Annotated in this window: 36 protein-coding genes and 1 tRNA gene; 21 read left to right on the forward strand and 16 right to left on the reverse strand. The window is 66.4% G+C overall.

The genetic code is table 11. The features are described 5' to 3' along the window. The first annotated feature begins 13 nt into the window (after positions 1–13). The 11 genes from NLI89_RS16160 to NLI89_RS16210 all read left to right on the forward strand — a co-directional run bounded on the left by NLI89_RS16160 (position 14) and on the right by NLI89_RS16210 (position 13,909). The gene (locus NLI89_RS16160) at positions 14–1,240 is read left to right on the forward strand and encodes a pyridoxal-dependent decarboxylase, exosortase A system-associated (protein WP_254687967.1); all 1,227 of its coding nucleotides are present in this window, start codon (positions 14–16) and stop codon (positions 1,238–1,240) included. Between the two features lie 140 nt (positions 1,241–1,380). Then, positions 1,381–2,025 (forward strand): XrtA/PEP-CTERM system exopolysaccharide export protein, encoded by a 645-nt coding sequence (locus NLI89_RS16165; RefSeq protein WP_254687968.1) that lies wholly within the window; start codon positions 1,381–1,383, stop codon positions 2,023–2,025. Between the two features lie 10 nt (positions 2,026–2,035). Next, on the forward strand, positions 2,036–3,559 hold the full coding sequence (locus NLI89_RS16170; RefSeq protein WP_254687969.1) for an XrtA system polysaccharide chain length determinant: 1,524 nt from the start codon (positions 2,036–2,038) through the stop codon (positions 3,557–3,559). Between the two features lie 5 nt (positions 3,560–3,564). Continuing rightward, positions 3,565–4,599: an AAA family ATPase gene (locus NLI89_RS16175; RefSeq protein ID WP_254687970.1), complete on the forward strand. Its 1,035-nt coding sequence runs from the start codon at positions 3,565–3,567 to the stop codon at positions 4,597–4,599. Further along, positions 4,599–6,278: a hypothetical protein gene (locus NLI89_RS16180; RefSeq protein WP_254687971.1), complete on the forward strand. Its 1,680-nt coding sequence runs from the start codon at positions 4,599–4,601 to the stop codon at positions 6,276–6,278. Before NLI89_RS16175 ends, NLI89_RS16180 begins: the two co-directional genes overlap by 1 nt. 13 nt (positions 6,279–6,291) lie before the next feature. Continuing rightward, positions 6,292–7,362 carry an ExeA family protein gene (locus NLI89_RS16185; protein WP_254687972.1) on the forward strand — a complete coding sequence of 357 codons (1,071 nt, stop codon included), beginning with the start codon at positions 6,292–6,294 and terminating at the stop codon, positions 7,360–7,362. A 49-nt stretch (positions 7,363–7,411) separates the two neighbouring features. Next, a complete protein-coding gene (locus NLI89_RS16190; protein WP_254687973.1) occupies positions 7,412–8,239 on the forward strand; it encodes an XrtA system polysaccharide deacetylase in 828 nt (275 codons plus the stop codon). Then, positions 8,236–9,276, forward strand: a complete 1,041-nt coding sequence (locus tag NLI89_RS16195) for a FemAB family XrtA/PEP-CTERM system-associated protein (RefSeq protein WP_254687974.1) — start codon at positions 8,236–8,238, stop codon at positions 9,274–9,276. The genes NLI89_RS16190 and NLI89_RS16195 overlap by 4 nt, the downstream gene beginning before the upstream one ends. Further along, positions 9,273–10,547: a glycosyltransferase gene (locus tag NLI89_RS16200; protein WP_254687975.1), complete on the forward strand. Its 1,275-nt coding sequence runs from the start codon at positions 9,273–9,275 to the stop codon at positions 10,545–10,547. The genes NLI89_RS16195 and NLI89_RS16200 overlap by 4 nt, the downstream gene beginning before the upstream one ends. Then, complete coding sequence (xrtA, locus tag NLI89_RS16205; RefSeq protein ID WP_254687976.1) at positions 10,544–12,022, forward strand: exosortase A; 1,479 nt, start codon at positions 10,544–10,546, stop codon at positions 12,020–12,022. Before NLI89_RS16200 ends, xrtA begins: the two co-directional genes overlap by 4 nt. Further along, the gene (locus NLI89_RS16210; RefSeq protein ID WP_254687977.1) at positions 12,023–13,909 is read left to right on the forward strand and encodes an XrtA/PEP-CTERM system amidotransferase; all 1,887 of its coding nucleotides are present in this window, start codon (positions 12,023–12,025) and stop codon (positions 13,907–13,909) included. Between the two features lie 141 nt (positions 13,910–14,050). Here NLI89_RS16210 and NLI89_RS16215 read toward each other — a convergent pair whose 3' ends face one another. From NLI89_RS16215 to NLI89_RS16230, 4 genes are all read right to left on the reverse strand, one after another. Beyond that, a complete protein-coding gene (locus NLI89_RS16215; protein ID WP_254687978.1) occupies positions 14,051–15,721 on the reverse strand; it encodes a formate--tetrahydrofolate ligase in 1,671 nt (556 codons plus the stop codon). Between the two features lie 387 nt (positions 15,722–16,108). After that, positions 16,109–17,704, reverse strand: a complete 1,596-nt coding sequence (locus NLI89_RS16220) for an isocitrate lyase (RefSeq protein ID WP_254687979.1) — start codon at positions 17,702–17,704, stop codon at positions 16,109–16,111. A 252-nt stretch (positions 17,705–17,956) separates the two neighbouring features. After that, positions 17,957–21,100, reverse strand: coding sequence for a PAS domain-containing protein (locus NLI89_RS16225; protein ID WP_254687980.1), 3,144 nt, complete (start codon positions 21,098–21,100; stop codon positions 17,957–17,959). 329 nt (positions 21,101–21,429) lie between these two features. Continuing rightward, entirely contained in the window at positions 21,430–22,983 is a 1,554-nt protein-coding gene (locus NLI89_RS16230) for an aldehyde dehydrogenase (NADP(+)) (RefSeq protein ID WP_254687981.1), read from the reverse strand. Between the two features lie 546 nt (positions 22,984–23,529). Between NLI89_RS16230 and NLI89_RS16235 the strand changes: the two genes are divergently transcribed. Both NLI89_RS16235 and NLI89_RS16240 read left to right on the forward strand, forming a co-directional pair. Continuing rightward, on the forward strand, positions 23,530–24,621 hold the full coding sequence (locus NLI89_RS16235; protein WP_254687982.1) for a LacI family DNA-binding transcriptional regulator: 1,092 nt from the start codon (positions 23,530–23,532) through the stop codon (positions 24,619–24,621). A gap of 89 nt (positions 24,622–24,710) precedes the next feature. Continuing rightward, on the forward strand, positions 24,711–26,489 hold the full coding sequence (locus tag NLI89_RS16240) for an IlvD/Edd family dehydratase (RefSeq protein ID WP_254687983.1): 1,779 nt from the start codon (positions 24,711–24,713) through the stop codon (positions 26,487–26,489). A 625-nt stretch (positions 26,490–27,114) separates the two neighbouring features. Here NLI89_RS16240 and NLI89_RS16245 read toward each other — a convergent pair. From NLI89_RS16245 to NLI89_RS16260, 4 genes are read right to left on the reverse strand one after another with little or no spacing between them, the layout of a single operon-like run. Beyond that, positions 27,115–28,530 carry a sugar porter family MFS transporter gene (locus tag NLI89_RS16245; protein WP_254687984.1) on the reverse strand — a complete coding sequence of 472 codons (1,416 nt, stop codon included), beginning with the start codon at positions 28,528–28,530 and terminating at the stop codon, positions 27,115–27,117. 43 nt (positions 28,531–28,573) lie between these two features. Beyond that, positions 28,574–29,452: an SMP-30/gluconolactonase/LRE family protein gene (locus NLI89_RS16250; RefSeq protein ID WP_254687985.1), complete on the reverse strand. Its 879-nt coding sequence runs from the start codon at positions 29,450–29,452 to the stop codon at positions 28,574–28,576. A 1-nt stretch (position 29,453) separates the two neighbouring features. Further along, positions 29,454–30,254, reverse strand: a complete 801-nt coding sequence (locus NLI89_RS16255) for an SDR family NAD(P)-dependent oxidoreductase (RefSeq protein ID WP_254687986.1) — start codon at positions 30,252–30,254, stop codon at positions 29,454–29,456. Beyond that, positions 30,244–31,413 carry a fumarylacetoacetate hydrolase family protein gene (locus NLI89_RS16260; protein ID WP_439144529.1) on the reverse strand — a complete coding sequence of 390 codons (1,170 nt, stop codon included), beginning with the start codon at positions 31,411–31,413 and terminating at the stop codon, positions 30,244–30,246. Before NLI89_RS16260 ends, NLI89_RS16255 begins: the two co-directional genes overlap by 11 nt. Before the next feature lie 190 nt (positions 31,414–31,603). Between NLI89_RS16260 and NLI89_RS16265 the strand changes: the two genes are divergently transcribed. Genes NLI89_RS16265 through NLI89_RS16275 form a run of 3 tightly spaced genes read left to right on the forward strand, consistent with a single transcriptional unit; the run spans position 31,604 to position 38,426 of the window. Beyond that, positions 31,604–33,874 (forward strand): hypothetical protein, encoded by a 2,271-nt coding sequence (locus NLI89_RS16265; RefSeq protein WP_254687988.1) that lies wholly within the window; start codon positions 31,604–31,606, stop codon positions 33,872–33,874. Between the two features lie 11 nt (positions 33,875–33,885). Then, positions 33,886–35,508, forward strand: a complete 1,623-nt coding sequence (locus NLI89_RS16270; protein ID WP_254688000.1) for a DUF5597 domain-containing protein — start codon at positions 33,886–33,888, stop codon at positions 35,506–35,508. A 35-nt stretch (positions 35,509–35,543) separates the two neighbouring features. Beyond that, entirely contained in the window at positions 35,544–38,426 is a 2,883-nt protein-coding gene (locus tag NLI89_RS16275; RefSeq protein WP_254687989.1) for a TIM-barrel domain-containing protein, read from the forward strand. A gap of 488 nt (positions 38,427–38,914) precedes the next feature. On the opposite strand, the gene NLI89_RS16280 is transcribed toward NLI89_RS16275, so the two are convergent. From NLI89_RS16280 to NLI89_RS16290, 3 genes are all read right to left on the reverse strand, one after another. Then, positions 38,915–40,543, reverse strand: a complete 1,629-nt coding sequence (locus tag NLI89_RS16280; protein ID WP_254687990.1) for an alpha-L-fucosidase — start codon at positions 40,541–40,543, stop codon at positions 38,915–38,917. Beyond that, on the reverse strand, positions 40,540–41,373 hold the full coding sequence (locus NLI89_RS16285; RefSeq protein WP_254687991.1) for an SGNH/GDSL hydrolase family protein: 834 nt from the start codon (positions 41,371–41,373) through the stop codon (positions 40,540–40,542). The genes NLI89_RS16280 and NLI89_RS16285 overlap by 4 nt, the downstream gene beginning before the upstream one ends. A 162-nt stretch (positions 41,374–41,535) precedes the next feature. Then, positions 41,536–41,612: transfer RNA gene (locus NLI89_RS16290), tRNA-Arg, on the reverse strand. Positions 41,613–41,673: 61 nt separating this feature from the next. Between NLI89_RS16290 and NLI89_RS16295 the strand changes: the two genes are divergently transcribed. Further along, the gene (locus NLI89_RS16295) at positions 41,674–42,429 is read left to right on the forward strand and encodes a queuosine precursor transporter (RefSeq protein ID WP_254687992.1); all 756 of its coding nucleotides are present in this window, start codon (positions 41,674–41,676) and stop codon (positions 42,427–42,429) included. Between the two features lie 123 nt (positions 42,430–42,552). On the opposite strand, the gene purQ is transcribed toward NLI89_RS16295, so the two are convergent. The 3 genes from purQ to purC are packed head-to-tail and all read right to left on the reverse strand — an operon-like array spanning position 42,553 to position 44,228. Next, on the reverse strand, positions 42,553–43,221 hold the full coding sequence (gene purQ / locus NLI89_RS16300) for a phosphoribosylformylglycinamidine synthase subunit PurQ (protein WP_254687993.1): 669 nt from the start codon (positions 43,219–43,221) through the stop codon (positions 42,553–42,555). Beyond that, complete coding sequence (gene purS / locus NLI89_RS16305; RefSeq protein WP_060527016.1) at positions 43,218–43,448, reverse strand: phosphoribosylformylglycinamidine synthase subunit PurS; 231 nt, start codon at positions 43,446–43,448, stop codon at positions 43,218–43,220. Before purS ends, purQ begins: the two co-directional genes overlap by 4 nt. Beyond that, positions 43,449–44,228, reverse strand: a complete 780-nt coding sequence (purC, locus tag NLI89_RS16310; protein WP_055876188.1) for a phosphoribosylaminoimidazolesuccinocarboxamide synthase — start codon at positions 44,226–44,228, stop codon at positions 43,449–43,451. 204 nt (positions 44,229–44,432) lie between these two features. Here purC and NLI89_RS16315 point away from each other — a divergent pair, with 204 nt between their 5' ends. Further along, positions 44,433–44,621: a type II toxin-antitoxin system HicA family toxin gene (locus tag NLI89_RS16315; RefSeq protein WP_254687994.1), complete on the forward strand. Its 189-nt coding sequence runs from the start codon at positions 44,433–44,435 to the stop codon at positions 44,619–44,621. Between the two features lie 40 nt (positions 44,622–44,661). Then, positions 44,662–45,048 carry a type II toxin-antitoxin system HicB family antitoxin gene (locus NLI89_RS16320; protein WP_254687995.1) on the forward strand — a complete coding sequence of 129 codons (387 nt, stop codon included), beginning with the start codon at positions 44,662–44,664 and terminating at the stop codon, positions 45,046–45,048. 9 nt (positions 45,049–45,057) lie between these two features. Here NLI89_RS16320 and kynU read toward each other — a convergent pair whose 3' ends face one another. Then, on the reverse strand, positions 45,058–46,272 hold the full coding sequence (kynU, locus tag NLI89_RS16325) for a kynureninase (protein WP_254687996.1): 1,215 nt from the start codon (positions 46,270–46,272) through the stop codon (positions 45,058–45,060). Then, entirely contained in the window at positions 46,269–47,183 is a 915-nt protein-coding gene (locus NLI89_RS16330) for an alpha/beta hydrolase (RefSeq protein WP_254687997.1), read from the reverse strand. Before NLI89_RS16330 ends, kynU begins: the two co-directional genes overlap by 4 nt. Before the next feature lie 123 nt (positions 47,184–47,306). Between NLI89_RS16330 and parC the strand changes: the two genes are divergently transcribed. After that, positions 47,307–49,559: a DNA topoisomerase IV subunit A gene (parC, locus tag NLI89_RS16335; protein WP_254687998.1), complete on the forward strand. Its 2,253-nt coding sequence runs from the start codon at positions 47,307–47,309 to the stop codon at positions 49,557–49,559. A 93-nt stretch (positions 49,560–49,652) separates the two neighbouring features. After that, positions 49,653–51,341, forward strand: coding sequence for a putative bifunctional diguanylate cyclase/phosphodiesterase (locus NLI89_RS16340; RefSeq protein ID WP_254687999.1), 1,689 nt, complete (start codon positions 49,653–49,655; stop codon positions 51,339–51,341). The last annotated feature ends 92 nt before the right edge of the window (positions 51,342–51,433 follow it).

Consider the following 51,433-nt stretch of genomic DNA (forward strand, 5'->3'; position numbering starts at 1 on the left):
AAGGGAGTGCGTCATGAAACCGATGGGTGCTCTTCCTCCGGAGTTCGCTCGGCAAGATGGTCCGCTGAAAATTGGCGGACGCGCGGCTGACGAATGGGCCGCGCAAGCGCGCGATACGCCGCTGTTCGTCTACGACATGGCGATCGTTGCTGCCCGCATCGCGCGCTTCAGGTCGGCGATGCCGGCGATCGATCTCCACTATGCGATCAAGGCGAACCCGCATGCCGACCTGCTGGCCGCGATCGCGCCGTTGGTCGATGGGCTCGACGTCGCCTCGTCGGGAGAACTCGCCAAGGCGCTCGCGGTCAAATCCGCCGCCTCGATCAGTTTCGCGGGGCCTGGCAAGCGTGACGACGAACTTATCGCAGCCATCACCGCCGGCGCCACGCTCAACGTCGAATCGGAAGGCGAGGCGGGGCGTGCGTTCGCGATCGGCGATCGGCTCGGGCTCACGCCGCGGATGGCGGTGCGGGTGAACCCCGATATCGAACTGCGCGGCTCGGGCATGCGGATGGGTGGACGGGCTTCGCCGTTCGGGGTCGATGCCGTGCGGGCGGCGGCGCTGGTGAAGGCGATTGTCGCGGCGGGTGCCGACTGGCGCGGCTTTCATATCTATGCCGGCAGCCAGGCGCTCGATCCCGGCGCGATCATCGAGACGCAGGCCGCGACGATTGAACTCGCCGCGCGGTTGGCGGAGGAGGCCGCCGTCGCGCCGCCACTCGTCAATCTCGGCGGCGGCTTTGGCGTGCCCTATTTCGCGGGGGACGTGGCGCTGGGCGTCGAGCGGGTGGGCGGCGCGCTGGCGGAAGCGCTCGCATCCCGTCCGTCGATCCTGGCCGAAACGCGGTTCGCGATCGAACTCGGTCGCTGGCTCGTCGCCGAGGCGGGCGTCTATCTCACCCGCGTGATCGACATCAAGGCGAGCCAAGGCGAGACCTTCGTCATCGTCGACGGCGGGCTCAACCACCAACTCGCCGCCAGCGGCAATTTCGGCACCGTCGTCCGCCGCAACTATCCGATCGCGGTCGCGGCGCGGATGGGTCACGAAGCGACCGAAACGGTTTCCGTCGTTGGGCCGCTCTGCACCCCGCTCGACCGCCTCGGCGAAAAGATCGCGTTGCCGCGGGTCGCGGTGGGCGACCTGATCGCGATCTTCATGGCCGGCGCCTATGGGGCCAGCGCCAGCCCGACGTCGTTTCTTGGGCATCCACCGGCCGCCGAGATCGTTACTGTGATATAAGGCGCAGTTGCAGTGCCTTGGCGGAGCGTGGTTACGGGTCGCTCCTAACGCTATCTTCACCTGTTACTTGCATAGCGAAGGCCGAGTTAGCCGTGCGTCGAGCAACCGACGGACGGTACGGTGCCAGGAGAAAGTTGCCCATGCGTTCCGGATCTGTATCGAAGTCCCTGCTGACCCTCGGCCTTGCCGCGACCACGCTGGGCGCCTGCACGACCACCGGCACGCGTCCCCAGCTTCCGCCCGCGGCGTTCGTCGCGAACCAGGAATTGCCGGGCGAGGAGTATGTCATCGGCCCGCTCGACCAGCTCAACATCTTCGTCTGGCGCAATCCAGAACTGTCGTCGAAGGTCCAGGTGCGCCCCGACGGCCGGATCACCACGCCGCTGATCAACGACATGCCCGCGGTCGGCAAGACCCCGGCGATGCTGAGCGACGACATCAAGAAGGCGCTGGGGGCCTATATCAAGGACCCGATCGTCTCGGTGATCGTCGAGAATTTCAGCGGCACGTACAGCCAGCAAGTCCGCATCGTCGGCGCGACCGAGAAGCCCGCGTCGATCCCGTACCGCGCCAACATGACGTTGCTCGACGCGATGATCGCGGTCGGTGGGCTCAGCCAATATGCGGCGGGCAACAAGGCCCGGCTAGTGCGCTATGATCGTGCGACCGGCAAGCAGACCGAGTTCGCCTTGCAGATCAACGACCTGCTCAAGAAGGGCGATTCGTCGGCCAATGTCCGCCTTGCGCCGGGCGACGTGATCATCATCCCCGAATCGATGTTCTGAGGCGCCTGGGATGAACGGGATCTACGACGAGGTGCGGATCGCGCTTCATGCGATCTGGACGCGACGCTGGCTGGCGCTGGCGGTGGCGTGGGGCGTGTGCGTGCTCGGCTGGCTGGTCGTGTCGCAGATCCCGAGCCGCTACGAATCGACCGCGCGCGTGTTCGTGCAGATGCAGACGGTGCTGCCCGCCGGGATGGACGGCGTGCCGCAGAGCGTGCCGATGACCGTCGATACGATCCGCACGACGCTGATCTCGGCGGTGAACCTCGAAAAGGTCGTGCGCGGCACCGATCTGGCCAACACCGTGTCCAGCGACCGCGACGTCGCGGACCGGGTCGCGAGCCTGGCGCCGAACATCAAGATCATGTCGCAGCAGGATAATCTGTTCCAGATCACCACCAGCGCGGCCAGCCCGAAACTCGCGCGCCAGATCACGCAGAAGCTGATCGACCTGTTCGTCGAGCAGAATCTCGCGGGCGATCGCTCCAAGACGACTCAGAGCCTCACCTTCCTCGACCAGCAGCTTGCATCGCGGCAGAAGCAGCTCGCCGACGCCGAGGCGAAGCGCGCCGACTTCCAGAACCGGTATCTGGGCGCGCTGCCCGGTACCGGTTCGGTCAGCGACCGGATCGGCGCGGCGCGTTCGCAGATGGCGCAGGTCGATGGCGATCTCGCCGCTGCGCAGTCGAGCCTCGCCGCGGTGCAGGGACAGATGGCGGGAACGCCGGCGACCGTCGCCGGGGCGGTTGGCGTCGCGGGCGCAGCGGGACCGGCGCGCGCGCGTCTCCAGGCGATCCAGGGCCAGCTCGCCGATGCGCGCGCGCGCGGCTATACCGAGAATCATCCCGATGTGGTCGCGCTGAAGAGCCAGCTTGCCGCGGCGACGGCGGCGGCACGCAGCGAGCCTCTCGCCGGGGGTAACGCCGGCGGCAGTGCGCAGAACCCGCTCTACGCCTCGCTCCAGTCGATGGTCGCGGATCGCACCGCCACGGTCGCCTCGCTGCGGATGCGGCGGAGCCAGTTGCAGAGCGATCTCGACCTGCTCAATTCGAAGCTGACCGGGGATCCCGAGGTTGCGGCCGAGCAGGGTTCGATCGATCGCGATTACCAGGTGCTCAAGGACCAGTATGATGCGCTGCTGAAACAGCGCGAGCAGACCGCGCTGGTCGGCCAGGCGCAGTCGCAGAGCGACAACGTCAAGTTCAGCGTGATCGATCCCCCGACGATGCCGACGACACCGAGCGCGCCGAACCGAATGCTGCTACTGACCGGCGTGTTGATAGCGGGACTCGCGGCCGGGATCGGTGCGGCGTTCGCGATGGGGCAGTTGCGGACCACGTTCGCGACGACCGCACGGCTGGAGAAGGCGGCAGGGATGCCGGTGATCGGGTCGATCGGCGAAGTCGTGACGCGCGTGCAATCCGAGCAGCGTCGTCGCAAACTGAAGATGTTCCTGGGCGGCACCGCCGCGCTGGGCGCTGCCTATGTCCTGTTGCTGGGGGTCGAGATCCTCCAGCGCGGACTGGCGGCTTGAGGGGGATGACCGTGACGAAACCAGATCGCGAACCCTCGCTGCTCGAGCGCGCGGCCAAGGTGTATGACTTCACCGAGCATGCCCGGCTTCGCGGCAATGTCGTGCAGCGTGGGCCGGTCGTGGAGCGTGGGCCGGCGGTCGAAGCACCGGTCGAGGACGTGTCGGTCGAACCGCCGGTGCGCGACGAGGTGGCCGCGCCCTCGCACGAGTTCGTCGATCCGACCTTCCTCGCGATTCCGGAGGAACTGCGCGCGCCGGTCGGGGACGAGCTGCCGGACGAGTTCTACTTGCCCGATGCACCACTGGATACCGCGCGGATCGACCGTGGGTTGCTCGCCGCCAATGGCATGATCGTGCCGGGTGCGCCCGTCGGGCCGCTCGCCGAAGAGTTTCGCCTGATCAAGCGGCAGCTGCTGATCGCCAGCGCGCGGATCGCCGAGGGCGAGAGCGCGGACAAGGCGCGGATGATCCTGGTGTGCTCGGCGCGTCCCGGCGACGGCAAGACGTTCTGCGCGATCAATCTCGCGCTGTCGATCGCCGCCGAGCGCGATACCGAGGTGCTGCTGGTGGATGCGGACGTCGCCAAGCCCGATGTCGTCGCGCAGCTGGGGCTCACCGACGGCCCGGGCCTGCTCGATGCGCTCGGCGACGCGCGGATCGACGTCGAGGACCTGGTGATCCAGACCGATGTGCCGCATCTGTCGATCCTGCCCGCCGGGACCAAGACGATCGCGGATACCGAATTGCTTGCGAGCGCGCGCACCAAGTCGGTGATCGCCCGCCTGCTCGAAGCCAATCCGCGCCGCGTCGTGATCTTCGATTCGCCGCCGGCGCTCGCTGCGTCGCCAGCATCGGTGCTGGCGATGCGGGTCGGGCAGGTGATGCTCGTCGTTCGCGCCGATCACACGCCCGAAAACGAACTGCGCGCGGCGGTGAACCTGCTCGACGGATGCGAGCATATCCAGCTCGTTCTGAACGCGGTGTCGTTCGTCCAGGGCGGTGCGCGGTTCGGCAGCTATTATGGGCATGCAGCGTCGTGATGATGAAACGACCGACGATCATCAGGGTCCGGACGCTGGCACTCGCCGGTAGCGCGTCCTTGTTCGCCACGCTCCCTACGACCCCCGTCATGGCGCAAGCGGCACCTGCGGCACAGCCGGCGCGCCGCGTCGTCGTCACGCCGTATGTCGAGGCGAGCCAGACGCTGTCCGCCGACCTGAACGGCGGCGACGTGCTGACCTACACCAGCCTTGCCGCGGGCGTGGACGCTGCGGTCCAAACCCAGCGGATCTCCGGTCAGGTCAGCTATCGGTACGAACACCGTTTCGGCTGGGGCGACCGTCTGGGCGACGACGACATCCATTCGGGCCTCGCGCGCGTCGATGCCCGCATCACGCCGAACCTCACGCTGGAGGGCGCCGGTATCGCCACGCGGTCGCGCTCCGACATTCGTGGCGCGGCGCCCGGCATCCTGGTCGGCAATGTCAGCAACGTCAGCCAGATCTACTCGGTCTATGCCGGCCCCAGCTTCACGAGCAACGCCGGCCCGGTGACGCTGAACGCGAACTACCGCCTGGGCTACACCAAGGTGGAGACGCCGACGTTCAGCGACGCGAGCCTCGGCGGGCAGCGGCTCGATTATTACGACGATTCGATCGGCAACACCGTCACCGCCAGCGCCTCGGTCCGGCCCGGTGCGATCGCGCCGTTCGGGATCACCGTCAGCGGCGCGTATGACCGCGAGACCGCCAGCCAGCTCAAGCAGCGCTATGAGGGCTATTACGGCCGCGGCGACATCCTCCAGCCGATCTCGCCCTATGTCGCGCTCACCGCCGGCGTCGGCTACGAGAAGATCGAGACGAGCCAGAAGGACGCGGTCGTCGATGCGACCGGTACGCCGGTGCTCGATCGCGACGGACGTTTCGTCACCAACGAGGCGTCGCCGCGCCGCGTCGCCTATCGTACCGATGGCATCTATTACGACGCGGGGGTCGTCTGGCGACCCAATCGCCGCACGTCGGTCGAGGGGCATGTCGGGCGCCGCTATGGCTCGCTGAGCTATACCGGCACCGCAACCTATCAGGCATCACAATCCGTCGGCCTCGCGGTCAACGTCTATGACGGCGTGCAGACGTTCGGCCGCCAGCTCCGGACCGGCATCGGCAACTTGCCCACCAGTTTCCTGACCGGCAACCAGCAGGGCTTCGGCCAGCAGTTCAACGGCTGCGTGTTCGGTTCGAGCGGTGCGCAGCCGGGCGGCTGCCTCAACGACGTGTTCCAGTCGATCTCGACCGCAAGCTACCGCGCGCGCGGGATCGACGGCGTGATCAGCGTCACGCGGGGCCGGTCGACCTGGGGCGGGGGCATCGGCTATGCGAACCGCAAGCTATATGCGCCACGGCTCGCGCCGGGCCTGGTCGTCACCGGCCTCGACGACGAAAGCTATTACGGCCAGCTGTTCTACACGCGAAGGCTGACCCCGGTGTCGGGCGTCAGCGCGGACCTGTTCGTCAATTACTACGACAGCGGCGTCGCCGACATCGGCGACGATCTGACCGGCGATGCCGGCGTCTGGTCCTATGGCGGGACGGGAACATATTTTCACAATTTCGGACGGCTCGGCACCACCGCGTCGCTCGGGCTTTACAGCTTCAAGGTCGGTGACCTCGACAGCGACTGGTCGGCGCAGGCGCTGGTCGGTGCGCGGTACCAGTTCTGAAGGCGAGCAGCTTATGTACGATGAACATTATGGACTGACGGGTCGGCCTTTCCAGCTCACCCCGGACCCCAAATTCTGGTTCGAGACCGCCACCCACCGCAAGGCGATGGCGTATCTCGGCTATGGCCTGGCGCAGGGTGAGGGCTTCATCGTCATCACCGGCGATATCGGCGCGGGCAAGACGACGCTCGTCGGCCATTTGATGGACACGATCGACCACCAGCGGCTGAACGCGATCCGGCTGGTATCGACCGCGATCGAGGCGGACGACCTGCTGCGGATCGTCGCGACCGAGTTGCACGTCGATCCGGCGGGACTGACCAAGGCCGAACTGCTGACCGCGATCGAGCGCGGGCTGCACGCGGTGGCGCGGACCGGCAAGCGCACGCTGCTGATCGTCGACGAGGCGCAGGCGCTGCCGGTGTCCGCGCTCGAAGAGCTGCGGATGCTGTCGAACTTCCAGGCGGGTGGCCATGCGCTGTTGCAGATCGTCCTCCTCGGCCAGCCCGAGTTCCGCGATCGCCTGCAAGGCTCCGATCGGCTCGAACAGCTCCGCCAGCGAGTGATCGCGATCCATCATCTCGATCCGATGGAAGAGCATGAGGTGTCCGATTACCTAGCGCACCGCCTGACGGTGGTCGGCTGGGACGGCAATCCCGATTTCGCCGACGATGCATCCGAGGCGTTCTATGCCGGGTCGGCGGGCATCCCGCGTCGCCTCAATCTGCTTGCGGGACGGGTGATGCTTCACGCGGCGATCGAGGATCTGACGGTCATCGACGGCAGCACGGTCCGGTCGGTGCAACGCGATCTCGAGGGCGACCTGCCGATGCTGGCGCGCGACAAGGGCAAGGGCGCGCCGACCTCCGCCGGGCCGGCTTCGACCCCTGTGCCGGCTGCCGAGCCTCTGCGGACCGATCCAGCGATCGAGGACCGTATCGCCGAACTCGAAGCACGGGTCGAGTTGCAGGACATGGCGCTGCGCCGCGTGCTGACGCTGCTGGTCGACTGGGTCGAGAGCGATGACGCCAAACCGGAATACGCCCCGATCCGCGGCGTTTCCGCCTGGCATGATGCTGCCTGAAATGCCTGTTCTCAATGGCCCGGTTATTAATGGCCCTGTTCTGAATGGCATGTCGGTCGATGTTGAGGACTGGTTCCAGGTCGGCGCGTTCGAGAAGGTCATCGACAAGGCCGACTGGGACTCGCTCCAACCGCGCGTCGAGGCGAACACCGACGCTGTGCTCGCGCTGTTCGCCGAGCGCGATACGAAGGCGACGTTCTTCACGCTCGGCTGGGTCGCGCATCGCTATCCTGCGATGATGCGCCGGATCGTCGATGCCGGCCACGAGATCGCCAGCCATGGCTGGGACCACCAGCGCGTCTTCACGATGACGCCGGACGTGTTTCGTGCCGACCTCGTCCGTGCGCGAACCGCGATCGAGGATGCGGCGGGGACGAAGGTCACGGGCTACCGTGCGCCGAGTTTTTCGATCGACCAGCGGACGCCCTGGGCGCATGTCGAACTCGCCGAGGCTGGATACGCCTATTCCTCCAGCGTCGCGCCGGTGAAGCACGATCATTATGGCTGGCTCGACGCGCCGCGCTATGGGTTCAAGCCACTCGCCGACAGCGCACTGATCGAGGTGCCGGTGACGGTCGCCAAGTTCGGGGAGCGCAAGCTTGCCACCGGCGGCGGGTTCTTCCGCCTGCTGCCGGCCGCGATCACGGATTTCGCGGTGCGTCAGGTCAACCGTGAGGATCGCCCGGCGATGTTCTACTTCCACCCGTGGGAGATCGATCCAGCGCAGCCGCGGGTCGATGCGGCGCCGATGCGATCGAAGATCCGTCATTACTCGCGGCTCGGCGCGATGGCGGGCAAGTTGCGCGGGCTGCTCGGCCGCCACGAATGGGGCCGTGTCGATGCGGTCGTCGCGCGCGAAGCGGCCCGGCTGGCGTGACCGCGCCGATGCCCGTCGGGGTGCGCGAGGCGGACCTTCGCGATCCGGCCGAGTGCGCGCGGATCACGGCGTTCGTTGCGACGACCGAGGGCGCCACACCCTTTCATTTGCCCGAATGGAGCCGTGCCGTTCAGGACGGCTGTGGCCAGCGCGCGCGCTATCTGGTTTCCGACGATGCCGGCGGGGCCATCATCGGCGTGCTGCCGCTGACCGAGATGCGCTCGCCGCTGTTCGGGCGTGCGCTGGTGTCGACCGGGTTCGGCGTCGATGGCGGCATTTTGGGGGCGTCGATCGAGCCACTGGCGGCGGCGGCCTGGAACCTTGCGCTGAGGACCGGCTGCCCGTCGGTCGAACTGCGCGGCGGCCCCGCACCGAAGGGTTGGGCGAGCGACGACACCAGCTATCTCGGCTTTGCGCGCGATCTGGCCGTGGACGACGACGCCGAACTGCTCGCGATCCCGCGTAAACAGCGCGCCGAAGTCCGCCGTTCGCTCGGTTTCGATCTTGAGATCGTCACCGGTAACGACCGGAAGCTGCTCGCCGAGCATTACCGGGTCTATGCCGAATCGGTCCGCAACCTCGGCACGCCGGTGTTTCCGGCCAAGCTTTTCCGTAGCGTTGCCAGTGTGATGGATATGGATGTTCTCACCGTACGGCATCAGGGCAGGGCGGTCGCCAGCGTGCTGAGCCTGTACTTCGACGGCACCGTCTACCCCTATTGGGGTGGCGGGACCGACGCAGCGCGCGGGCTTCGCGCCAATGACCGGATGTATTTCGCGCTGATGGCGCATGCGCGGGCGAGGGGGTGCACGCGGTTCGATTTCGGGCGCTCGAAGACCGGCACCGGCGCGGCGGCGTTTAAGAAGAACTGGGGGTTCACGCCCGAACCGCGCTTGTACGCCAAGCGCAGCGACGGGCCGGCGCGCGAGGTCAATCCGCTGAACCCCAAATACGCGCTGATGGTGAAGACGTGGAAGCGCCTCCCGCTATGGGCCGCGACCGCCGCCGGACCGTGGATTTCCCGAGGGCTGGGGTGAGCCTGCTCTTCCTGGCGCACCGCGTGCCCTTTCCGCCCGATCGTGGCGACAAGATCCGCAGCTTCCATATCCTCCAATATCTGGCGAAGCGCACGCCGGTTCATCTGGTGGCGTTTGCTGACGACGAGGCGGACTTCGATCCGCCTGCGGTGTTTACGGAGATGCTGGCAGGTTTCACGATCCTGCCACGTCGCAAGTCGCAGAAGCGTGCTGCGATCGAAGCGCTGGCTGTCGGCAAGCCGGTATCGCTGACTGCGTTCGCCAGCCCGGCAATGCAGGCCGCGGTCGATCGCCTCCTGCCGCAGGTTGGCGGTGTCTACTGCTTTTCGGGTCAGATGGCGCAGTATCTGCCGGTCGACGCGCGGCCGGTCGTGATGGATTTCGTCGATGTCGATTCCGCCAAGTTCGCTGGGTTTGCGGACGATGCGCGAGGCCCGATGCGGTGGATGATGCGCCGCGAAGCGCGGTTGCTGGGGGCTTTCGAGCGAGAGATTGCGGGGCGGGTTTCTGCGAGTCTGTTCGTGAGCGAGGCCGAGGCTGCATTGTTCCGTAAGGGTGGCGCGCGCGGCCGCGTCCTTGCTGTCGAGAACGGGATAGACTCCGCGAAGTTCGACCCTGCGGCTGCCACAACGCCCTTATCTTCCCCCCTCCCTGAAAGGGAGGGGCCGGGGGTGGGTCGGTTTCCGCATATCCGAACGGGCATGGCTCAAGCCGGCCGACCCACCCCCGACCCCTCCCTTCCAGGGAGGGGCGAAGGAGCGCTCATCGTCTTCACCGGCCAGATGGACTACCGGCCCAACATCGACGCGGTAACCTGGTTCGCGCGCGATATCCTCCCGCTCGTCCACCGCCGCCACCCCGCGCGCTTCGCGATCGTCGGCCGCGCACCGACGCCGGCGGTACAGGCGCTCGCCAGCGACCATGTCACCGTCACCGGCGCGGTCGACGACGTCCGTGGCTGGCTCGCCGCTGCGGACGTGTGCGTCGCGCCGCTGAAACTCGCGCGGGGGATCCAGAACAAGGTGCTCGAGGCGATGGCGATGGCGCGTCCCGTCGTCGCCTCCGCCGCCGCCGCCGAAGGGATCGACCACGCCGATACCATCCGCGTCGCAGCGACCGCGCAGGACTTCGCCGATCAGGTGATCGCGCTGCTCGACGCGCCGGACACCGCAGCCATGCTCGGCGCCGCCGCCCGTGTGCAGGTCATCCGCCGCTATGGCTGGGACGCGCGCCTCGCCCCACTCGACGTGCTGCTCGGCCTGACCGCATGACCACCGCGTGGCGCCGACACGGCATCGCGCTGGCGGTCGCGTTCGTCCTGATCCTGCTGATGTTCCGCAGCGACGTCGGTGATCTCGTGCAGATCTGGTGGAACAGCACGACCTTCGGGCATTGCCTGTTCATCGGTCCGGTGGTCGCGTGGCTGATCTGGCAGCGCCGCGCGGAACTCGCCCAACTGACCCCAACCGGCTGGTGGCCGGGGCTGGCGCTTGTCGCGATCGGCGGGTTCGGCTGTCTGCTGGGCGACGCCGGCTCGGTCGGTTTCGCGCGCCAGCTCGGGCTGGTCATGATGCTGCAGGGCGCGGTGGTCACGATCCTCGGACCCAATGTCGCGCGCGGGCTGCTGTTCCCGCTTTGCTACGCGTTCTTCCTCGTGCCGTTCGGCGAGGGCCTCGAACCACCCTTGCAGACCATCACGGTCGCGATCGTCATGCCGCTGCTCCACCTCGTCGGCGTGCCGGCGGTGGTCGACGGCGTGCTGATCCACGCCGGCCGCTATTATTTCGAAGTCGCGGAGGCGTGTTCGGGCGCCAAGTTCGTCATCGCGATGGTCGCGTTCGGGGTGCTGGTCGCCAATCTCTGCTTCCTGTCGTGGAAACGCCGGGCGATCTTTCTGGTCGTCTCGGTGGTCGTGCCGGTCGTCGCCAACGGGTTCCGCGCGTTCGGGACGATCTGGGCGGCGAACCTGACATCGATCGAGGCGGCCACCGGGTTCGACCATATCGTCTATGGCTGGGTGTTCTTCGCGCTCGTGATGGCCGCGGTGCTGGCGATCGGCTGGCGCTGGTTCGACCGTGCCCCCGACGATCCCGCGTTCGATCCGGCGAGGCTCCAGGCGGTGCCACGCCACCGCACCGAGCTGTTGGTCGCCACCGCGCTGGTCCTCGCGACGGTCGCGATCTTCCCGAGCTGGAGCGCCGCCATCGCCGGTCGCGCGCAGCCGCTGCCCGCGCATATCGACCTGCCCGACATCGCCGGATGGCACCGCGTTCCGGTCAGCACGCGCGCGCCCTGGATGCCCTATCATCCCGGCGCGGACCATTATCTGTTCGGCCGCTATGCCGACGGATCGGGCGCGACCGTCGACATGAGCATCGCGGTGTTCGGCAACCAGCATGAGGGCAAGGAGCTGATCGCGTTCGGCACCGGCGTCCTGCGGCAGGAGGATCGCTGGGTCCGGGTCGAGAACCTGCCCGCGATTTCGGGCGGTTCGGCGATGCGGATCACGGCGCCGGGGCCCGTAGAGCGGATCGTCGCGACGTGGTACCGGGTCGGCGACACGACCACGCAGGACGAGACGCTGGTGAAGATCGAGACGATGAAGGCGCGGCTGCTCGGTGGTCCGCAACGCGCGGTGGCGATCCACCTGTCGGTCGAGGGTGCCGATCCGCGTCCGATCGCGCGCTTCCTCGCCGCATTGGGGCCGATCGCTACGGTTGCCGATCGCGCCGCGGGGATGCGCTAGATGTGCGGCATCGCCGGGATCTTCCACCCGGGTACGCCCAAGCCGGTCGATCCCAACCGCGTCCATGCGATGATTGCCGCGCTGGCGCATCGCGGGCCCGACGGCGACGGCATCTGGACCGCGCCGGGCGTGGGGCTCGGCCACCGCCGGCTGTCGATCATCGATCTCGAAGGCTCGCCGCAGCCGATGTCGGACGGCTCGCTGACGATCACCTATAACGGCGAGGTCTATAATTTCGCCGAACTGCGCGACGAGTTGATCGCCAAGGGCGCGATCTTCCGCACCGCAGGCGACACCGAAGTGCTGCTCCACGCCTGGCGCGCCTGGGGGCCGTCGATGCTCGACCGGCTGAACGGCATGTTCGCGTTCGGGATCCACGATTCCGCCGCCCACACGCTGTTCCTCGCGCGCGACCGGATGGGCGTGAAGCCGCTTTTCTATGTCGAATTGGCGGATGGGTCGCTGGCGTTCGCCTCCGAACTGAAGGGCCTGCTCGCGCACCCGCAACTCCGCCGCGTGCCCGATCTGAGTGCGGTCGAGGATTACCTCGCGCTCGGCTATGTTCCCGACGATTCCTGCATCGTCGCGGGCGTGAAGAAGCTGGTCGCGGGGCATTTCCTGCTGGTCGAGCGCGGGCGTCCGGTGCCAAGCCCGCGCAAATGGTGGGACATCGATTTCTCCAACCGCGCGACCGGCTCCGCCAAGGTGCTCGGCGAAGAACTGGTCGACCGGATGCGCGAAGGCGTGCGCTCACGCATGGTCGCCGACGTGCCGCTCGGTGCGTTCCTGTCGGGCGGCGTCGACAGCTCTGCGGTCGTCGCGTTGATGGCCGAAGCGAGCCCCAAGGCGGTCCGTACCTGCACGATCGGCTTCGACGAAGCGGGGCATGACGAGCGCAGCTTCGCCACCACCGTGGCGCGGCGCTTCGCCACCGATCACCGCGAGCGCGTGGTCCAGTCGGGCGACGTCTCGCTGATCGACACGCTGGTCGCGAGCTTCGACGAACCCTTCGCCGATGCCTCTGCGCTGGCGACGTACCAGGTCTGTGCGCTGGCCCGCGAGAGCGTCACCGTCGCGCTGTCGGGCGACGGCGCGGACGAAGCGCTCGCCGGCTATCGTCGCTACAAATTCCAGTCCGTCGAGGAGCGCGTTCGCGGGCTGCTCCCGGCGCATCTGCGCGCGGACGTGTTCGGTACGCTCGGCCGCTTTTACCCCAAGGCCGACTGGGCGCCGCGTCCGCTGCGCGCGAAATCGACGTTGCTCGCGCTCGCGCAAGGGGGGGGCGAGGCGTATGCGCGGTCGGTCGGCGTCACCACGCCCGAGCTGCGCGCGCACCTCTTCACGCCCGGTGCCCGCGCCACGCTCGGCGGGTATCGTGCCGAGGATCGCTATGTCGCGACGATGGCCAATGCACCGGCGCGCGACGCGATCGACCGTGCGCAATATGCCGACATCAAGCACTGGCTGCCCGGCGACATCCTGACCAAGGTCGATCGTACCAGCATGGCGGTAGGGCTCGAAGCGCGTGAACCGTTGCTCGACCACCGGCTGATCGAGTTCTGCGCGACGTTGCCCGCGAACATGCGGTTGCGCCACGGCGAGGGCAAATGGCTGATGAAGAAGGCGATGGAGCCGTATCTGCCGCGCGAGATCCTCTACCGCCAGAAGATGGGCTTCGTGACGCCGATCAGCGCGTGGTTTCGCGAAGCGCTGGCGGGGGAAGCTATCGCGCTCGCCAAATCGCGTACGCTCGGCGAGACGGGGTGGTTCGACATGGCGACGATCGCGCGGATTGCCGACGAGCACCGGATGGGTCGGGGCGAGCATGGGCGGACGTTGTGGCAGTTCGTGATGCTCGAGCGGTCGATGAAGCGGATGTTCGGGTAGGGCGTCTCGAATCCTCCCCCGCAAGGGGGAGGTGGCACCGAAGGTGACGGAGGGGGAGGACACGGAGCGCACGTTTCGCGTGCCTCCCCCTCCGTCTGGCAAGTGCCAGCCACCTCCCCCTGGCGGGGGAGGATCAAGGGCTTAAAACAATCCCTCGATCAGCCCTTCGTCGTTGAGCCGGATCGCCTCCGCCGCGGGCACGCGGGGGAGGCCCGGCATGGTCATGATCTCTCCGCAGATCGCGACGACGAACCCGGCACCGGCGGCGAGGCGGACTTCGCGGACGGGGACGATGTGGCCGGTCGGCGCGCCGAGCAAAGCCGGGTCGGTCGAGAAGCTGTACTGGGTCTTGGCGAGGCAGACGGGCAGGTGACCATAGCCCGCATCCTCCCAGCGCCTGAGTTGCGCCAACACGCTCGGCTCGGCAACCGCATGCTCCGCGCGATAAATCCGCCGGGCGACGGTGTCGATCTTGTCGAACAGCGAGAGTTCGTCGCCATAGATCGGCGCGAATCCACCGCCATGCGTCTCGCAGATCTCGGCAACCGCATCGGCCAACTCGACCGCGCCTGCGCCACCCTCGGCCCAATGCCGGCAGAGGATCGCGCGCGAGCCGTGCTGGGCTGCGGCCTCCTGGATCGCGGCGATCTCGGCATCGCTGTCGGTGTAGAAATGGTTGATCGCGACGATCGCGGGGACGCCGAACTGGCGGATGTTCTCGATGTGGCGGACGAGGTTGACCGCACCCTTGCGGACCGCATCGACGTTCTCGTGCGCGAGGTCGGCCTTTGCCACGCCACCGTTCATCTTGAGTGCGCGCGCGGTGGCGACGATCACGACCGCGTCGGGGGCGAGCCCCGCTTGGCGGCACTTGATGTCGAAGAACTTTTCCGCGCCTAGGTCCGCGCCGAAGCCGGCTTCGGTGACGACGTAATCGCCGAGCGACAGGGCGGCTCGCGTCGCGATTACCGAGTTGCAGCCATGCGCGATGTTGGCGAACGGGCCGCCGTGGAGGAACGCTGGCGTGCCTTCGAGCGACTGGACGAGGTTGGGCTTGATCGCCTCCGCCAGCAGCACCGCCATCGCGCCGTCGGCCTTGAGGTCGCGCGCGGTGATCGGCTTGCGGTCGCGGGTGTAGGCGACGACGATATCGCCAAGCCTGCGCTCCATGTCGGCGAGGTCGTCGGCGAGACACAGGATCGCCATCACTTCGGAGGCGACAGTGATGTCGAAGCCCGATTCGCGCGGATAGCCATTGGCGACGCCACCGATCGACTGGACGATGTCGCGCAGCGCGCGGTCGTTCATGTCGAGGACGCGGCGCCAGACCACGCGGCGGACGTCGATCTGGAGCGCGTTGCCCCAGTGGATATGATTGTCGATCATCGCCGCGAGCAGATTGTGCGCGGTCGTGATGGCGTGGAAATCGCCGGTGAAGTGGAGGTTGATGTCCTCCATCGGCGCGACCTGCGCGCGGCCGCCGCCTGTCGCGCCACCCTTGGTGCCGAAGCAGGGCCCGAGCGACGGTTCGCGGAGCGCGAGGACCGCCTTGCGGCCGGTGTGGCGCAGCGCGTCGGCGAGGCCGATCGAGGTGGTCGTTTTGCCCTCGCCCGCGGGGGTGGGGTTGATCGCGGTGACGAGGATCAGGCGACCTTTCGCGCTCGTTTTACGCGTTTCGAGCCAGTCGAGCGCGATCTTCGCCTTGTAGCGACCATAGGGCTCGATCGCCGCGTCGGGGATGCCGAGGCCGTCCGCGATGGTGGCGATGGGGCGCAGCGCGACGCTGCGGGCGATGGCGATATCGGTGTCCATGCGGGCGTGCGTAGCGGGGGCGGGGGCGGGGTGCCAGATGGTTTCTGGCGCGGGGGAGATGTGGAACTCCCCTCCCTGGAAGGGAGGGGCAGGCGGTGGGTCGGCCCGATTTGGCCACCGTCCCGGCCCGAGAAACCGACCCACCCCCGACCCCTCCCTTCCAGGGAGGGGGGAAGGTTGGCATCTCGCCGAAGAGAACCGCTGGCTGGTTGGTCCGAGGTTACGGGCCAGCGGCGGTACTCTTTAGAGCGCCGCGGCTAAGCCGCCCTTCGACTGCCTGCGAAGGCAGGCGCTCAGGACAGGCTAGTCGGACGGGGCTGCTAGCCCCGCCGGCCGGGTGTGATGCGGGCGCGGCGGAGCTTGCGCTCCGCCTGCTGCATCACGCCATTACGCCGCGAACTGGTTCATCGTATTATGCGCGCCCCCGGCCTTCAGCGCGGCCTCGCCAGCGAAATACTCCTTGTGGTCGTCGCCGAGATCCGAGCCGGACATGTTCTGATGCTTGACGCAGGCGATACCCTCGCGGATTTCCTTGCGCTGGACGCCCTTCACATAGCCGAGCATCCCGGCATCGCCGAAATACTCCTTGGCGAGATTGTCGGTCGACAGCGCCGCCGTGTGGTAGGTCGGCAGCGTGATCAGGTGATGGAAAATCCCTGCGCGCCTGGCCGAATCCGCCTGGAAGGTGCGGATGCGTTCGTCGGCTTCTTCGGCCAGCGCGGTGCCATCATAATCGACGCTCATCAGCCGCGCGCGATCATAGGCGGAGACGTCCTTGCCCTCTTCGGTCCAGGCGTCGAACACCTGCTGGCGGAAGTTCAGCGTCCAGTTGAAGCTCGGCGAGTTGTTGTAGACGAGCTTTGCGTTCGGCACGACCTCGCGGATGCGATCGACCATGCCGGCGATCTGTTCGATGTGCGGCTTCTCGGTCTCGATCCAGAGCAGGTCGGCGCCGTTCTGAAGCGAGGCGATGCAGTCCATCACGCAGCGATCCTCGCCGGTGCCGGCGCGGAACTGGAACAGGTTGGAGGGCAGGCGCTTCGGGCGGAGCAGCTTGCCGTCGCGGTTGAGGATGACGTCGCCGTTCCGTGCGGTCGTGGGATCGATCTCCTCGCAGTCGAGGTAGGAATTATACTGGTCGCCCAGATCGCCCGGCTCCTTGCTGACCGCGATCTGCTTGGTGAGGCCGGCGCCGAGCGAGTCGGTGCGCGTCACGATGATGCCGTCCTCGACGCCGAGTTCGAGGAACGCGTAGCGGCACGCGCGGACCTTCGCGAGGAAGTCCTCGTGCGGGACGGTGACCTTGCCGTCCTGATGGCCGCACTGCTTCTCGTCGCTGACCTGGTTCTCGATCTGGAGCGCGCAGGCCCCCGCCTCGATCATTTTCCGCGCGAGGAGGTATGTGGCTTCAGCATTGCCGAAGCCTGCGTCTATGTCGGCGATGATCGGCACGACGTGCGTCTGATGGTTCTCCATCGCATTGAGCAGGCGCTGTTCCTCGATCGCATTGCCGGCAGCGCGGGCCGCATCGACCTCGCGGAACATCATGCCGAGCTCGCGTGCGTCGGCCTGGCGGAGGAAGGTGTAGAGCTCCTCGATCAACGCGGGGACGCTGGTCTTCTCGTGCATCGACTGATCGGGCAGCGGGCCGAACTCGCTGCGCATCGCCGCCACCATCCAGCCCGAGAGGTAGAGGTAGCGCCGGTCGGTCGTGCCGAAATGCTTCTTGATGCTGATCATCTTCTGCTGCGCGATGAAACCGTGCCAGCAGCCGAGCGACTGGGTGTAGTTGGCCGGATCGGCGTCGTAGGCGGCCATGTCCTTGCGCATGATCGCGGCGGTGTAGCGGGCGATTTCGAGCCCCGTGGCGAAGCGGTTCTGGAGCCGCATGCGCGCGACCGATTCGGGTGAGATCGCGTCCCAGGTGCCGTTCTGGTCGGCAATGAGGTTCGAGATTTGGGCGATGTGGGTCTGGTAGGTCACGGGCGATCCTTCGCTGCTGCGTTGATCGTCGTGTAGGGTTGTTGACAGGGTTTTTACGGGGAATACCGCGCGGCGGCGGGTGTTGGTGTCGGTTGCTGGGGTGCGTCGAGTGTCGGGTTGTGAAGAATGTTACACGCTCAACGCTGTTCTCCCGCGTACGCGGGAGTCCAGGAGCCACACGCCGTTCGCTGAGTAACCCTGGGCCCCCGCTTTCGCGGGGGAACAGCTACGTCGCTGTCCTTCTCGGGGGCGTCAGTCCGCTTCGGTCAGCCGGTCGGTGGAGACTAGTGCCACGAGCGGCTCCGCCAGCGCCGTTTCACCAAGCGATGCCAGCACTGCCGCCGCTAGCGCGTCCAGTCCGTACGGCTTCTCCAGCATGATTGCGTCGGTTTCGTCGGCGACCGATGCCGTATCCCCAGTCGCGAAGACAATGCCGACCCCCGGCCTGAGCGCCCGTGCCGTGCGCGCGAAATCCGGTCCGGACACGCCCGGCAGGTTCACATCCGTCACCAGCGCATCGATCGGCACGGTCTGGAGCGCGGTCATCGCGTCCTCCGCGCTCGCGGCGTCGACGACGACGAAGCCGCTACCCTGCAACATTTCGGCGGTGTTGGCGCGGATCAGCGCGTCGTCCTCGACCAGCAGGACGGTGCGGCGGGCGGGGGTGTCGAGGCGGCGCTCGGCGTCGATCCGTGCATCGCGCGCGGCCTTCGCGGTGGGGCTGCCCGCACGCTGGCGGTTGGCAAGTACCTGACGGAACTTCCGCGCCAAGGCCTCGCGCGTGTACGGCTTCGACAGCAGGTCGAGGCCGGCATCGAGCTTGCCGCCATGGACGATCGAGTTCTCGGTATAGCCCGACGTGAACAGCACCGCGAGATCGGGCAGGCGCTCCTTGGCTTTCCGCGCGAGTTCGGGGCTTTTCAAGGTGCCGGGCATCACGACGTCGGTGAATAGGATATCGATCGGCACCCCGCTCTCGACCACGTTGAGCGCGCTGGCCGCGTCGACCGCCTTCAGCACGCTGTAGCCGAGATCGGTGAGCAGCTCGACGACGGTACCGCGCACCTCGTCATCGTCCTCGACCACCAGCACGGTCTCCGTGCCGCCGGAGATCGGACTGGCATCGGCGACGACTTCGAAATCCTCGCTCTCCATCGCACGCGGCAGATAGAGCTTGATCGTGGTGCCTTCGCCCACTTCCGAATAGATCTTCACATGGCCGCCGGACTGTTTGACGAAGCCATAGACCATCGACAGGCCGAGGCCGGAGCCCTTACCCTCGCTCTTGGTCGAGAAGAACGGTTCGAAGACCTTCTCGATGATCTCCGGGCTCATGCCGGTGCCGGTGTCGGACACGGCGAGCATGACATATTGGCCGGCTTCGACCTCGTCATGGCCCTGCGCGTAGCTGTCATCCAGGTGCGCGTTGCCGAGTTCGATCGTCAGCTTGCCCTGGCCCTCCATCGCATCGCGCGCATTGATCGCGAGGTTGAGCAGCGCGTTCTCGATCTGCGCGGGGTCGATGAAGGTGTTCCACAGGCCACCGCCGACGACGGTCTCGATCTCGACGCCTTCGCCGATCGCGCGGCGCAGCATGTCGTCCATCCCGCGCACAAATCTGGTGACGTTGACGACCTTGGGCTCGAGCGCCTGGCGACGCCCGAACGCGAGCAGCTGCGCGGCGAGCTTCGATCCGCGCGTGACGCCGGCCATCGCGTTGGCGACCCAGCGTTCGGCGCGCTCATTGCCTTCGAGATTCTTGCTGAGCAGCTGGAGATTGCCCGAGACGACCTGAAGCAGGTTGTTGAAGTCGTGCGCGACGCCGCCGGTGAGCTTGCCGACGGTCTCCATCTTCTGGGATTGGGCGAGCTTGGCCTCGGCCTGGCGGCGCTCGTCGATCTCGCGGATGACGCGCGCTTCGAGTGTTTCGTTGAGCTGGCGGAGCTGATCCTCGGCGCGCTCGCGGTGGCGGACCTGGCGGGCGAGTGCCTCGGCCTGATCGCGCAAGGCGGCTTCGGCAGCGCGCTGGTGCGTGATGTCGGTGTGAACGCCGACCCATTCGAGCACCTCGCCGGCCTCGTCGAGGATCGGCAGGCCGCGCACCGCAAACGTGCGCCACGTGCCGCAATGGCGGCGGACGCGGTGTTCGAACACGAACATCGACTTGCTGAGGACGGCGGCAGTCCACGCCTTGATCGTCGAGGCGACGTCGTCGGGATGGATCGCGTCGGCCCAGCCGAAATTCTGGTATTCGTCGATCGACTGGCCGGTGAGCGTCGCCCAGCCGGGCTGCTCGCCGATCATCCGGCCGTCCGGGCTGTTGGTCCAGAGCACGCCGTGGACCGCGTCCATCGCGGTGCGGAAGCGGCCGTTGCTGATGCCGAGTTCGGCCTCGCGTTCGGCACGCTCCTCGACGTCGATGCCGAGCACGTAGATGCCGGGGATCGAGCCGTCCGCGGCGGTGTGGGGCACGTAGCGGAACTCGGCGCGGCGGGGGCGCCCGTCGCGGTGCGGAAAGACGGTCTGCGCGATGAAGCTCTCGCCCGCCAGCGCGCGATCGAACGAGGGGCGACGATCCTGATAGACCGTGTCGCCCAGCACCTCGCGGACGGGCTTGCCGATCATCGCCTCGGGCGCGACGCCGAGCCACTCCTCATACTGCGCGTTGGCGAGGCGATAGACATGGTCTCGGTCGACGTATGAGATCAGCATCGGCACGGCGTCGGTGACGCGGCGCAGTTCGGCTTCGCTGGCGGCGAGACGGTGCTCGGCTTCGACGCGGCCGCTATTGTCGACCATCGTGCACAGGACGCCGCCGACCGTGCCCCCGGCGCAGTAGACCGGCGTGTAGAACAGGTCGAGCGTCAGCAGTTCGGGACCGTCGTGGCGCTGGAACAGGATCGGCTGGTCGCGATAGGCGATAGTCTCGCCGCGGAAGCCCGCTTCGAGAACGGTGCGGTTCCAGTCCCAGACCTCGGGGAACGCGGTCGCGACGGGGCTGCCGAGTGCGGCGGGGTGGCGATCGCCGGCGACGGCGCGGTAGCTGTCGTTGTAGAGCATGATGTGCTCGGGGCCCCACATCACGACCTTGGCGACCGGCGAGTTGAGGATGTTGGCGAGCGTGACGCGAAGCTCGGCGGGCCACGAGTCGATCGGGCCGAGCGCGGTCGCGGCCCAGTCGCGCTGGCGGACCAGCATGCCGCATTCGCCGCCGCCGATCAGGATTTCGGTCGGCTTCTGCAGGGCGTCACGCTCGCGCATCTGCTCGAGCGCGGTGCGGATGATCGCGGTAGCGTCGCCGTGGCCGGCGGCGGCGAGATCGTCGATGTAGCTGCCGAGGTCGGAGGGCAGGGATATTGTGCGCGACGAGAGGAGCGACGAGCCTGGGTTTGTCATCCCGGACTAGTGGGTTTGTGGGGCACGCGTGTCAATGAATACGCGTGGTTAGGGGGGGGGGGGTGCAGGTTACGTGCCACCACGACTCTCAAACCACCCCGGCGGAGGCCGGGGCCCAATTGGAAGGGTGGCAATAACGAAGGACAGTGCTCCGTTAGCGATGTCCCCCAATTGGGCCCCGGCCTTCGCCGGGGTGGTGGCTTCTGGGGTGAGGTAAAGCATGTTTCTCCGCGAAGGCGGGGATCCAGTCTGGACTCCCGCCTTCGCGGGAGAACAAGAGGGCGCTGTCGCCAGATAGCATCCCTCTTGTTAGCAACCTCCCGGGCCGATCAGCCCTCGGTACGCGGCAGGCCCAGCGGGTTGCCGTGCTTGACCGCCTTGGGCAGCAGTGCGTCCGGCAGGTCCTGATAGCAGACCGGGCGCAGGAAGCGCTCGATCGCCGCGGTGCCGACCGAAGTCGTGCGCGGGTCCGACGTTGCCGGGAAGGGACCGCCATGCACCATCGCCGGCGCAACCTCGACACCGGTCGGCCAGCCGTTCGCGAGGATGCGACCCGCCTTGCGCTCCAGCACCGGCAGCAGCGCCGCGGCGTCGGCATGATCGCCCTCGTCGATCTGCAACGTGATCGTCAGCTGACCCTCGATCTTCTCGAGAACCTCGCGGACCTCGGCGAGATCGGTGCAGCGAACGATGATCGAGGTAGCCCCGAACACTTCGTGCGACAGCGCGGGGTCGGCGACGAACGCCTTGCCCGTGGTCGAGAACAATGCCGCACGACCGCGGTTCGCGCCCTCGGCCTCGGTGCCGCGGGCGAGCGTCTCGACCGCATCGTGACCGGCCAGCGCCGACACGCCCTGCTCATAGCTGGCGTGGATGCCAGGCGTCAGCATCACCTGCGGCGCGGCCTCGCCCAAGGCGGCGGCAGCGGCCGTCACGAAGGTGTCGAGGTCCGGACCGTCGACCGCAACGACGATGCCGGGGTTGGTGCAGAACTGGCCCGAGCCCATCGTCAGCGACCCGACATACGCCTTGCCGAGCGCCTCGCCGCGTGCCGCGAGCGCGGCCGGGAACAGGATGACCGGGTTGATGCTGCTCATCTCGGCATAGACCGGGATCGGCTCGGGGCGCGCCGCGGCGAGCGCGACCAGCGCAAGGCCACCGCCACGCGAGCCGGTGAAACCGACCGCCTTGATCCGTGGGTCGGTGACGAGCGCGGCGCCGAGTTCGTTCGCCGGGCCCTGGACCAGCGAGAACACGCCCTCGGGCAGGCCGCACTTGGCGACCGCGGCCTGGATCGCCTTGCCGACCATCACCGACGTGCCGGGATGCGCGGGGTGGCCCTTGACCACGACCGGGCAACCGGCGGCGAGCGCGGAGGCGGTGTCGCCGCCCGCAACCGAGAAGGCGAGCGGGAAGTTCGACGCACCGAATACCGCGACCGGACCGACCGCGATGCGACGCTGGCGCAGGTCGGAGCGCGGCATCGGCTTACGATCGGGCTGCGCGTGGTCGATCACGACCGAGGCCCAGGTCCCGGCGCGCAGATGCTTGGCGAACAGGCGAAGCTGGCCGGTGGTACGACCGCGCTCACCCTCGAGACGCGGGCGGGGCAGGCCGCTTTCCTGGATCGCACGCGCGACCAGCGGCTCGTGGATCGCCTCGATCTCGTCGGCGATCGTCTCGAGGAACACGGCGCGCGCCTCCGGGTCGATCTCGCGAAAAATGTCGAAGGCGGCCTCGGCGAGCTTGCAGGCCTCGGCGACATCGGCCTCGCTCGACACCGCGAAGGCGGGCTCGATCTTGGCGTCGGTCGAGGGGTCGATCGCGAGGAAGGTGACGTCGCTGCTTACGGCGCGTGCGCCGATCGGGAAGGTGCCGTCCATGTCAGTTCTCCAAATTCAATCGAGATACGCGCCGGCCGGATGGGCGATGCGCGGGGAAATCGGTGTGCAGGTGAGCGCAGGCAGACAGCGTCGCGGCGTCACCCTGATTACGAACGTCCGATGTGGGGCGGATGCGCGCCAGGTTCCAGACCGCAACATTACACGCCGCCATGACACGCCGCCGTGTTCCTGACATCGCCGGGATCGCGGAACGGATCATAGCCGGGCGAGAGGCAGCATCACAGCGACGCGCTTGTACGGAGCGGAGGATCGGATCGTGTTTCACGCTTTTCTCTCCTTCCGCCAAATCGCTGTCGCCTTGGAGGCCCGGTTTGGACCGACGTCCGACGCCGTTCCCAAATAGCACCGAGCCGCAACTCGATTGTCGGACTAATGTTGGGAGCGATAACACGCAAGCTTCAACCGCACGCTCGACCGCACGCTCGACCGCACGCTCAACCGATGTCTCGTGATGTACTCCGAGCATACGACTATAACCGACGATTGCGTGCTGATAATATTGCAATCAGCTGCTAAAAAGCCGCCATGAGCCTCGTCACGCGCAAGCCGCGCACCACTTCGGGCCGCAGAAGCGGCGCACCCACCATCTCCGATGTCGCGGTTCTCGCAGGCGTTTCGCCGATGACCGTATCGCGCGTCATCAACGGCGAAGCCAAGGTTCGAGACGCGACCCGCGAGGCGGTGAATGCCGCGATCGAGACGCTCCGCTACGCGCCCAACCGCGCCGCGCGCAGCCTGGCTGGCGGGGGGCAAATGCGGATCGGACTGCTCTATAGCAACCCGAGCGCGGCGTATCTGAGCGAGTTCCTGGTCGGCAGCCTCGAACAGGCGAGTCGCAGCGACGTGCAGCTGGTCGTCGAGAAATGCGATATTGGCGATCACGAGATCGAAGTGGCGCGACACATGATCGACAGCGGCATCGACGGCGTGATCCTGCCGCCGCCGCTCTGCGATTCGCGGGCCGTGCTGGACGTCCTCACCGAAGCGGGCGTGCCGACCGTCGTCGTGGCCACCGGATCGCCGCCGAGCGGATCGGCCGCCGTCACGATCGACGACTTCGAGGCGGCCCGCGCCATGACCCATCATCTTGTGAAACTGGGGCATTCGCGGATCGGGTTCATCATCGGCAACCCGAACCAGACCGCGAGTCGCCTGCGGCACGAAGGGTATCTCGCGGCGATCGCCGACGCGGGGCTGGTGCCGGACGAGTCGCTCGTCGTCGGTGGGTTGTTCACCTATCGATCCGGGCTGGACGGTGCGGAGCAACTGCTCGACGCGAAGGACCCGCCCACCGCGATTTTCGCGAGCAACGACGATATGGCGGCGGCGAGCGTGGCGGTGGCGCATCGCCGCGGGCTCGACGTACCGGGCGACCTGACAGTGTGCGGGTTCGACGACAGCGCGCTCGCGACGACGATCTGGCCTGAACTGACGACGATTCACCAGCCCATCGCCGACATGTCGCGCGCGGCGGTCGAGCTGCTGGTCGCGGCGATCTCCCATCGTCGCGGCGGGGGAGCGGACGCGAACGGTCATGTCGTGCTCGACTATACGTTGGTGCGGCGACAGTCGGATGCCGCGCCGCGTCGCAGGCCGCCGTCGCGCTCTATTATCTAAATTATCTAGGGCATCCCCGAGCTTGACCGATGGCGGACCGTCGCGGTAGCGCTCCCATTCAATAATCGTTGCGTTCAGGAGAGTTTGCAGTGGACCGTGTACCGGTGAAGCCGTTCCGATCGCGCGACTGGTTCGCCGATCCCGCCCGCTCGGACATGACCGCGCTCTATCTCGAACGCTTCATGAATTACGGGCTGACCCCAGCGGAGCTGCGTTCGGGCCGACCGATCATCGGCATCGCGCAGTCGGGTAGCGACCTGAGCCCTTGCAACCGCATCCATCTCGAACTCGCCAAGCGGACGCGGGACGGGATTCGCGACGCGGGCGGCATCGCAATGGAGTTTCCGGTCCATCCGATCTTCGAGAATTGCCGACGGCCGACCGCGGCGCTCGATCGTAACCTGGCGTATCTGGGGCTGGTCGAGACGCTGTACGGCTATCCGATCGACGCGGTGGTGCTGACCACGGGTTGCGACAAGACCACGCCGTCGGGAATCATGGCGGCATCGACCGTCGATATCCCGGCGATCGTGCTGTCGGGCGGGCCGATGCTCGATGGCTGGCATGATGGCGAGCTGGTCGGCTCGGGCACCGTGATCTGGCGCAGCCGGCGCAAGCTGGCGGCGGGCGAGATCGACGAGGAGGAGTTCCTCAACCGCGCCACCGACAGCGCGCCGTCGGCCGGGCATTGCAACACGATGGGCACGGCATCGACGATGAACGCGGTCGCCGAAGCCTTGGGGCTGTCGTTGACGGGTTGCGCGGCGATCCCGGCGCCGTACCGCGAGCGCGGGCAGATGGCGTACGAGACCGGTCGGCGGATCGTCGAGATGGCGTATGAGGACCTGCGCCCGTCGAAGATCCTAACGCGCGAGAGCTTCCTGAATGCGATCCGCGTGGTGAGCGCGATCGGCGGATCGAGCAACGCGCAGCCGCATATCATGGCGATGGCGCAGCATGCCGGCGTGACGCTGTATCCGGAGGACTGGTCGGATCACGGCTACGACCTGCCGTTGCTGGTCAACATGCAGCCGGCGGGAAAGTATCTCGGCGAGCGGTTCCACCGCGCAGGCGGCGTGCCCGCGGTGCTGCACGAGCTGATCGCGGGCGGGAAGCTCGACACCACTTGTTTGACCGTCACGGGGCGGTCGATCGGTGAGAACATCGCCGGGCGCGAGACGCGCGACCGCGAGATGATCAAGCCGTTCGACGCGCCGATGATGGAGCGCGCGGGCTTCCTGGTGCTGAAGGGCAATCTGTTCGATTTCGGGATCATGAAGACGTCGGTGATTTCGCCAGCGTTCCGCGAGCGGTATCTGTCGACGCCCGGGGCCGAGGATCGGTTCGAGGCACGCGCGATCGTGTTCGAGGGGTCGGACGATTATCACCACCGGATCAACGATCCCGCGCTCGATATCGACGAGGGCTGCATTCTGGTGATCCGCGGCGCGGGGCCGATCGGCTGGCCGGGCTCGGCGGAAGTCGTCAACATGCAGCCACCCGACGCGCTGATCCAGCGCGGCGTGCTGGCGCTGCCGACGCTCGGCGACGGGCGGCAGTCCGGGACGTCGGACAGTCCGTCGATCCTGAATGTCTCGCCGGAAAGCGCGGTCGGCGGCGGTCTGTCGTGGATCCGGACGGGCGACGTGGTGCGGATCGATCTGGTTGCCGGCACTTGCGATGCGCTGGTGCCCGATGACGAGATCGCGCGTCGCAAGGGCGAGGGGCTTCCACCGGTGCCCGAGAGCAATACGCCCTGGGAGGAATTGTACCGGGAGAAGACCGGGCAGCTCGCCGAGGGCGGCGTGCTCGACTTCGCGGTCAAGTATCGCGGGATCTCGGTGAAGACGCCTCGGCATAATCACTGAGGTTCGGGGGGCGGGGCCTAGTGTATCGCCTTTCGTTATATGCCTGATCGCTGCCTCGCGAAGGTGGGGATTACAACCGCGAGAGCTGCGATGCGTTGGCAGGGGCCCGCCAATATGGTTTCCCGCCGCCGCGGGAATGACGGAAGAAGTCACGAGGTTCCGCGCCGCTGCGGAGGATCTCAGCCCCTCGTACCGTCACGCTATCGACGAACGCTCGTCCTGAACGCGTCCTTCCCTACACACCGTCATCCCAGCGAAAGCTGGGATCTCATCGTGGTGCGAGTGTCACGTGCCACGTGAAATACCCCAGCTTTCGCTGGGGTGACGGGGAGGGGGGAGGGGAAAGGGTGAGGTGGATCGGCGTCTGGCGCACGGTATCGTGGACGGGAATGATCCCTCAGGAGCACCTCCCCGGCGGAGGCCGGGGTCCAGTTGGGGACGCTGCCGACGGAGGAAAGCGCCCGTTACTTCGGCCTTTCCAACTGGGCCCCGGCCTTCGCCGAGGTAGTGCATGAGGGGCAGCATGTCATTGGCTGCACGATCTATTCAGAACCAAGTCTAGCTTCGCCATGACCCATCGGACCTGGCCGGACCGCGACCCAAGCCGCGGTCCGGCGGCAATCGATCAGCCCAACATGTCCTCGAGCTCGCGACCGCGGGTTTCGTTGACCATCTTCCAGACGAAGAAGAACGAGACGAATGCGGACACGGCGTAGAAGCCGTAGGTGAGCGACAGGCCGAGCGAGATCGCCATCGTCGGGAAGCTGACCGAGATCGCGAAGTTGGCGAACCATTGCGCGAAGCCGGCGACCGCCAGACCCGAACCGCGGATCTGAGTCGGGAACATCTCGCCGAGCATCACCCACATGATCGGGCCCCAGCTCAGGTTGAAGAACACGACATAGGCATTGGCCGCGATCAGCGCGATCAGGCCGTTCTGGTCGGACAGGCGCAACGACCCGTCGACGATGGCGCCGCTGGCGAAGCAGATCGCGACGATCGAGAGCGTCACGGTCATGCCGGCCGAACCGATCAGCAGGAGCGGCTTGCGGCCGATCTTGTCGACCAGCGCGACCGTCAGGAGGCAGGCGATGATCGAGAGCGAACCCGACAGGATGTTGATGAGCAGGGCGTCGCTCTCGCTGAAGCCGACCGACTGCCACAGCACCGAGCCGTAGTAGAACACGATGTTGATGCCGACGAACTGCTGGAAGATTGCGAGGCCGATGCCGGTCCAGACGATCGGACGGATCTTGCCGCTGGCCTTGTCGATCAGGTCCGACAGCTTCGGACGGTGCGCGTCAGCCGATAGCGAGCCGCGGATCTCGGCGACCTTGCGGGTTGCTTCGGCGGTACCGAACAGGCGCGTGAGGACGACGTGCGCTTCGTCGTAGCGGCCCTTGAGGACCAGGAAGCGCGGGCTTTCGGGGATCAAGAACAGCGTGACGAGATAGATCGCGGCGGGGATGACCTGCATCCAGAACATCCAGCGCCAGGCCGGATAATCGAGCCAGAACAAGGCGGTCGAGGAGCCGGCGATGCGCGCGAGATACCAGTTGGCGACGAACGCACCGGTCAGGCCGGTGATGATCATGATCTGCTGCACGCTCGACAGTCGGCCGCGGACGTTTGCGGGGACGACTTCGGAGATGTAGACCGGCGCGAGCACGCTGGCGGCACCGATACCGAGGCCGCCGATGATCCGCGCCAGGACGAACATCGTCGCCGAGGTTGCGGCGCCGGCGCCAAGCGCGCTGACGATGAACAGCACGGCGGCGATCATCATCACGTTGCGGCGACCGAGATTGTCGGCGAGGCGCCCGGCCATGAACGCACCGACCGACGAGCCGATCAGGATCGCCCCGACGGTGAAGCCGGTGCCGAGCGACGACAGCGCGAACGTGCTCTCGAGCCCCGCCTGCGTGCCGTTGATGACCCCCGAGTCATAGCCGAACATGAACCCGCCGATCGTCGCGACGATGACGATCATCGCGATGAGCGCTCGATTTACTTGTGGGACCGAATCTGCCGTTATTGTCATGTGTTTTCCTCTCCGAAGCAACGTTCTGGCGACGTTTGTTGGGTTATAGTGTGATGGGTTCGACAGTGATCCCGGGGACGGTTACGCGGAACGTGAACAGGTTGCCGGCCAGCGGTTGCGCCGCGCGGGCGTCCGCGTCGAGCCCCTTGGCGGCGGTCGTCGCATAGGCGGTGCGCCCATCCGGACCACCGAGCGCGATCTTGGTGATGTTCGCGACCGGAAAATGGACCATGTCGGTGCAGTGGCCATCCGGTGCGAACCGCCTGGCAGCCCAGCCACCGAAGAACCCGACCCACACGCCGCCTTCCGAATCGCAGATCGCGCCATCGGGGTGACCGTCGTCGGGACCGAACGTCAGGAAGATGCGGGGGGCGCCCAGTTCGCCGTCCTCGCCGACCGGCCACGCGTCGATCCGCTTGCCGAGCGTGTCGACGGTGTACAGCGTGCGGCCGTCCGGCGCGATCGCGGGGCCGTTGGTGATCACGACGGGCGGAATGTCCGTCTTGGTCAGTGCACCATCGTGCCAGTGATAGACATGGCCGGTCGTGTCGGCCTCGTCATTGTCCATCGTCCCGAACCAGACGCGCCCCGACGGATCGCGCGCGGCGTCGTTCAGGCGGTTGCCGGGGGTATCGGCGTGGACCGGCGCGACCAGGTCGAAGGCACCGGTCGCCGGATCGAACCGGTGTAGGCCGCCGCGGACGCCTGCGAGAAAGCCGCCATCCTCGACGGGCATGATCCAGCCGACCTGGTCCGGCGCGTCCCACGTATCGAGCGTCGCCGTTTCGGGATCGAACCGGTGAATGCACGGGGCCTTGATGTCGACGAACCACAGGGCGGCGTCGCGTGCGACCCAGATCGGGCCCTCGCCCAATGTCGCGCCGACCGCGTGGACGCTTTCCGCATGGGTTTCGCGGATCATCTCAGCGCCACCCGGCATCGACGAAATAATCGTGACCGGTGCACATCCGCGCATCGTCCGAGGCCAGGAACAGCACCAGCGCCGCGACGTCCGCGGGCTGGACACGGGTCTTGAGACACTGCGCGGCGATGATCTCGGCCTCACCCTCGGGCGTGTACCATTTGAGCTGGCGCGGCGTCTCGACGTTGCCGGGGACGATCGTGTTGACGCGGATGCCGTCGCCGCCGAGATCGCGCGCCATCGCCCGGGTCATGCCCTCGATGCCGGCCTTGGCGGTCTGGTAGATCAGCAGTTCCGGCAGTGCGAGATGCCACGATATCGAGCCGAAATTGAGGATCACGCCACCACCGGCACGCTTCATCGACGGCACCACGGCCTGGCCCGTGAAGAACAGATGGCGAAGGTTCGTCGCCATCCGCTCGTCCCAATAGGCGGGCGTGATCTCGTCGATGGTGTGGCGATCGTCGTTGGCGGCGTTGTTGATCAACACGTCGATCCCGCCGAGGCGTTCCTCGATCGTCGCGACGGTCGTCTTCAGCGCATCGATATCGCGCAGGTCGAGCGGCAGGAAGATCGGCGCGGTCGCTACGTCGGGCGTCAGCGTCTCGATCAGTGCCCGTGCGGCATCCTCGGCCATGTCGACGAACGCGACATGCGCGCCCTGGCGGGCGAACGCCTCGACCAGGCCGGCACCGATCCCCGACGCGCCGCCGGTGATCAGGACGCGTTTGCCGTTGAGGCTGGGATAGATGGCCGTCTGGTCGGCCGTTTGGGTCTTCTGCAACACGCGCTTACGCTCCATGATTCTTTTTCGGGCCGATCAGCCCCCGGCCCGCGAGATTGCGCATGAGGGCGCTGATCCCGTAGTTCCAGGGCGCGGCATCCTTCGACGTCGTCACCGGATTGACCAGCGCGCCGAGCTTCGGGTTCGAGATGGTGACGACATCGCCGACCGCATGCGTGAAGCCGCGGCCGGGCTCGTCGCGATCCTGCGTCGGCGCGAACAACGTGCCCAGGAACAGCGCGAAACCGTCCGGATACTGATGCTCGCTCATGGTCTGGCGGACGAGATCCTCGGGATCGCGGCTGATCTGGTCCATCGAGCTGCTGCCTTCGAGGCGGTAGCCATCGACGCCCTCGATTGTCAGCGCGATCTGCGCGGCGCGGATATCGTCCATGCCATAGGTGTCGTCGAACAACCGAATGAACGGCCCGATCGAGCAGGACGCGTTATTGTCCTTCGCCTTGCCGAGCAGGAGCGCGGAGCGCCCCTCGAAATCGCGTAGATTGACGTCGTTGCCGAGTGCGGCGCCGACGGTCTTGCCGGTGCGATCGACGATCAGCACGACCTCCGGCTCGGGGTTGTTCCAGGTCGAATCGGAGCGGATGCCGATCTCGCCGCCCCAGCCGATCGTCGACAGAGTCGGGCTCTTGGTGAAGATCTCGGCATCGGGGCCGATCGCGACCTCGAGATATTGCGACCACATGCCGTCCTCGATCAGCGCGGCCTTCAGCGCCGCGGCTTCGGGCGAGCCGGGGACGACCGAGCGGATGCTGCCGCCGACACGCTCCTCGAGGCGGGTGCGGACCGAGGCCGCTGCCGATGCGTCGCCGCGAGCCCGCTCCTCGATCACGCGCTCCAGCGCCGAGACGGCGAAGGTGACGCCCGATGCCTTCACGCACTGGAGATCGATCGGGCTCAGCAGGCGCATCGCGGCGTCCGGCAGTGGCGAGAGTTCGAGATCGTCGAGATGGCCGAGGTCGATCCCGAGGCTGGTGTCGAAACTGCCGCCGGCGATCAGATCGGCTACGGTCGGCGCGACCTGCGACATGTCATATACATGGCCACCACGGACGATGACCGGCGTCGGCCCGTCGCCCTGGTCGATTCGGCCCAGCAACGCCGCCTGTTCCCAATCGGCGGGCAAGACCCAGGCCGATGCGAATGCGATCTCCACGATGTAATCCCCTCCAGTTGTTAGCGGTACCGTATGCTTCGTAGCGAAGCCGTCAAGCCCCAGATCGGCCTTCGCGTGACGACGGCAATGTCCGAACGGACTTGCGCGCTACGCCTTTCCACGACATTGATCATACAAATGGCACGCACCGCAATGACGTTGCAAGCATAGATGATGCGGGGAGGGGGCCTTGATGGGCAAGCATGGTAAGTCGAAGGGAACGCTAGCATTCCTGGCGCTTTCGCTTGCGTCCGGGGCCATCGCCGGGGCGCCTGCCAAGAGCGAGTATGTCTGGCGGAACGTCGTCGTGGGGGGCGGCGGGTTCGCACCGGGCATCGTTTTCAGCACGGCCGAACGCGGTCTGGCGTATCTTCGAACCGACATGGGCGGCGCGTATCGCTGGAGCGCGACGACCAAGCGATGGATACCGTTACAGGACGGCAATCCCGTCTCCAGCTATATGGGTGTCGAAAGCGTCGCGGCCGATCCGGTCGATCCCAATATCGTCTATCTCGCGGCCGGCATGTCGTGGCGCGGCGAGGCGACGATCCTGCGCTCGGCCGATCGCGGCGCCAACTGGCTGGTGACGCCCGTGCCGTTCAAGATGGGCGGCAACGAGGATGGCCGCGGGCTCGGCGAGCGGCTGGCGATCGACCCGAACCGGCCGTCCCGGCTGTTGTTCGGATCGCGGCACGACGGCTTGTGGCAAAGCATCGATAGCGGCGCGCATTGGACGAAGGTGGCGACGTTTCCGCTGGCAGGGCTCGGGACACCGACGGTCGCGCGGACCACGCATGGCGGGCTGTCGTTCGTTATGTTCGACAAGGCGCATCCGGGACGGGTGTTCGTCGCGAGCACCGATCCGGGATCGCGCCATCTATTCCGGTCGGACGACGACGGCGCGACCTGGGCTGCGGTAGCGGGCGGGCCTGGGCCGGAGATGCTGCCGGCCAAGGCGGTGCTTGGCTCCGACGGAGTCCTGACGATCAGCTATGCGAACGGGATCGGACCGAGCGGCATCACGCGCGGTGCGGTGTGGCGGTACGATGTCGCGCGGAAGCTCTGGACCGACGTGACCCCGGACAAGCGCGTCGATGCGCCGGTCGGTGGCTATATGGGAATTGCGGTCTCTGCGCAGGATCCGCGGGTCATCGCAGTGAGCACGGTCGATCGCTACAAGCCGGTCGATACGGTGTGGCGGTCGAGCGATGCCGGCGCGCATTGGGACGAACTCTACAAGCGGAGCACGCGCGATGTCGGCGCATCGCCATTCCTGAAGCTCGACGGCGATGCGGCGGATTTCGGCCACTGGATCGCGGGGCTGGCGATCGATCCGTTCGATGCGAACCATGCCGCGTATGTGACCGGCGCGACGCTGTATGCGACCGAAGCGTTCGGCGCGCGCGAGACGATGCCGTGGAAGCCGTGGACCGTGGGGATCGAGCAGACCGCGATCATCACGCTGACCAGTCCCACCGGTGGAGCACCGCTGATCTCGGGATTCGGCGACATTGGCGGGTTTCGCCACGACGATCTTCGCGTGTCGCCGCCAAAGGTGCACACGAACCCGTACCTGACCAACACCAACACGCTCGATTATGCGGGGACGGCACCGCAGATACTCGTCCGCAGCGGCAACACGCATGCGCGCCAGGCACCGGTCACGCTCGCCTGGTCGGGCGATGGCGGCACCAGCTGGCAACCGCTCGTTCCGCCGAGCCGGGGAGAGACCGCCGATCCGGATCGGCTGCCGCCCGAAAAGACCGGTAATGCGCCGATCGTGGTATCCGCGGATGGCGCGACGTTCCTGGTCGGGATGCGGCCGGCGTTGCTGACGCGCGACCGAGGCCGGACTTGGTCCGCCCCTACCGGCCTGCCGATCGAGACGCGGGTAACCGCCGACAAGGTCGATCCTCGCAAATTCTATGCGATCGATACCGGCCGTCATGCGGTGTTGCGCAGCGACGACGGCGGCGCGCGCTTCGCGGTGGTTGGCGGGCGCGGGCTGCCGGCCGATCTCGGCGCGGTTCGGACCACCAACCGGGAACAGCAGAACCCGCTCGTCGCCGTGCCGGGACGGGCCGGCGCGCTATGGTTGAAGGTCGGCGGCGACCTGTACCGGTCGAGCGATGCCGGCGAGCGCTGGACCAAGGCGAATGCCGACCTGTCCGTCGATCTCTACGGCCTCGGCCGCGCGGCACCCGGGGCGAAATATCCCGCGGTCTACGTCATCGGGCGGAAAGATGGCGGGCGGAAAGACGGGATGCGCGGCGTGTGGCGGTCGATCGACGGCGGCGCGAACTGGCAGCGGATCAACGACGACCGGCATCAATGGGGCCTGCGCTTTCGCGTGATCTCCGGCGATCCGAAGACTTTCGGCCGGGTGTACATCGGCACCGACGGGCGGGGGATCGTCTACGGCGACCCCGTTTTTGCCCAACCTGCTTCGACAAAGAAGGATTGATGATGGTTCGTATGAAAAGCGTGCTCGCGGGGCTCGCGCTGTCCGCATCGATGATCGCCGGCATCGCGTCCGCGCAGACCGCCACGGAGATTCCGCGGATCGTCACGAAGAACGGCCGCCACGCGCTGATCGTCGATGGCGCACCGTTCCTGATGCTGGGCGCGCAGGTCAACAACAGCAGCAACTATGCGTCCGCGCTGCCGCAGGTATGGCCGATGCTCGACCGGATCCACGCGAACACCGTCGAGATCCCGATAGCCTGGCAGCAGGTCGAGCCGGTCGAGGGCAAGTTCGACCTGTCGTTCCTACAGGCGCTGCTCGATCAGGCGCGCGCGCACGACAAGCGCGTCGTGCTGCTCTGGTTCGGGACGTGGAAGAACACCGCCGGTAATTATACGCCGGACTGGGTGAAGACGGACAACCGTCGCTTCCCGCGGATGAAGAAGAAGGACGGCACCGACCATTATGTCCATTCGCCGATGTTCCGCTCCACGCTGGAGGCGGACAAGCGTGCATTCGTCGAGGTGCTGAAATATCTGAAGGCGCATGATCCGCAGAACACGGTGATCCTGGTCCAGCCCGAGAACGAAGTCGGCAGCTACGTCTCGCCGCGTGATTACGGTCCGCAGGCGAATGCGGTGTTCGCCAAGCCGGTGCCCGCCGAACTGGCGAAGGCGCTCAAGAAGCCGGTCGGAAGCTGGGCGCAATTGTTCGGCGTGCAGGCGGACCGCGCGTTCAACACCTGGCATACCGCGCGCTACGTCAACGAGATCGCCGCGGCGGGGAAGGCGATCAAGCCGCTGCCGATGTACGTCAACGCGTCGCTCGCCGGCCCGTCGAACGTGCCCGATCCTACCGGTGTCGCGAGCGGCGGGCCGCAGCAGGACGTGCTCGACATCTGGAAGGCGGCAGCGCCTGCGATCGATTTCCAGGCGCCCGATATCTACGACCGCGATGCGGGCCACGTCGCGCTGTACCTGGACGGGTACGCGCGCCCCGACAATGCATTGATGGTGCCGGAGATCGGCAACGCCCCTGAGTTCGCCCGGTTCTTTTATGCGGCGCTAGGGCGTGGCGCGATCGGCTATGCGCCGTTCGGCATGGATGAGACCGGCTATTTCAACTATCCGCTCGGCGCAAAGTCGCTCGACGATGCGACGGTCGATGCGATCGCCCGCAAATACGGAGCATTGTCTGGAATGGCGCGCGACTGGGCGAAGATCGCCTACGAGCATCCGACCTGGGGGGCGGCCAAGCCCGAGGATGGCGCTGCGCAGACGACGACGATGGGCGACTGGTCGATCCGCGCAAGCTTCGGTGAATGGCAGTTCGGCGAGAAGGACTGGACGTGGATCAAGTCGGTTCCGCCCGCCTGGGCGAACGACCCGGTCGGCGGCGTCGCGGTGGCGCAGCTTTCGGCGACCGAGTTTCTCGTCACCGGCGATCATGTCCGCGTGCGATTCGATGCGGCGAAGACCGGTCCGGCGAACGGCATCATGCTGCGCGTGGAGGAGGGGACGATGGTCGACGGCCGCTGGGTGATGAGCCGCGTGTGGAACGGCGACCAGACCGATTACGGCATCAACCTGCTCACGCCGGTCATCCTGAAGGTGACCATGGGCAGCTACAAATAACGAGCGCGAAGCTCGACGATATCAAAGGGATGACGATGATGAAGGCTTTCGGTTTCGGCCTGCTGCTGGCTGGCAGCGCACTTACCCCGGCACTTGCGCAGGCGCAGGTCGCCAAGGGCGGTTTTGAGAAGATCGCGGGCGGGATCGGCGTTGTGCCGTCGAGCGGTCCGGCGGGTTGGGTCGAGGTGACGGTGCATGGTGACGGGATCATCCATGTCGTCGCCAGCCCGACGCGCACGACGACTGCGCCGAGCCTGATGGTCCCGACGCCGCCGATCGCGGGTCAGTACACGGTTACCCAGGAGGGCAAGCGCGTGCTGGTCGCGACCGCGCGCGATACTGCTGAGGTCGACCTGAAGACCGGTCGCGTCCGCTTTCTCGACGCCGCTGGAAAGGTCGTGCTCGATCAGGCGGCCAACCCCGCATTCTTTCCTACCAGCGCGGACGGCAAGCCGTTCGTCGTCGCGTCGCAGCAGTTCAACCGCGGCACGGACGAGGGGCTGTACGGCCTCGGCCAGCACCAGAACGCGCAGATGGATTACAACGGCGAGGACGTCGAACTCGCGCAGCACAACATGGACATCGCCGTCCCGTTTGTGGTCTCGACGCGCAACTACGGCCTGTTGTGGGATAACGACGGCATCACCCGCTTCGGCAACCCGCGGCCCTATGCGCTGGTTGGCACCGATGGCCTGAAGGTGACGAGCGGCGGCAAGCCGGGCTTCACCGCGCAATATTATCTCGGCGATCGGCTTGCGGTGACGCAGCAGGAAGCGTCGATCAACTACCAGTATATTAAGGATCAGGCGAAGTGGCCCGCCGTCGCCAAGGCGCAGACGGTCGCCGCGACTGGCGGCCAGAACACCGCGGGCAATGCGGTCGAGACGCAGAAGGTCGTGTGGACCGGCGACGTGACGCCCGACGTCAGCGGCGTGCACAAGTTCCAGCTCTACGGCTCGAGCTATTTCAAGGTGTTCGCGGACGGCAAGGAAGTGCTGAACCGCTGGCGCCAGAACTGGAACCCCTGGTACGCGAACTTCGACCTGCCGATGACCAAGGGCAAGCGCGTCGCGGTGCGGATCGAATGGGAGCCGAACGCGGGGTATATCGCGCTGCTCCACAACAATCCGCTCGCCGCGCCCGATCGCCATTCGGTGTGGTTCACCAGCGATGTCGCGAAGTCGGTCAACTATTGGTACGTGCCCGGCAAGAACATGGACGAGGTCATCGCGGGCTATCGCAGCCTAACCGGCAAGGCCGTGATGATGCCGAAATGGGCGTACGGCTTCTGGCAGTCGCGCCAGCGCTACAATACGCAGGACGAGGTCGTCGACGTCGTCAAGAAATACCGCGATCTGAAGATCCCGCTCGATAACATCGTCCAGGACTGGTTCTACTGGCCCGAGAATGCTTGGGGCAGCCACCAGTTCGACAAGGCCCGCTTCCCCGAGCCGCAGAAGATGATCGACAAGATCCACGACATGAACGCGCGCTTCATGATCTCGGTCTGGCCGAAATTCTATCCGACGACCGAGAACTACAAGGAACTGGCGGCGAAGGGCTACACCTATCGCGGCAACCTCGATTACGGGAACAAGGATTGGGTCGGGCCGGGCTATCTGAATACCGATTACGATCCCTATGCGCCCGAGGCGCGGACCATCTACTGGCGCCAGATCAAGGACAGCCTCGCGAAGATCGGCACCGACGCATGGTGGCTCGATGCGAGCGAGCCCGACATTCATTCGAACCTGTCGATCCCCGAGCGGATCGCGACGATGGGCCCGACCGCCGCGGGACCGGCGGCGCAGTATTTCAACAGCTATCCGCTGGTCCATGTCGGCGCGGTCTATGACGGCTGGCGGCAGTATAAGCCCGACGTGCGGCCCTTCATCCTGACGCGCTCGGGGTTCGGCGGGTTGCAGCGCGAGGGTGCCGCGGTGTGGTCCGGCGACGTGGCGAGCCGCTGGTACGATCTGCGCGCGCAGATCTCGGCGGGCGTCAACATTTCGATGTCGGGCATCCCCAACTGGACGCACGACATCGGCGGGTTCGCGCTGGAGGATCGCTATGCGAGCAAGACGCCGACCGCGGCGAACCTCGACGAGTGGCGCGAGCTGAACCTGCGTTGGTTCCAGTTCGGTGCGTTCAGCCCGCTGTTCCGCAGCCACGGCGAGAGCCCCTACCGCGAGATCTACGAGATTTCGCCTGAGGGGTCGCCGATGCGCGACTCGATGGTCTGGTACGACCAGCTTCGCTACCGCCTGATGCCGTATATCTACACGGTCGCCGCGGACACGTGGTTCAAGGACGGCAGCATCATGCGTGGGCTCGTGATGGATTATCCGAGCGACGTGCAGGCGCGGAAGGTGGACGACGAATATCTGTTCGGCAACAGCTTCCTCGTCGCGCCGATCACCGAATATCGCGCGCGGTCTCGCTCGGTGTACCTGCCCGGCGCGACGGTCTGGTACGACTTCAACACAGGGCAGGCGTATCGCGGGGGTCAAAGTGTCACGGTCGCCGCGCCTTACGAGCGGATGCCGCTGTTCGTGAAGGCGGGCGCGATCGTGCCGATGGGCCCGGTCACGCAATATGTCGACCAGAAGCCCGACGCACCGCTGACGCTGGCGGTGTATCCGGGCGCGAACGGCAGCTTCGGGCTGTATGAGGATGACGGCACCAGCGAGCAGTATCGCGGCGGCGCGTACAGCCGGATTCCGGTGACGTATGACGATGCGACGGGCGTGGTGACGCTCGGCGCGCGTGAAGGGCAGGGGTACAAGGCCATGCCCGTGAGCCGGACGGTGCGGGTGAAGTGGATGGCCGCGGGGCGTCCGCTCGATCTGGACGGGGCGGGGGATGCGACGGTGACGTATCGCGGCGCTGCGGTGGAGGTTAAACGGCCGGTTCGGTGAGGTGAGGGGGTGTTGCCGAGTTTCGACGTCGAACAGCGATAGCGCGTATCCCCCTTCTCTCGTCACCTGTCACCCTTCTCCCGTCACCCCAGCGAAAGCTGGGGTATCCCGCTTGGCGGACGCGACGGATGCCATGGGAAGATCCCAGCTTTCGCTGGGATGACGGGCTCTGGGCGTTGGAGCCTATCCACAAGCAAACCACCCCGGCGAAGGCCGGGGCCCAATTGGCGGACGCTGCGGATGACATGCGAAGATCCCAGCTTTCGCTGGGATGCCGGTCTTTGGATGTTAAACCCTATCCAGAAGCACGCCACCCCGGCGGAGGCCGGGGCCCAAGTGGAGAGGTTGCAGTAACGAAGCACTGCGCGCCGTTATAATTGTCCCCCAATTGGGCCCCGGCCTTCGCCGGGGTGGTGTCTTCTTCCCATGGTGCGTCTTCAAGGTGATGCACCCTTGAGGTGGCACGTCCTTGAGAGGCGGCGGCGGCCCTAGACCAACCCACGCCCCTCGATCTTCAGTACCGGCACGAACCCCCCGCGCGTATTCGTCGGCATCGTCACGTGCAGGCCCTTGGCATCCTGCCGGTGTGCGAGCACGCCGCCACCGAGCAAGGTAACCCGCTCCACCACACCGCCATTCACCGTCCGCGTCAGCGAGCCGATCGTGGCTGTACCCTCCGGCCAGCCTAAAAACACCGCGTAGAGCGCGCCCATGTTCGTGGTGAACCGGATATCGCGCGGCGTAAACGGCTTCACCGTCTCGTTCTGCATGCCCGTTGGCAGGATCGTCGGCCCCTCGCCATAGCGCCGCCATGGCCGCGAGCCGAAGATCGCCTCGCCGTTGATCGCCACCCAATCGGTCATGCCGTCGAGGATATGCTCGACCTCGCTGTCGATCGACCCGTCGCCGGGCTGCGGCACCGACAGCAACAGATTGCCGTTCTTCGACACCACGTCGGCAAGCCGCTGGATCACCTCCGGTGCGCTCTTGTAGCTTTTGTCACGGAGGCGGGCGACATTGTAGAACCAGTCGCCGAGGCACGTGTCGGTCTGCCACGGCTCGTCCCAGATATGATCGGTGAAGCCGCGCTCGACGTCCTCGACCAGTCCGTAGCGATGCCCGGGCTGGATCTTCTTCGCGGTCAGCACGACGTCGATCCTGCCGTGCCACGCGATCGAACGGTTATAGTAGTCCGCGACCGCCTCGAGCCCCACCGGCCCGAACGGCAACTCGTAATCGTCGAAATAGACGAGGTCCGGCTTGTACTTGTCGATCAGGTCGGTCTGGCGCAGCAGCCATTTCGAGACATAGGATGGATCGTTGGGCGGGCCGGTCTCGACCCATTCGCCGTCGTGCGCCTCGTGCCATTTGCCCATCGCCGCCACCGTGTCGATGCCGTCGGGCGCGACGATATGCGCGCCCGTATACAGCTCCTGCGGATCGAGGCCGTCCCACCATTTGCCCTTGCCGTCGGCCTGGCGCAGCGTTGCCGCATCGTAGCGGACGCCCTTCAGCGGGCCTTCGGGATCATAGCCGTAGCCGGTCTGGTACCAGTGCCACGCATGCGCGGCATGGTTCGACACGCCGAACTTCAATCCCGCCTTTCGTGCGGCCTTCTCCCAGATGCCGACGACATCCTTCTTCGGGCCGACCCGGAGCGAGTTCCACGCATGATAGCGGCTGTCGTAGCAGTCGAGATTGTCGTGATGGCAGGCGAGCGCCATGAAGTATTTCGCGCCTGCCTTCTTGTAGCGCTCGATCAGTGCGTCGGGATCCCAGCGGTCCGCGGTCCAGCGGTTCTGAATATCCATCATGCCGGTCTTCGACGGATGACCGTAGGTCTTCAGGTGGTGTTCGTACATCGGATGGCCCTGCATATACAGGAACCGCCCGTACCAGTCGCCTTGCTCGGGCACCGATTGCGGGCCCCAATGCGACCACAGCCCGAGTTTCGCATCGCGGAACCAGTCGGGGTAGCGATAGCTGTTCACCAGCGAAGGCCAGGTCGGCTTCACCGGGCCGGCAGCGAGACCCATCGGACTCTGCGCCACCGCACCGCGCGCCGCGCCGAGCGCTGCCATGCCGGCGAGAACCGACCGCCTGTTGAGATCGATCATCGCACCTTTCCCCGCTGGCTACCGAGGGTCTTGGCGATCGCGGCGAGGGCGAGCGGCTTCATCACCGCATAGCCTTGCGGGGTCGGGTGGACGCCGTCGCTGGCATAGCCCGGCTTCATTCCACCGTCCGGCCCGGAGAGTGCGGCATGATAGTCGACATAGGTGAAGCCGTTCTTCGCCGCATAGCCGCGCAGCCAGGTGTTGAACGCTACGATCTGGGGCGCCGGCTTCATCGCCGGGCTCCACGGAAACGCGGCGGCGGGGGGCGTCGAGGCGAGGATCACCTTGATCCCGTGCGCGCGTGCCAGTTCGGCCATCGTCTCGATATTGCCCTGGACCGTCTCGATCGTCGCCGCGCCGGTGTTGCCCGCAATGTCGTTGGTGGCCGCCATGATGTGGACCGCACGGGGCTTCAGCGCGATCACGTCGGCGCGGAAGCGGACCAGCATCTGCGGGGTGGTCTGTCCGCTGATCCCGCGATCGACGAGCCCGTGGGTGAACAGCGCGGCGTCGGCGCCGATCCAGTTATCGGTGATCGAATCACCCATGAACACGACGCGGACGGTCTCGCCCGCGGCCATCAGCGCGGCGTTCTGGGCCGCGTACCGGCACAACTGGCCGAAATCGCGGGTGAGCATGTGCAGCTTCCAAGCCTCCCACTCCGTGCCGTTGGCCGGCTTCGGGTGAGTCGGGCACGGGTCTGCAACGATGCCGACCGGGTCGGATGCGTAAGGATCGCCGGGCGCGCTGGTTTGCGCAACGGCCGCCTGCGGCGCCGCTCCGGCGAACGCGAGTGCGCATAGCGCGGCTGGAATTCCGGTCTTGATCATGTCTGGCTGGTCCGCGCTGGATGGATTGTCTGATAATTGGCAGCGTAACCGACAATGAAACGTCTTGGCAAAGCGTTACCGCTATCGCGCAGCATCGCAGGGGTTGCCGTGGGCGGGTATTTTTCGGTGACGGCCGGTGGAAAACGCCGTCGAACAAGCGGTTGGCGCGCCCGGAGGGGTTCGAACCCCCGACCGAGGAGGTAGAAGCTCCTTGCTCTATCCAGCTGAGCTACGGGCGCGCGCTGCGGCGACGACTAGCGCGGATTGTGCGGGCTTGGAACCTCGATCATAACCGGCCGCATGGATATTGATGGGAATGGCGAGCGGGGGCTCGAACCGGTAGCGGCGAACGCGGTCAGCGGCGGGCATTTCCGCTATTACGACTTCGTGATGGCAGCGTTCGTGACGATCCTGCTGCTGTCGAACGTGATCGGCGCGGGCAAGCGGGCGGTAATCGACCTGCCGTTCATCGGCGCGTGGCCGTTCGGGGCGGGCATCCTGTTCTTCCCCGTCAGCTATGTGATCGGCGACGTCCTGACCGAGGTCTACGGGTACGCACGCGCCCGCCGCTGCATCTGGGCGGGGTTCGGGGCGATGCTGTTCATGGTGTTCATGTCGGCGGTCGTCGTCGCGTTGCCGCCCGACACGGGGTGGACCGGGCAGGCGGCGTATGAATCGGTGTTCGGGCAGGTGCCGCGGATCGTGTTTGCGTCGATCTGTGCGTTCTGGGTGGGGGAGTTCGCGAACAGCTTCGTGCTCGCGCGGATGAAGATCTGGACGCAGGGGCGGATGCTGTGGACGCGGACGATCGGCAGCACGGTAGTGGGACAGGCGTTCGACAGCCTGATCTTCTATCCGCTCGCGTTTTACGGCGCGCCCGACTGGCCGGTGGAGGCGATGCTGATGGTGATGGTCAGCCAGTTTTTGCTGAAGGTGTCTTGGGAGGTGTTGCTGACGCCGCTGACGTATGTGGTGGTGGGGTGGCTGAAGCGTCGCGAGGGTGTGGATGTCTACGACCGGGGGACGGACTTTTCGCCGTTCCGGACGCGGGTTTAGATCCGCACGCGGGTGTAGAAGCGCGACCGCCCCCTCCGTTCTCCCGTGGACGCGGGAGCCCAGGGTTCCAAATGTTGTGGATGGTATCCTGGGCCCCCGCTTTCGCGGGGGAACCGGTAGTGGTCAGGCGCTGACGGCTTCGAACAAACCCTCGAACAGCCGGCGGCCGTCGGTGCCGCCGTGCGCCGCTTCGATACGACGCTCCGGATGTGGCATCATGCCGAGCACGTTGCCCTTGTCGCTCAGCAACCCGGCGATGTTGCGCGCCGAGCCGTTGACGCTTTCGGCGTAGCGGAATGCGACACGGCTTTCGCCTTCGAGGCGGTCGAGCGTCTCGGTGTCGGCGAAGTAGTTGCCGTCGTGGTGCGCGACCGGGAACGAGACCCGCTCGCCTGCCGTATAGCCCGAGGTGAAGGTCGAGCTTGCGGTCTCGACCGTCAGCGCCACGTCGCGGCAGACGAAGTTCAGTCCCTCGTTGCGCATCAGCGCGCCGGGGAGGAGCCCCGCTTCGGTCAGGACCTGGAAACCGTTGCAGATGCCGAGCACGGGCAGGCCCTTGCCCGCCTGCTCGACGACCGCGCGCATGATCGGCGAGCGTGCGGCGATCGCGCCCGAGCGGAGGTAATCGCCGTAGGAGAACCCACCGGGGACCGCGACCAGGCCGACATCCGCGGGCAAGTCCGCATCGCCATGCCAGACCATCAACGGCTTGACGCCGGTCACCGCCTCCAGCGCGACGGCGATGTCGCGGTCGCAGTTGGAGCCGGGAAAGACGATGACCGCGGTTTTCATGCGCGCTCGACCCGGTAGTTCTCGATCACCGTGTTGGCGAGCAGCTTGCGGCACATGCCGTCGATGGTCGCGTCGTCGGTATCGTCGGCGACTTCCAGTTCGATCAGCTTGCCCTGGCGGACGTCCTGCACGCCCTCGAAGCCGAGGCTGCCGAGTGCGTGGTGGATCGCCCGGCCCTGCGGATCGAGTACGCCGGGCTTCAATGTCACGAAAACCTTGAGTTTCATTTACTTGCCCCGGTTCTTGCGATGCTTTTCGAGGTCGAGGACCGAATTGTCGCCACCTTCGGGCAACAGCCCAAGACGCCGTGCAACCTCCTGATAGGCCTCGACTTCGCCGCCGAGATCGCGACGGAAGCGATCCTTGTCCATCTTCTCGTTGGTTTCCATGTCCCACAGACGGCAGCCATCGGGGCTGATCTCGTCGGCGAGGATGATGCGGCCGAAGTCGTTGTCGAAGATGCGGCCGAATTCGAGCTTGAAGTCGACCAGGCGGATGCCGACGCCGGCGAACAGCCCGCACAGGAAATCGTTCACGCGGATCGCGAGGTCGGCGATGTCGTGCATCTCTTCCTGGCTCGCCCAGCCGAACGCGGCGATATGCTCGTCGGAGATCATCGGATCGCCGAGCGCGTCGTCCTTGTAGTAATATTCGATGATCGTGCGGGGCAGCTTGGTGCCCTCCTCGATCCCGAGGCGCGTCGAGATCGAGCCGGCGGCGACGTTGCGCACGACGACTTCGATCGGGACGATCTCGACCTGGCGGATCAGCTGCTCGCGCATGTTGAGCCGGCGGATGAAGTGCGTCGGCACGCCGATATGATCGAGCAGCGTGAAGATGTGCTCGGAAATCCGGTTGTTGAGCACGCCCTTGCCGTTGATCGTGCCCTTTTTCTGGGCATTGAACGCGGTGGCGTCGTCCTTGAAATACTGGATCAGCGTGCCCGGCTCGGGACCCTCGTAGAGGATCTTGGCCTTGCCTTCGTAGATCTGGCGGCGGCGAGCCATGCGCGGTCCCCTGGAAATCGAGCGGTGAAAATCGAGCGGCCCCAGCCTACGCGCTATGCACCGCGAAGCCGAGGCCGGAATAGGCCGCGCCTATAGGCGAAGGGTGCGGGGGGTGCAATCGTGGCTTCGGCCTGCGTCGACGCCTGTATAGCGAGACGTTGATGGAATGCGCATTGTTGTGTAGGGTTGTGTATCGGAGTGAGAATGCGAAGTGCCGAGATCATCAAACTGATTGGCAAGGCTGGCTGGGTCGAGGTTCGGCAAACCGGATCGCACAAGCATTTTCGTCACGCCACGTTGCCTGGAACGGTGACGGTGCCGCACCCCAAATCGGAGATGGCGATCGGTACGATCAAAAGCATCGAGCGGCAGAGTGGCGTTCGGCTTCGCTAGGCGGGCCGCTTGGTTATATTCCTCGAAGGATTTGAGTGTCATGGCGATCGTTCACTACCCTGCGATAATCGAGCGTGCGGATAACGGCTTCAGCGTATTTTTCCCGGACTTGCCTGGATGTGTCTCGGCCGGCGTGACGATGCAGGAGGCGGCGCTCGGCGCCGAGGAGGCGCTGAGCGGGCATCTGGCGATCATGGCGCAGTATGGCGATCCGATCCCGGAGCCATCGTCGATCGACGCTATCGCGCGTGATCCGGACGTCGATGAGGCCGCTCGCGTACTGGTTCGCGGCGATCGGCCGGGCCGTGCTGTCCGTGTGCAGGTTTCGATCGACGAGGGGTTGCTCGCGCGGATCGACCGGGTCGCCAGCAATCGATCGGGATTTTTGGCCGATGCCGCCAGGGCCAAGCTGGCGGCGATGGGGTGAGTTTCCGCGTTACGTGACGGCGAGGCGTTGGGAGAACGCCGGGTCGCGCCAAGCTTCGGTTTCGAGGGTTTCACGCAGGATGTCGCCGGCGTGCCAGACGTCTTCGTGGCTCAGAAACAAGGGTGTCAGGCCCAATCGGAGGATGTCGGGGTCGCGGAAGTCGCCGATGACGCCTTGGGCTATCAGCGCTTGGGTGAGGGCGTAGGCGTGCGGGTGGCGGAAGCTGATGTGGCTGCCGCGTTTGGCAGGGTCTCGGGGGCTGACGCAGTCGAGTCCCAGGGCGTCACCCGCTGCGGCGAGGATATCGAAGAGTTGCGCGCTTTTGGTGGCGATGGCGTGCTGGTCGACATCGGCCCAGAGGTCGAGTGCGGTTTCCAGTGCGGCGGTCGAGAGCATCGCGGGGGTGCCGGCGAGCCAGCGCTTCATGCCGGGAGCGGGGCGGTAGGCGTCCTCGAATGCAAACGGCGCGGCGTGGCCCATCCAGCCGGAGAGCGGGCTGGCGAGTGCGTCCTGCCAGCGTTTCGCGACGTAGAGGAACGCGGGGGCGCCGGGGCCGCCATTGAGGTATTTGTACGTGCAGCCGACGGCGAGATCGGCGTTCGCGCCGTTGAGATCGATCGGGACGGCGCCGACGCTGTGGCTCAGGTCCCAAAGCATGAGCGCGCCGGCGTCGTGGGCGCGGGCGGTCCAGCTGGCCATGTCGAAGCGGTCGCTGGTCTTGTAGTGGACGTGCGTGAGCAGGAGGACGGCTGTGTTGTCGTCAAGTGCTGCGGCGAGGTCTTCGCGCGCCACTACCTTCAGCCGTGCACCGGGGACGCAGGCGACTGCGCCTTCGGCAATGTGCAGGTCGGTCGGGAAGTTGCCGGCCTCGCTTACGACCGTGTGACGCTTCGGATTGCTGCGAAGAGCGGCGACCAAGGCCTTGAAAAGGTGCGTCGAGGTCGTGTCGCCGATGATGACCTCGTCGGATGCGGCGCCGATCAGGGGCGCGATCTTGGCGCCGATCCGCTGGGGGGCGTCGATCCAGCCTTCGTTCCAGCTGCGGATCAGGCGATCGCCCCATTGGCGGGTGGCGACGTCGGCGAGCGCGGCCGGCGTGGCCTTGGGCAGCGCGCCGAGCGAGTTGCCGTCGAGGTAGATCACGCCTTCGGGTAGCGCGAACTGGTCGCGGTAGGCGGCGAGCGGATCGGTCGCGTCGAGCGCGCGGGCGTCTTCGAGGGTCACTGGGTCTTCCTGAGGTCGGCGAGGATCAGGCGCTTTGCTTCCGCCCAGGCGGCGGTTTCGGGCGCGATCAGTTCGACATGGCCGGTGGCGGGGATGGTGTGGAGCGTGGCGGTGTCGCCGGCCGCATTTGCCTTCGCAACATAGTCGGTGGCCATGACGAAGGGGATGATCCGGTCTTCGCGCCCATTGATCAGGTCCTGCTTCATGCCGAGCGGGAGGAGGCGCGGGACGGAGGTGTCGGCGTAGACGTCCGGATGCTGCGGGGTCGGCTTGCCGACCAGTTGCGCGACGACCTCCACCCCGCAGCCATTCTCGGGGCTGGCGGCGGTGGCTTCGAGATCGGGGAGCCCGCCGAGGCTGATGACATGGTCGATGCGGAGCGGGTTTGCGGCGCGGAGCGGACTGGTCGCGGGCAACTTCGGGCGGCCGGCGAGCCAGAGCGCGAGGTGCCCGCCGGCGGAATGGCCGATCGCGACCACATGCCGGGCGTCGAGATTGAACCTTTGTGCATTTACCGCAAGTTGGTCGGCAGCCTTCGCAGCATCCGCGAACGTGCCGGGATAGCCGCCGCCGGCGCGATCGACTCCGCGGTAATCGATGTTCCACACCGCCACGCCACTGTTGCGGAGATCGTCGGCGATCCAGTTCATCAGGCTGCGATCGGCGATGCTGGTCGTCCAGCACCCGCCATGCACCATGACCACGACCGGGAACGGTCCTTTCCCTTTCGGAAGCCAGACGTCGATCTTCTGCATCGGGTCGGTGCCGTAGTCGATCGTCGTGTCGGGCGCTGGTTTCGGGCGCTTGGTGAGGTCGGGCCAAGTCAGCAGGGACGGTGTGGCGGGGGCGGGAGTTTGCGCGATCACCGGCATCGAGAGGGCGGCGAGCGCGAGAATGGCTAAGCGGATCATGGGGTTGGTCTAGCGCGCTCGACCCGCGGCGTCATGCGGTCATCCGGCGTTCTTCGTGCGCACGAAGCGGGCGGTACGTTCATGCTTTGATCGTTGCGTTTTCACCTGCTACCGCTGTCCGCAATGGCCAGCAGCGACTTCAAAGACCCCTTCGACTCCATCGTCGACGCCCCCTTCGATAGCGCGCTCAGCGAGCGGTATCTCGTCTACGCTCTGTCGACGATCACCGCGCGATCGCTGCCCGACGTCCGCGATGGGATGAAGCCGGTGCATCGGCGTCTGCTTTGGGCGATGCGGCTGCTCAAGCTCGATCCGGCGCAGGGGTACAAAAAGTGCGCGCGCGTGGTCGGCGACGTCATCGGCAAATACCATCCGCACGGCGACCAGTCGGTCTACGACGCGATGGTGCGCTTGGCGCAGTCGTTCGCGATGCGCTATCCGCTGGTCGACGGGCAGGGCAATTTCGGCAACATCGACGGCGATAACGCCGCCGCCTATCGCTACACCGAGGCGCGGCTGACGCAGGTCGCGATCGACCTGATGGATGGGCTCGACGAGGACGCGGTCGCGTATCGCCCGACCTATAATGGCGAGGATCACGAGCCCGAGCTGTTCCCGGGTCTGTTCCCGAACCTGCTGGCGAACGGCGCGAGCGGGATCGCGGTCGGCATGGCGACGAGCATTCCGCCGCACAACGCCGCCGAGTTGCTGGAGGCGGCGATTGTATTGATCGATACGCCCGACGCGGACGATGCGGCGATCCTTGAGCATGTGAAGGGGCCGGACTTTCCGACCGGTGGTCTGGTCGTCGATCCACCGGCCGTCATCCGCGAATCCTACGCGACCGGGCGCGGCGGGTTCCGCGTGCGGGCGCGCTGGGAGACCGAGCGCGAGAAGGGCGGCGGCTGGCAGCTGATCGTCACGGAAATCCCGTACGGTATCCAGAAGGGCAAGCTGATCGAGCAGATCGCCGAGCTGATCAACGCCAAACGCCTGCCGATCCTCGCCGACGTGCGCGACGAATCCGACACCGAGATCCGCATCGTGCTGGAGCCGCGCAGCCGCACGGTCGATCCGCAGATCCTGATGGACGGGCTGTTCCGCTTGACCGATCTCGAGACGCGGGTGAGCCTTAATCTCAACGTGCTCGACAAGGATCGCACGCCGCGGGTGATGTCGTTGCGCGAGGCGCTGGCGGCGTGGGTCGATCATCAGTTCGTCGTGTTGCGCAGGCGCACCGAGCACCGGCTGAGCAAGATCGCCGACCGGGTCGAACTGCTCGACGGCTATCTGATCGCGTATCTGAACCTTGACCGGGTGATCGAGATCATCCGGACCGAGGACGAGCCCAAGAAGGTCATGATCGACGAGTTCGCGCTGACCGATCGTCAGGCCGAGGCGATCCTGAACATGCGGCTCCGGTCGTTGCGCCGGCTCGAAGAGTTCGAGATCAAGACCGAGCGCGACAAGCTCGACAAGGAACAGGCGACGCTCGCCGCGTTGCTCGCCGATCCGAAGAAGCAGCGGGCGCGGATGAAGCGCGACATGGCGAAGATCCGCGATCGCTATGGGCTGGAAACGGTGCTCGGCAAGCGGCGCACGACGATCGAGGAGGCCGCGCCGACGCGTGACATTCCGCTGGAAGCGATGATCGAGCGCGAGCCGATCACGGTGATCCTGTCGCAACGCGGCTGGATTCGGGCGATGCGGGGGCACAACGATCTGGCGAGCCCGGAGGCGCTGAAGTTCAAGGAGGGTGACGGGCCGGCTTTCGCGTTCCACGCGCAGACGACGGACAAGCTGTTGCTCGCGGCGGAGAACGGGCGGTTCTACACGCTGGCGGCGGACAAGCTGCCGGGTGGGCGCGGGTTCGGCGAGCCTGTGCGGGCGATGATCGACCTCGACGGCAGCGTCGGGATCGTCGCGCTGCTGCCCGCGAGCAAGCATCCGAAACTGCTCGTCGTGGCGACCGATGGGCGTGGCTTCTCCGTGAGCAGCGCGGAGGTGATCGCCGAGACGCGCAAGGGCAAGACGGTGGTGACACCGCGGCCCGGGGCGCAGTTGAAGATCGTCCGGCCGATCGGGCCGAACGACGATTACGTCGCGGCGATCGGCGACAATCGGAAGATGCTCGTGTTCCCGCTCGCCGAACTGGTCGAGATGACGCGCGGGCAGGGGCTGCAGCTCCAGCGCTATCGCGATGGCGGGTTGGCCGATGCGATCACGTTCGTCTTCGCCGAAGGGCTGAGCTGGGCGATGGGCGGCGGCACGGGGCGCACACGGACTGAATCGGACCTCGGGCCGTGGCGCGCGGCACGCGGTGCGGCAGGGAGAATGCCGCCGACCGGGTTCCCGCGGGATAACCGTTTTGGCTAGCATGGGGCCATGCCAACGAGCCGAAAGCGCGCTCCAAAATAGTCGTTTCGGTTCCTTCACGACGTTTTAACAAAACCCGGCTATGCGGGTCCAATGCCAGCGAGCATCCTGGATGCGGAACCGCAATCGATCGTCGCGACCGAGCTGGTCGCCCGCGCGCTGGAGCTTGTCCCCATCCCCGCGGCGCATGTGGTGGTGGCGAGCGGCCGGTTCGAGCTGTTCGCGGTCAACCGCGCCTATCGATTGGCAGGGCTTGGCGTGGTGGCCGACCGGTCGCCGATGATCGCGGAGCTCGGCGACCGGATCGTCGCGTTCCTCGGATCGTCCAGCCTTCGATGCGATTTCGACTGGGCGCTCGGCGATGCGATCGACTGCCGGTATTACCGGGTGACGATCGCGCGGACCTTCACGTCGTTCCGCGATCGCTGCACGATCAGTTTCATCGACCAGACCTCGCAGGTCCAGACCGAGCGCAGCCTGCGCCGCGAGATGACCACCGACAGCCTGACCGGATTGCCGAACCGCGAAGGCTTCGAGGAGCTGATCGAGGGTATCGAGGATCGCAGCATCAGCGCGGTACTGGCGATCGACATCGACCGGTTCGGCCGGCTGAATTCGTGCCTCGGCTCGCTCGCCGGCGACGAATTGCTGATCACCGTTGCCCGCCGGATCAAGGGGGCTCTCCGCGCGCGCGATACCCTGGCGCGGATCGGCGGGGACCAGTTCGGCATCCTGATGACGATCGACGCAGATCGCGAGGAGGCGCACGCGCTGGCCGAGCGCATTCAGCGGACGCTGACCACGCCGTTCCGGCTGACCGATTACGAGATCAGCGTCGAATGCTCGGTCGGCATCGCGCATGGTGCCGACGAGGCGGACGACGTCGCCGAGCTGATCCGTCACGCCCAATTCGCGGTGAAGCGCGCGAAGGCGAGCGGCCGCGCCGAGAGTTACCTGCCGCAGGATTTCGCGATCGCCCGCGCGCAGTTCAGCATGGAGACCGCGCTGCGCCGTGCGATCGAGAATCGCGCGCTGCGGCTCGCGTATCAGCCGATCTGCGACCTGGCGAATGGCCGGATCGTGGCCTTCGAGGCGCTGGCCCGCTGGACCGACGAGAGCGGCACACGCCATTGCCCTAGCGAGTTCATTCCGGTGGCGGAGGAATCCGGGCTGATCGTACCGCTGGGACGCTGGGCGATCGACGAAGCGGCGCGCACGCTGGCGGGGTGGGATGCGCGGCACGGCGCGCCGTGCGGCGTGAAGGTGGCGGTCAACCTGTCGGCGATCCAGTTGCAGCGCGACGATATCGCCCCGGTGCTGGAGGCGGCGCTGGCATCGACCGGGCTGACCGGCGACCGGTTCACGCTGGAGCTGACCGAGAGCGCGATCGTGACCGACCCGGACCGGATCGCTGGGACCATGCACGCGCTGAAGGCGTTGGGAACGACGCTGGCGATGGACGATTTCGGGACGGGTTATTCGAATCTCGCCTATCTGCAGAAGCTGCCGATCGACGTGCTCAAGATCGACCGCAGTTTCGTGACCGAGATGCTGGCCGACCGCGACAAGGTATCGATCGTCCGCGCGATCCTGAGCCTTGCGCAGGCGCTGGGGATGAAGACGACCGCCGAGGGGATCGAAACCAACGAACTGGCGCAGACGCTGGCGGCGCTGGGGTGCACGTTCGGGCAGGGGTATTTCTATGCCAAGCCGCTGGAGGCTGAGGCGGCGTATGCGATGATTGGGGCCGGTGGGGGCGTGTCGCCGTTGGCTCTGGCTTAAGCGCTGGTGATTCAACAGCCACCGTCATCCCAACAACTACCGTCATCCCAGCGAAAGCTGGGATCTCATCATGTGGGTCTGACGCTCACCAA

This window comes from Sphingomonas faeni (genome assembly GCF_024273235.1).
GTDB classification, from domain to species: Bacteria; Pseudomonadota; Alphaproteobacteria; order Sphingomonadales; family Sphingomonadaceae; genus Sphingomonas; species Sphingomonas faeni_A.

What these genes read in the sequence shown, in the direction of transcription:
- NLI89_RS16160 (WP_254687967.1), top strand. Translation starts at nt 14, where the DNA reads ATGAAACCGATGGGTGCTCTTCCTCCGGAGTTCGCTCGGCAAGATGGT.
- NLI89_RS16165 (WP_254687968.1), top strand. Translation starts at nt 1,381, where the DNA reads ATGCGTTCCGGATCTGTATCGAAGTCCCTGCTGACCCTCGGCCTTGCC.
- NLI89_RS16170 (WP_254687969.1), top strand. Translation starts at nt 2,036, where the DNA reads ATGAACGGGATCTACGACGAGGTGCGGATCGCGCTTCATGCGATCTGG.
- NLI89_RS16175 (WP_254687970.1), top strand. Translation starts at nt 3,565, where the DNA reads ATGACCGTGACGAAACCAGATCGCGAACCCTCGCTGCTCGAGCGCGCG.
- NLI89_RS16180 (WP_254687971.1), top strand. Translation starts at nt 4,599, where the DNA reads ATGATGAAACGACCGACGATCATCAGGGTCCGGACGCTGGCACTCGCC.
- NLI89_RS16185 (WP_254687972.1), top strand. Translation starts at nt 6,292, where the DNA reads ATGTACGATGAACATTATGGACTGACGGGTCGGCCTTTCCAGCTCACC.
- NLI89_RS16190 (WP_254687973.1), top strand. Translation starts at nt 7,412, where the DNA reads ATGTCGGTCGATGTTGAGGACTGGTTCCAGGTCGGCGCGTTCGAGAAG.
- xrtA (WP_254687976.1), top strand. Translation starts at nt 10,544, where the DNA reads ATGACCACCGCGTGGCGCCGACACGGCATCGCGCTGGCGGTCGCGTTC.
- NLI89_RS16210 (WP_254687977.1), top strand. Translation starts at nt 12,023, where the DNA reads ATGTGCGGCATCGCCGGGATCTTCCACCCGGGTACGCCCAAGCCGGTC.
- NLI89_RS16215 (WP_254687978.1), bottom strand. Translation starts at nt 15,721, where the DNA reads ATGGACACCGATATCGCCATCGCCCGCAGCGTCGCGCTGCGCCCCATC.
- NLI89_RS16225 (WP_254687980.1), bottom strand. Translation starts at nt 21,100, where the DNA reads ATGACAAACCCAGGCTCGTCGCTCCTCTCGTCGCGCACAATATCCCTG.
- NLI89_RS16230 (WP_254687981.1), bottom strand. Translation starts at nt 22,983, where the DNA reads ATGGACGGCACCTTCCCGATCGGCGCACGCGCCGTAAGCAGCGACGTC.
- NLI89_RS16235 (WP_254687982.1), top strand. Translation starts at nt 23,530, where the DNA reads ATGAGCCTCGTCACGCGCAAGCCGCGCACCACTTCGGGCCGCAGAAGC.
- NLI89_RS16245 (WP_254687984.1), bottom strand. Translation starts at nt 28,530, where the DNA reads ATGACAATAACGGCAGATTCGGTCCCACAAGTAAATCGAGCGCTCATC.
- NLI89_RS16250 (WP_254687985.1), bottom strand. Translation starts at nt 29,452, where the DNA reads ATGATCCGCGAAACCCATGCGGAAAGCGTCCACGCGGTCGGCGCGACA.
- NLI89_RS16255 (WP_254687986.1), bottom strand. Translation starts at nt 30,254, where the DNA reads ATGGAGCGTAAGCGCGTGTTGCAGAAGACCCAAACGGCCGACCAGACG.
- NLI89_RS16265 (WP_254687988.1), top strand. Translation starts at nt 31,604, where the DNA reads ATGGGCAAGCATGGTAAGTCGAAGGGAACGCTAGCATTCCTGGCGCTT.
- NLI89_RS16270 (WP_254688000.1), top strand. Translation starts at nt 33,886, where the DNA reads ATGAAAAGCGTGCTCGCGGGGCTCGCGCTGTCCGCATCGATGATCGCC.
- NLI89_RS16275 (WP_254687989.1), top strand. Translation starts at nt 35,544, where the DNA reads ATGATGAAGGCTTTCGGTTTCGGCCTGCTGCTGGCTGGCAGCGCACTT.
- NLI89_RS16280 (WP_254687990.1), bottom strand. Translation starts at nt 40,543, where the DNA reads ATGATCGATCTCAACAGGCGGTCGGTTCTCGCCGGCATGGCAGCGCTC.
- NLI89_RS16285 (WP_254687991.1), bottom strand. Translation starts at nt 41,373, where the DNA reads ATGATCAAGACCGGAATTCCAGCCGCGCTATGCGCACTCGCGTTCGCC.
- NLI89_RS16295 (WP_254687992.1), top strand. Translation starts at nt 41,674, where the DNA reads ATGGATATTGATGGGAATGGCGAGCGGGGGCTCGAACCGGTAGCGGCG.
- purQ (WP_254687993.1), bottom strand. Translation starts at nt 43,221, where the DNA reads ATGAAAACCGCGGTCATCGTCTTTCCCGGCTCCAACTGCGACCGCGAC.
- purS (WP_060527016.1), bottom strand. Translation starts at nt 43,448, where the DNA reads ATGAAACTCAAGGTTTTCGTGACATTGAAGCCCGGCGTACTCGATCCG.
- purC (WP_055876188.1), bottom strand. Translation starts at nt 44,228, where the DNA reads ATGGCTCGCCGCCGCCAGATCTACGAAGGCAAGGCCAAGATCCTCTAC.
- NLI89_RS16315 (WP_254687994.1), top strand. Translation starts at nt 44,433, where the DNA reads ATGCGAAGTGCCGAGATCATCAAACTGATTGGCAAGGCTGGCTGGGTC.
- NLI89_RS16320 (WP_254687995.1), top strand. Translation starts at nt 44,662, where the DNA reads ATGGCGATCGTTCACTACCCTGCGATAATCGAGCGTGCGGATAACGGC.
- NLI89_RS16330 (WP_254687997.1), bottom strand. Translation starts at nt 47,183, where the DNA reads ATGATCCGCTTAGCCATTCTCGCGCTCGCCGCCCTCTCGATGCCGGTG.
- parC (WP_254687998.1), top strand. Translation starts at nt 47,307, where the DNA reads ATGGCCAGCAGCGACTTCAAAGACCCCTTCGACTCCATCGTCGACGCC.
- NLI89_RS16340 (WP_254687999.1), top strand. Translation starts at nt 49,653, where the DNA reads ATGCCAGCGAGCATCCTGGATGCGGAACCGCAATCGATCGTCGCGACC.